Raw genomic sequence first — 50,321 nt, forward strand, 5'->3', positions numbered from 1 at the left:
GCGGCGACCGGCCCTATCAGGTGGACTTCCGCCTCGTCACCGCCACCAACCGCAATCTGCAGGATCTGGTCGGGCAGGGGCAGTTCCGGCTCGATCTGTATTACCGGATCTCGCCGATCTCGATCGAAGTGCCGCCGCTGCGCCGCCGCATCGACGACATCCCGCAGCTCGTCGCGCATTTCCTGAAGGAGGTGGCGGGGCGCCACGGCTATCCGGTGCCCGAGGTCGAGGAGAGTGCGCTCGCTTATCTGATGGAGCAGGCCTGGCCCGGCAATATCCGCCAGCTCCGCCACGAGGTGGAGCGCGCCTTCGTGTTCGCCGAGAACGGCCGGATCAGTGCCGACACCTTCGTCGGCCACAGCGACAGCTTCGTGCCGCCGGTGGTGCCGCCGGAGGAGCGCGGATTGCTGCCGCGCCGGGGGGAATCGCTCAAGTCCAATCTCGGCCGGGTCGAGGCCGAGCTGGTCCGCGAGGCGCTGGTCCGCCACAAGGGCAACAAAAAGCGGGTCGCCGAGGAATTGGGGATCTCCCGCTCCTATCTCTACAAGCTGCTCGACGAGGGCATGCGGCTGTAACGCGCGACGGGAAACGAGGCCCGGCGCCGGCTCTGCCGCCCGCGTCCCGCCGGCATGGCACGCGCCTTGCTGCATCGGGGCAAAGCAAAGGGAGGCGCCCTGTGAGCGGCTATGTGTATCTCGCCCATCTCTCCATTCCGCGCGACATGGAGGATGCCTTCAACGCGCTGTATGACAGCGGCTATGTGCCGAACCTGCTCCAGGTGCCCGGGGTGCGCGCCTGCCGGCGGTTCAAGCTGGAATGGTCGGACAGCGAGATGCCGGAATATCTCGCTTTCTACGAGGTCGACAGCCCGGACGTTCCCAAGTCCGCGGCCTGGAAGGAGGCCTCGGTGCGCTGCGGCTGGGCCGAGAAGATCCGCCCGCATCTGACGACGCGGCGCCACGGCCTATTCCGCGAACTCTCGCAGGCCGAGAGCGAGGCCGCCTCGGCGATCCCGCCCGGCACCTGAGCCGCCGCGGTCCGGGCCGCTCCGCCCGCTTGACGTGCGCGCCGGCGCTTATTGCGCGCCGGCGACGTGCGCGGTGGCGCGCAGGCCGAACACGCCGGCTTTGGCGAGGCCGCCGAGATAGACGCTGCCCGCGCCGCCCTCGATGCCGCCGGTCGCGGCGCCGGCCGCGTAGAGGCCGGGGATCGGCGCGCCGTCCCGGCTCAGCACCCGCGCGTCGGGATCGATGATCAGCCCGCCCATCGTATAAGTGATGCCGGCGCACAGCGGCATGGCGTAGAACGGCCCGTTCGTCAGCGCCGCCGCGCCGTAGGCGCCGGTGGTGCGCGGCGGATCGAGCGCCGCCTGGGCGGCGCCGCCGGACGCGGCGGCGGCATTGTAGCGGCCGAGCGTGTCGGCGAGCGCGTCGGCCGGCAGGCCCGCGCGGGCGGCCAGCGCCGCGATGTCGTCGGCGCTGTGGATGGTCGCCCCGGCGCGCGCCAGAAGCGGATTGGGCGGTATGCGCGCGGCGCGCCCGGCGGTCTCCCACACCGCATGGTCGAAGATCAGGGTCGTGGAGAGCGGATCCTCCCGCCCGGCGACCGCATTGGCGAGGAACACGCCGCTCTGGCCCTCGTCGACGAAGCGCCGGCCGTCCGGCCCGACCAGGATGCCGGCCTGCGAGATCGCATCGACCTCGGGATAGGGCCACATCTTGTCGCTGGTCATGGCGTCGCGCGACAAGAGATGGCCGTAGAACGGGGCCAGCTCCGACACTGCGGCGCCGGCCTCGACCGCCATGCGCAGGCCGTCGCCCATCGCGGTCGCGGCGCCGCGCTGCTTCAGGCGGTCCGGGGCGGGGGAAATGTGCCCGCGCACCAGATCGGGATCGGCCTGGAAGCCGCCGTCGCAGATCAAGGTGGCGCGGGCGACGACGGCGAGAGGCCCGGTCGGGCCTTCCGCATCGACCCCGGTGACCGCGCCTTCGGCGATCCGCAGGCGGAGCGCGCGGGTCTCGGTCAGCAGCGTGCCGCCGCACGCCGCCAGCCGCTGGGCGAGGCTGCGCAGCAGGATATCGGGGCCGCGGCCGAGAAAGTCGATGCCGGCGGTGATGGCGCGGGGCGGCGCCAGCGTCCAGTTCTGCCAGGCCGGGCCGGGGCGCACGAAGCGCGCGCCATGGCCGCGCAGCCACTCGATAAAGGGGCCGCAGCCGGTGCCGAGCGCTTCGGCGAGGCCGGGCGCGATCTGAGGCCGGCGCGCCTTTATCGCCGCCACCAGCTCGGCGGCGGGCGCTTTCCCGTCGGTATAGGCGATGTGGATGATGCCGCCCGACATGCGGGTGTTGCAGGGATAGCGCTCGCCCGCGCCCTTCTCCAGGACGACGACCTTCAGGCCCTTTTCGGCCGCGTCCACCGCCGCCACGAGGCCGGCCATGCCGGCGCCCACCACAACCAGATCCGCGCTGCGTTCCATCCCGAAACCCGTTCTTGCCGGCGGGTCGCGCCCGCGCCCGGTCCGCTGCACCTTCCGTGCCAGGACCGGGGGCGAAAGCCGCGCCGCTGCGATGTCGTCGGCGCGCCGCCCGCCTGTCCGCGCAGCGGCCAGTTGCCGGCAAAAGTGTCCGCGCCGCGGACAGGCGACCGGGCCGCCGCCGCGGGGCCGGGCGCCGCGGCGGCATGGCACGTCGCTTGCGACGCCTCGCCCACAAAACACGGCGGGGGCCGACGGGAGTGAGACGATGGATGCGGTGAGGACGGCGCCGGCCGTTGCGGGCGCGCGCCGCGACGGCGGGACCTTCGACGTGATCGTGGTGGGCGCGGGCGGCGCGGGTCTCGCCGCCGCGATCGAGGCGCAGAGCCTCGGCCGCTCGACGCTTCTCCTTGAAAAGGCGGAGAAGATCGGCGGCACGACCGGCCGCTCGGTCGGCTCCGTCGCCGCCACCAACACCTCGCACCAGATCCGCAAGGGCATCAAGGACAGCCCCGAGGAGCATCTGCGCGACCTCGGCGCCTTCAACGCCAAGCTGAACCTGCCGGGCAATCCGGTGTTCGCGCGCATGCTGGTCGAGAACGTGCCCGACACGTTCCGCTGGCTGGAGGAATCCGGGCTCGAATTCTTCGGCCCGATGACCGAGCTGCCGCACCGCAAGCAGCGCATGCACAATGTCATCCCGGATTCGCGCGCCTATCCGTTCCATCTCGGCCGCCGCGCGCGCAAGCTCGGCGTCGATATCCGCACCGCGGCGCCGGTCGAGGAGCTGATCCTCGAGGACGGCCGCGTCGTCGGGGTGGTGGCGACGATCGCCGGGCGGGCGACCGCGTTCCGGGCGCGCGGCGGCGTCGTGCTGTCGTGCGGCGATTACAGCGCCGACGGCAAGAGCCGGGCGCGCCACATTTCACCCACCATGGCCAACGTGACCCCGGTCAATCCTTACAATACCGGGGACGGGCACCGCATGGTGGAGGCGCTCGGCGGGCGCATCATCAACGGGCATCTGCATTTGTCGGGGCTGCGCTTTCCGCCGCCGCCGCCGAAATGGTACAGCCGCATCCCGCCCTATCGGCCGGTCGCGCGCTTCATGCGCTGGGCGCTGGAAAACCTGCCGGGCGTGGTCACCAACCGGCTGATCACCGGCTTCCTCACCACCGTCCTCGTGCCATCCTACAAGATGTTCCATGAGGGCGCGATCCTGGTGAATGCACGCGGCGAGCGCTTCACCGACGAGACCCGCGATTCCGCCGCCGAGATGGGCGCCCAGCCGGACCAGAAGGCCTATATCCTGCTCGACGGGCCGCTGGCGCGGAAGTTTTCCGGCTATCCCTATTATGTCTCCACCGCCTCCGGCTTCTCCTACGCCTCGATGGAGGATTACCGGCAGAACCGGAAGGACATCTTCCACGAGGCGCCGACCCTCGCCGGCCTCGCCGGGCAGATCGGTGTCCCGGCGGCGGCGCTGGAGCAGACCCTGGCGACGCTCAATGCCGAGCGCGCGCGCGATCCGAAACCCGGCCGGCCGGAACTGAAGGAGGGACCCTATGTCGCCCTCGGGCCGGTGCGCTATTACATCAACTTCACCGATGGCGGCCTGGCGGTGAACGAGCGTCTGGAAGTGCTCGGCGCCGGCGACCGGCCGGTTCCCGGCCTCTATGCCGCCGGCCTCACCGGCATGGGCGGGGTGCTGCTGGAGGGCCATGGCCACCATCTCGGCTGGGTCTTCACCTCCGGCCGCATCGCCGCGCGCCATGCCGCCTACCGCGTCACCACCGCCGATCTGCCCGAGGCGGGGCCGGCGCTCTGACCCCCCTTCGGAACCGGGCGCGGGGCCGTATCGGCCCGCGCCGCGAGAGGACGCCCTGATGGACATGCCCGATCTGCCGACCTATCCCGCCCTCGGCTTCCTGGTGAAGCACGGCAAATGGCTGTCGCTCCTGGTCGCCGCTCTGCCGCTGCTCGGCGGTCTCGCGGCGGTGCTGTCGGGCGGGCCGCTCCTGCTTCTCGCGGCGGGACTCGTGCTCGCCCCGCTCCTGCTGCTCTTCATGCTGACTTATGTCGAAATGGCGCGGGTGATCTCCGACACCATGATCCCGCGCTGAACCGGGGACGCCCGCGCGGGCGCCCCCGGCGGAGCGTCATTCCGGCTTCATGCCGGCGAGGTCGGCGACCTCGCCCCAGAGCTTCACTTCCTTGTCGAGATAGGCGGCGAACGCCGCCGAACTGGAGGGGCGCGGCTCGAATCCGAGGCCGAGCATGGTCTCCCGCACGCTGGGCTTGGCGAGGATCTCGGAAATGTCCTTCTGCAGCTGGGCGATGCGCGCCGGCGGCGTCTTGGCCGGGGCGAGGATGCCGTACCACAGCTCGACGTCGAACTCGGCGATGCCCTGTTCCTGCACGGTGGGCACGTTCGGCATGAAGGCGGCCCGCTTGGCGCTCGACACCGCGATCGCCCGCACCTTGCCGGCGGAGATGAAGGGCAGTCCCGACGACGGCGCGCCGAAATACATCGGCACATTTCCCGCCGCGACGTCGGCGATGGCCGGCGCGCCGCCGCGATAGGGCACGTGGGTCATCTTGATCCCGGCCTTGGCGTTCAGCAGCTCCATCGCGAGGTGCGGCGCGGTGCCGATGCCGGAGGAGGCATAGTCGATCTGGCCGGGCTTCGCCTTGGCGAGCGCGATCATTTCCTTCAGGTCCTTGGCGGGGAATTCGGCCGCCACGGTCAGGACCAGCGGGCCGGCGCACACCAGCATGACCGGGGCGAAATCCTTCACGATGTCGAAGGGCAGGTCCTTCTTCACCTTGGGCAGGATGGCGTGGGCGCTGGTGGTGAGGAAGATGGTGTTGCCGTCGGGATCGGCCTTGGCCGTCGCGAGGGTCGCGCTGATGCCGCCGCCGCCGGCCTGGTTCAGCACCACGACGGTCTGGTTCAGTTTCGGCTGCAGCTCGCCGGCGATCAGCCGGGCGACGATGTCGGTGCCGCTGCCGGGCGGGAACGGCACGATGATGCGCAGCGGCGCCCCGCTCTGGGCGAGCGCGCCGCCGAGGGCGACGGCGGAAAGGAGCAGCCCCGCGAGCGCGGCGCGGGCCCCCCGTGCGAAGATGGACATGGCGCGTTTCCTCAGTTTTCTCTTTGGGTGAACATGAAATAGGTGCGGTTGGTCTGGAACTGCCGCATGCGCAGCATCCAGGGCGTGAAGTTGGCCCGGGTCCAGGCGTCGAGCGCGTAGATGGCTGCGTCGGTGACGTGGTAGAGCGCCATGTAGCGGGGCGCCCCGCCGGTTGTTGCGCGGGCCGCGAAGCGCCGCGCCGCGATCATCCCCGGCACCTGCGAGAGCAGGGGAATGTGCTCGGTCGTGTACCAGGCGTTGAACTCCTCCTCGACCGCCGGCTCGACGTCCATCGAGGTGAGGATCAGGCCGCCGGCCTCCTCCGGCGAGGGCCGGTCGCCGGGCACCAGCTGCACCAGGTCCCAGGACAGGACCGGCGTCCCGCGCGGCGCGGGCACCGCGTCCGCCGCCGCCTCGTCGAGCGTGATCCAGAAGGGCGGGTCGGCGATCAGGCCGCGCGTCTCGCGATTGGTGCGGCCGCCCTTCCAGACCTGCCGGGTGATGCCGGGCACGGGCGCGGCGGCCGGGGGCGCGGTGTCGTAGACGGCGAGCCCGAGCCCGAGCGCGCCCATGGGATTCTCCTGCGCCGCGCCGCTCACGGGAGCACGCCGGCTTTGGAGAAGACGTTGAAATAGCGAATGAACTCGTCTTCGGTGCGGACCGTGCGGGTGAACCCCGCCTGGCGCGCTTTGGTCATGTCCGACATCATGTCCCAGTGCGGACCGAAGACGAAATCGCCGTAGGACCACAGCGCGAGCCGCTCGTATGGCGGCGCCTTCAGGCCGTGGCGGCGCACGATGGCGTCCCAGACCGGCGCCTTGTCGGCCATGGCAGCGGCGAGCTTCACGGTCTTCACCGGCCCGACTTCCATGCCGAAATGGCGCGCGAAGGCCGGCCAGAGCCGCTCCCAGCGGATATGGTCGCCATTGATGATGTTGAACGCCTGATTGGCGCAGGCCGGGGTCTCGCTCATCCAGAGAATGGCGTCGACCAGATGGTCGCTCGACGTGCACTGATAGAGCGCGCGGTAATTGGCCTCGGTGCCGGGGAAGCACAAAGGCAGGCCCATTTCGCGGCAGATCAGGGCATAGACGGCGATCACCAGGACCAGATTGCGCGGCGTGTCGGGCACGGCATGGCAGATGCCGTGGGGCCGCGAGGCGCTCCAGGTCCAGGAGCGTCCCGGCTGGCGCGCGGCGACGTAATCCTGCTGAGCGTAATAGAAGGTGGTGCGCACCGAGCGCGGATCGTCCTCGCGCGCCGGGGTCGGGAACGGCCCGATATCGGAGCCGTACCATTTGGTGCCGTGGACCAGATGCACATGGGCGAGGCCGGGCGCCTGCGCCTCCAGCGGCTCCAGCACGTTGCGCAGCATGGCGAGATTGGTCTCGACCGGCTCCGGCTGGTTCGCCACATGGTCGAACCGTCCCGCATAGAGCAGGTGGGTCGCACCTTCGAGACCGGTGAGCCGGGCGCGGCACGCCGCGGTGTCGGTCAGGTCAACCGGGATGAAGCGCACACCGGGCACCTCGACCGGCCGGCGCGCCAGCGCCACCACGTCCCAGTCGGGCCGGCGCGCCAGTGTGTCCGCCAGCCCCCGGCCGATCACGCCGGTCGCCCCTGCGATCACGGCAAGCTTCTTCGTCATGCTTGGCTTCCTTGCGCCCCCGCGCGGTGTCGTTTCCGCGCCCTGCCGTTCCCGCGCGATCGGTCGCGATCGCGCGCTCTGTCGTGCGTGCGTCCGGGCGGGATGTCGCCCGGGTCATCTGCCGCGCCGGCCAAGCCGGCCGTGGCGTCGGCTCAGACCGGCGCGACCCGGTAGAGCTGCTGCAGGAAGGCCGGGCCTTCGAGCGGCGCGGTGCTGAGACCGGCGAGCGGCGCCCGCGCGCGGACGGCCGCGATCGCGGCGCGGAGCGGCACCATATGGGTGGCCTCGACGAACAGTCCGGCTTCGAGCCTGCGGTCGCCCTGGCGGACATGGCCGCCGGTGGAGCGCGCGGCGAGGCTGTCGTCCCGCCAGATGGTGCGGGCGGCGACGATGCCGGGCCGACGCATCAGATCGGGGATGACATCCTCCGCGAGGGTCCGGTCGAGCGGCTCGGCCGCCTCGGGCGCCGGCGCGAGGGGCAGCACCGCGAGGCAGGCCCCCTCGGCTTCGCCGGTGGCGTGCGCGATCCGGCCAATGGTGCGGATCACGTTGCGGAACCGCAGGATATAATGCCGGCTGCTCGGATCGGGATCGCCCACCATGGCGAGATAGGCCGCGGACTGGAACACGCCGGTGTCCCAGGCCTCGTAGAAAGCGAGGTATTTCGGCCCCTCGCTCCCCGTATTCTCATAGCGGCGGCCACGGATGAAGCCTGGCAGCCCGAGGATGCGATCGCGCATATGTTCGCGATTGTACCACTCGTTGAAGCCCGGCTCCTCCGCCGGGTCGATGTCGGTCCAGGTGAACAGCACCGCCCGCGCGACATGTGGGGCGGCGCCGCTCTCCCTGGCACCGCGTTCGGCCGGCGCGCCGTCGCTCACGGCCCGACCGCCCAGAGCGCTTCGACGGTCTTCTTCTCGTCGGCGACGAAGGTGCGGACCTTCGCGGCGTCGTGGAAATAGGGGACCATGCCGATATTGGCGAGCTGGCTCTGGAATTTCGGGTCCTTGGAGATGGTCGCGAGGCCCTTGTTCCAGGCGGCGACGACGTCCTGCGGCAGGTTCGGCGGGCCGGAGACCGCGAACCAGAACAGGATCTGCACGGCGGGATAGCCGACCTCCGCCATGGTCGGCGTGTCGGGCAGCGGCGGGAAGCGGCCGTCGGAGGCCACGGCCAGAACCCGGAGCTTGCCGGACTGGAGCAGCGGCGAGACCGCGCTCCACGAGCCCGCGCCGAGCATGACATGGCCGCCGGCCGTCATGGTGACGGCCTCCGAGCCGCCCTTCGAGGCCACCGGCCGGGTGCGCTTGATGTCGACGTCCGCCGCCTTGAACAATTGGCGGAAGGTATAGTCCTGCGCCCCGGCGCCGCCGAGCGAGGTCCAGGTGAAGGTGCCGGGATCGCTCTTCAGGCGGGCGATGGCGTCCTGCATCGTCTTGAACGGCGAATCCGCCGGCACCACGAAGATCATCGGCGTCTGTGCGACCATGCCGGCGAAGCTGCGGTCCATCACCGGGTTCGGCGGGTTCTTGACGACGACTTCCAGCATCGAGCTGGAGGCCGGGGAATCCGCCAGCATGGTGTAGCCGTCCGGCTTCGACCGCATCACCTCTTCCACCGCCGGGACGGTGTTGCCGCCGGGCTTGGAGACCACCCGGACCGGCACCTTCCACAATTCTTCGAGCGCCTGGCCGACCGCGCGGGCGGTGAGGCCGGTCGAGCCGCCGGGCGCGAACGGCACGATCAGGTCGATGGCCTTGTTCGGATAGGCCGTCTGGGCACCGGCGGAGGCCGGCAGCAGCAACATGGCGAGCGCGAGCCCACCGGCGAGATGCGTCAGGCGCATGTTCCACTCCCTCCGCCGACCTGTGGGGTGGCGGTTTTGTTGTTTCCCGGCGGCACGAGCCGCCCGGGCCGCATTTCGCAAGGGCCGTGCCAAGGCGGCCGGCGCGCCGCCATCCCGCGGCCGCCGTGGCCGCCGCGCCCTCTCCATAGGGAAGTTCCGGCGGCGACCGCGGGGAAAGCCGCGCGCCCGAGGCCGTCATGGGGCCGTGCATCGCCGTCCTCCGCAGGTCGTGCACACGCCCGTCGAGACGGCGAACGCTCCAGTCTGTCGCCGCCGCCGACACGTCTGTACTTGCCGCGGACATGCGGCGGGCCGGGACGGGTTGCAGGATCCTCGGCACGCCCCCGTGGGCCTCCGCCTCAAAGGGCTGGCATGCGCCTTGCTCGGCTCGGGGCGATGAGTGGTGGGCAAATGAATTCCGTGGACCTTGCGATCGAACCGGCCGTTTCGCCGTTCAAGATGCTCTCCGGCGTGCGGGTGGTGGATCTCACCACCTCCATCGCCGGCCCCTACGCGACCATGCTGCTGTCGGACTTCGGCGCCGAAGTGGTGAAGGTCGAGCGGCCCGGCGGCGACGATGCCCGGCAATGGGGGCCGCCCTTCCTGCACGGCGAATCGCTCTGGTTCCTCAGCGTCAACCGCAACAAATTGAGCGTCCAGCTCGATTACGGCTCGCCGGAGGGCCGGCGCGTCCTGTCCGATCTGATCGACACCGCGGACGTCGTCGTGACCAACCAGCTGCCCGGGGTCCAGCGCAAGCTCGAACTCGACGCCCAGAGCCTGCGGGCTGGCCGCCCGCGGCTGATCCATGCCTCGCTGACCGGCTTCGGGCTCAGCGGGCCGAATTCCAGCCTGCCCTGCTACGACCTCATCGCCGAGGGCTATAGTGGCGTCATGGACCTCACCGGGACGCTCGACATCGAGCCGCAGAAGGTCGGCTCGCCCGCCGCCGACATGCTGGCCGGGGCCGACGCCGCGATGGCGGTGCTGGCGGCGCTGCACCGGCGCAACGCCACCGGACAGGGCTGCGCGCTCGACATCTCGCTGACCGAGAGCATGATCCGCTTCATGTCGCCCCGCATCGTCACCTATATGGGCTCGGGCGAGGTGCCGCGGCGCTCGGGCGGCAAGGACAGCGTGATCGCCATCTACCAGACCTTCGAGACCGCGGACGAGCCGATGACGCTCGGCATCGGCAATGATGCGATCTGGAAGCGCCTGTGGCGCGCCTTCGAGAAGCCCGAGGTCGCGGAGGACGCGCGCTACAGCGACAATGCCAAGCGCCGGGCGCACCGCGAGGAGATCGTCGCGATGATCCAGGCGATCCTGTCGACCCGTCCGCGCGCCGACTGGCTGGCGCTGTTCGCCGCCAACAAGGTGCCGGCCGGGCCGATCTACCGCGTCGACGAGGTGGTCGAGGATCCGCATTTCCGCGATCGCGGCGTGTTCTACGAGATCGACCGCGACGGCGAGGCGCTGCCCCAGGTCGGGCTCGGCATCACGGTGGACGGCGTCTCCCAGCACGCCGCCGCGCCGCCGCCGCGCCTCGGCCAGCACACCGAGGCGGTGATGCGCGCGATTCTCGCCTATGACGAGACGCGCATCGCCGAACTGCGCGCCGCCGGCACCATCTGACGGCGCGGCCACGAGGATACGATGATCGATCTGACCCGCGACGGCGCCTATGCCGTGCTGACCCTCACCCGCCCGGAGGCGCTGAACGCGCTGTCCTTCGCGATCATCCGCGCGCTCGGCGCCGCCTTGGACGAGGTGGCCGGCTGGGACGTGCGGGCCTTGATCGTCACCGGCGCGGGCGAGAAGGCGTTCTGCGCCGGCGCCGACATCAAGGAATTGATGGGCCGTCCGCTGATGGCGGAGAAAGCCGGGGCGGAACTCGGCCAGGCGACCTTCGCCAAGCTCGACGCGCTCGCCATCCCCTCGATCGCTGCGATCAACGGCTTCGCCTTCGGCGGCGGGCTGGAACTCGCGCTCGCCTGCACCTTCCGCGTCGCCGCGCCCAAGGCCAAGATGGGCCTGCCGGAGATCAAGCTCGGCCTGATCCCCGGCTATGGCGGCACCCAGCGCCTGCCGCGCCTGATCGGCGAGGCGCGGGCGATGGAGATGATCCTCACCGGCCGCACCGTCGACGCCCAGGAGGCGCTCGCCATCGGCCTCGTCAACCGGCTCGCGGAGGGCGACGTGACGGCCGCCGCGGTCGCGTTCGCCGACGGCTTCTCCGGCTACGGCCTGCCGGCGCTGGCGCTCGCCCGCAGCGCGGTGAAGCGCGCGCTCGACACGCCGCTCCACGAGGGGCTGAAGATCGAGGCCGACCTCTCCACGCTCGCTTACCGCACGGAGGACGCGGCCGAAGGGCTCGCGGCCTTCGTCGAGAAGCGCAAGCCCGCCTTCCGGGACCGCTGACATGACCCCGCGCACCCTCCTCGTCACCGGCGCGAGCCGCGGCATCGGCGCCGTGGTGGCGGCCGAACTCGCCCTTCGCGGCCACCGCGTCGGCTGCCTCTCGCGCAAGGGGGAGGGGCCGCAGGGCTTAGACCTCCCCGCCGACGCGCGGGCGCGGCTGGTGCCGCTGGCCGGCGACATCCTCGATCCCGACGCGGTGAAGGCCGCCTTCCAGGCGCTGCAGGACGCCGCCGGGCCGGTCAGCGGGCTGGTGCAGAATGCCGGCATCCATATGGAAGGCCCGGCCGACCGCCAGACCCTGTCCGATTTCGAGACCGTGATGCGCACCAACGCCACCGCAACCTTCGCGGTGTGCCAGCAGGCCTATCCCTTCCTGTGCGCGGCGGGCGGCGGCCTGATCGTCAATATGGGCTCCTTCTTCGACAAGATGGGGGTGCGCCGCAACGCCGCTTATTGCGCCTCCAAGGCTGCGGTCGCCGCCATCACGCGCTGCCTCGCGGTCGAATGGGCGGGCAAGGGGATCCGCGTCCTGACCGTCGCGCCGGGCTATATCGAAACCGACCTCAACCGCGATTTTCTCGCCTCGGAAAAGATCCGGGCCTTCCTCGCCGCGCGTATCCCGACCGGCGGTCCGGCGCAGGCGGGGGAGGTGGCGCGGCTGATCGCGGCTCTGTTCGCCGAGGACATTCCCTTCCTCACCGGCGAAACCCTCTATCTCGACGGCGGCCAGGGCATGGCCCTCTGACGCCGCCGTGCTGCGAAAGTGAGTGTCACATGACGCTGTTCCACCGTCTCGACGCCGCGCTCGATCTGCCGCAGGACGAAGCCCTGCTGCTGGAGAGCGTGCGGCAGTTCGCCCGCGCGGAGGTCGCCCCGCGCGCCGCCCATCTCGACGAGACCAAAGAATTTCCCTGGGCCAATGTGGAAGGCATCAACGCGCTCGGGCTCAACGCCATGTTCGTGCCGGAGGCCTATGGCGGGGCCGGGCTCAGCTATCTCGGCTATCTCGCCTGCGTGCGGGAGATTTCCGCCGCCTGCGCCTCCACCGGCATCGTCTGGGCGACCAATTTCCACGCCATCAAGCCCTTGATCGATTACGGCACCGAGGAGCAGAAGCAGCGCCTCCTGCCGCGCATCGCCGAAGGCGGGCTCGCCGCCCTGGTCATCACCGAGCCGGACGCCGGCTCCGACGCCACCGGCATGCGCACCACCTTCACGCCGGACGGCGACGACATCCTGGTCTCCGGCTCCAAGACCTTCATCACCAATGGCGACGTGGCGGATCTCTACGTCCTGTTCGGCAAATGGGCGCAGACCTCGGATCCCAAGGCGGCGATTTCCTGCCTGATCCTGGAGAAGGGCACGCCGGGCCTCTCGGTGGTGCGGCTCGAGGACAAGATGGGCCACCGCGCCTCCTCCACCGCGACCCTCGCCTTCGACGCCTGCCGCGTGCCCAAGGCGAACCTGCTGAAGGGGCCGGGCGAGGGGCTGAAGCTGCTGCTCGCCTCGCTCAACAAGTCCCGCCCCTCGGTCGCCGCCCACGCCCTCGGCATCGCCCATGCGGCGTTCGACGATAGCGTCGCCTATATCAATGGACGCAAGCAGTCGGGCCGCAAGATCATCGAGTTCCAGGGCATCCAGTTCCTGCTCGCCGACCTCGCCGCCGAAATCGCGCTGTGCGACACTTGGCTGGTCCATGTGGCGCGGCAGATCGAGGCCGGGGCGGAAGATATCGGCGTCGAGGCCTCGATCCTGAAGATGCGCGCCACCGACATCGCCATGCGCATGGCGACCGAGGCGGTTCAGCTCCATGGCGGCTACGGCTATGTGAAGGACTACCGGGTGGAGCGCCTGATGCGCGACGCCAAGATCACGCAGATCTGGGAAGGCACGAACCAGATCCACCGCCAGCTCATCGGCCGCAGCTTCATCGAACGCTGAGGACAGATCATGACCGAAAAGCACCCCGTCGGCGTCGCCGGCAGCGGCACAATGGGAACCGGCATCGCCATCGTCGCGGCGCGCGGCGGCTTCCCGACCCTGGTCTTCGACCTCGATGAAGGCCGCGTGGCGGCCGCCCTCGCCGCCATGCGCGCCTTTTTCGGCAAGTCGGTCCAGCGCGGCAAGCTCACCCAGGATCAGGTCGACGAGATCATGGGCCGCGTCACCGGCACCAGCCGGATCGAGGACCTCGCGGTCTGCGGCCTCGTCATCGAGGCGATCTATGAGGAACTGGAGGCGAAGGGAAAGCTGTTCGCCGCCCTCGATGCGGTCTGTCCGGCCCACACTCTGTTCGCCTCCAACACCTCCACCCTCTCGATCACCGAGATCGCCGCGCGCTCCGGCCGCGACGACCGCTTCGTCGGCATGCATTTCTGCCTGCCGGCGCAGCTCATGAAGCTGGTGGAGATGTCGCCCGGCCTCAATACCTCGCAGGAGAGCTTCGAGGCCGCCTGGGCGCTGTGCGAGGCGATGGGCCAGCGGCCGGTCAAGACCCAGGACGCGCCGGGCTTCATCCTCAATTACTTCCTCGTGCCGTTCAACAATGACGCGATCCGCCTGGTCGAGGAGGGCGTCGCCGCGCCCGAAGAGATCGACAAGGCGATCAAGGGCGCGCTCGGCTATGCCATGGGGCCGATGGAATTGCTCGATCTGGTCGGTCTCGACACCCAGGTCCTGCTCTGCGAGGCGCTGCACGGCGTCACCAACGCGCCGCGCGCCGCCTGCCCGCCGCTGCTGCGCCGCATGGTGGCGGCGCGCCGCCTCGGCCGGAAGACCAAGCGCGGCTTCCTGAATTACGAGACCACCGCGATCTTCGGAGCCTGACCATGTCGCACACCGTGATCGCCTCCGGCGAAAGCCGGTCCTTCCCCGAGGCCCACCCGCTGCTCGCGGCGGGCGGGGAGAGCGGGGACATCCTGGTCCTGATCGGCGCCGGCGCCGGCGCCGCCTTCGCCGCGCTGAAGGATCCCGCCCCCTATCGGGCGATCCTGATCGAGCTCGGCACCGAATGCCTCGGCGTGCATACCGGGGAGAGCCGGGGAGACGAGGGCGGCACCGTGCTCGGCTTCGCCCGTTTCCGGCTCGGAAACGCGGCGCCGAGCGACCTGGTCGAGATCGTCCGCCAGCCGCGGACGCCCGATGCGGTGGTCGCCGCGGCGCGGGCGCTGTTCGAGGCCCACGGCCTCAAGACGGCGGTGTGCGGCGACTTTCCCGGCCGCATCGTCGACCGTCTGGTGCGGCCCTATTACAATGCGGCCCTCGGCCGGCTCGACGCCAAGCTCGCCACCGCGGCCGACATGGACCTCACCCTCAAACTCGGCCTCGGCTATCCCGAAGGGCCGATCGAGCTGCTGGAGCGCACCGGTCTCGCGGCCCATTGCGACGTGACGCAGGCGCTTTACGACGCGCTCGGCGATGCCGCCTACGCCCCCGCCCGCCGGGCGCAGGTGGCGAAGGCGCGGGCCGGGGAGAAGTGACCATGCAGCCGCTCGCGGGCGTCCTGGTTCTCGATTTCTCGACGCTTCTGCCGGGGCCCCTGGCGAGCCTCGTGCTCGCCGAGGCGGGCGCGCAGGTGGTGAAGATCGAGCGCCCCGGCCGGGGCGACGAGATGCGCAGCTACCCGCCTCTGGTCGGCGCGGACGGCGTCAATTTCCACATGCTCAACCGCGGCAAGCGCTCACTCGCGCTCGATCTGAAGGCGCCCGACGCGGTGGCGCAGCTCACCCCGCTCCTGGAAAAGGCCGACATCCTGATCGAGCAGTTCCGGCCGGGCGTGATGGACCGGCTCGGGCTCGGCTATGCCGCGGTCAAGGCGCTCAATCCCGGCATCGTCTATTGCTCGATCACCGGCTGGGGCCAGACCGGTCCGAAGGCGGCGGTGGCGGCGCACGACCTCAATTACATGGCCGAGGCCGGCGTGCTCGGCCTGTCGGCCGGTGCCGACGGCGCCCCGGTCCTGCCGCCCGTGCTCGCGGCCGACATTGCCGGCGGCACCTATCCCGCCCTCATGAACATCCTCATGGCGCTGCGCCTGAAGGAGCGGACCGGCACCGGCGCGCATCTCGACATCGCCATGGCCGACAATCTGTTCTCCTTCGTCTATTGGGGCCTCGGCAGCGGTTTTGCCGCGGGCGCCTGGCCGAAGAGCGGGCGCGATCTCGTGACCGGCGGCTCGCCGCGCTACCAGATCTACCGGACCAAAGACGGCCGCCATCTCGCCGCGGCGCCGCTGGAAGACAAGTTCTGGGAGACCTTCTGCGCCATCGTGGACCTCGCCGTCCCGCTGCGCGATCCCGCCGCCCCGGCCGATGCGGTGATCGCCGAGGTCGCCGCGAAGATCGCCGCGCAGACCTCCGACCATTGGCGCGCGGCCTTTGCGGGCAAGGATGTGTGCTGCTCCATCGTCGCGACCTTGGAGGAGGCGGTCGCCGATCCGCACTTCGCCGCACGCGGCGTGTTCGCCCAGCGCCTCGCTCTGGGCGAGGCCGGCATTCCCGCTCTGCCGGTGCCGGTCGTCCCCGCTTTCCGCACGTCCACGGATGCCGCCGCCCCCGCGCTCGGCGAGGCCGGCACGCCGAACGATCTGATCTGAGAGGAAACGCCATGCGCAGCTATCGCGTCTGGGAGCATGGCGCTCCCGAAACCATGCGGATCGACGAGGGTCCGGACCTCGTTCCCGGCCCCGGCCAGATCGCGGTCGACGTGAAGGCGGCGGGAATCAATTTCCCCGACATTCTGGTGATCGGCGGCCAGTACCAGATCCTGCCGCCGCGCCCGTTCACGCCGGGCAAGGATTTTGCCGGCGTGGTGCGTGCGGTCGGCGGCGGCGTCGCCGGCTTCAAGCCGGGCGACCGCATCATGTCCCAGGTGGAATACGGCGCCTATGCCGAGCAGGCCCTGACCACTCCGGAGCAGAGCTTCAAGATCCCCGACGACATGGGCTTCGAGGCCGCCGCCGCGATGGGCCTGGTCTATCAGACCGCCTATTTCGCTTTGGTCGATCGCGGTCTCTACAAGACCGGCGAGACGGTTCTGGTGGGCGGCGCGGCCGGCGGCGTCGGGCTCGCTGCGGTGCAGATCGCCAAGGGGCTCGGGGCGCGCGTGCTCGCCGCCGTGCGCTCGGAGGAGGAGGCCGAGGTGGCGCGGGCGGGCGGCGCCGATGCGATCATCGACGTTTCCGTGCCGAACCTGCGCGATGCGCTGCGCGATCAGGTCAATGCAGCGACCGGCGGCCGCGGCGCCGACGTCGTGCTCGACCCGCTGGGCGGCGAATTCTTCCCGGCGGCGCTGCGTGCCATGGCCTGGTGCGGCCGGCTCGTGGTGATCGGCTTCGCCGCCGGCGAGATCCCGAGCGTCAAGGTCAATTATCTGCTGGTCAAGAACATCTCGGTCAGCGGCCTGCAATGGAGCGATTATCGCGACCGCACGCCGGAGCGGGTGCGGGCGGTGCAGGACGACCTGTTCCGCCTGTGGCATGCCGGTTCGGTGCGCCCGCGCGTGATGCGCGCCTTTCCGTTCGAGGCGGCGCCCGAGGCGCTGGCCCTGGTCAAGCAGGGCAAGGTGCAGGGCAAGGCCGTGATCGCCATGTCGCCGGCCGGCGCATGAGCGCCCTGGACCCGTCCGTGATCGTCGGCGTGGTCGGCGCCGGGGCGATGGGCGCCGGCATCGCCCAGGTCGCCGCGCGCGCCGGACACCGCGTCCTGATCCAGGATGCTCGCGCCGGGGCGGCGGACGCCGCCTGCGGCCGGATCCGCGCCGATCTCGACAAGCTCGCCGCCAAAGGCCGTCTTTCGCCCGAGGATGCGGCGGCGGCCGGCGGGCGCCTCGTGCCGGTCGAGGCCACCGCCGATCTCGCCCCCGCCGGCCTCGTGATCGAGGCGATCGTCGAGGATCTCGACGTGAAGCGGGCGCTGTTCGGCGCCCTTGAGGCGGTCGTCGCGCCGGACGCGATCCTCGCCACCAACACCTCCTCGCTCTCGATCACCGCGATCGCCGCCGGCGCCGCGCGGCCGGAGCGCATCGCCGGACTGCATTTCTTCAATCCCGCGCCGATCATGGCTCTGGTCGAGGTGATTTCCGGCCTCGCCACGGCGCCGGAGGTGGCGACCCGCTTGGTCGAGACCGCCAATGCCTGGGGCAAGGCGCCGGTGCGGGCGCGTTCGACGCCGGGCTTCATCGTCAATCGCGTCGCGCGGCCGTTTTATGCCGAGGGCCTGCGCCTCTGCGAAGAGGGCGCGGCGGATCCGGCGACGCTCGACGCGGTGATGCGCGAGGCCGGCGGCTTCCGCATGGGCCCGTTCGAGCTGATGGACCTGATCGGCCACGACGTGAATGCGGCGGTCACCCGCTCGGTGTTCGACGCCTATTTCGGCGATCCGCGCTTTCGGCCCTCGCTGGTCCAGCAGGAACTGGTCGCCGCCGGCTGGCTCGGCCGCAAGACGCAGCGCGGCTTCTACGATTACAGGCCCGGCGCCGCCGCGCCCGCCGCGCGGGACCTGCCGGCGGCGCCGGCCCCGCGCGCCGTTGGGATCGCGGGCGATCTCGGCCCGGCCGCGCCGCTCGCCGACCGCGCCGCCGCGGCGGGCCTTTCCGTCACGCGCGGGCCGGGCGACGGGCTGATCCGGCTCGACGGCGCGACGCTCGCTCTGACCGACGGGCGCAGCGCCACGGTCCGCGCCGCCGAGACCGGGATCGCGGACCTCGTCCTGTTCGACCTCGCGCGCGATTTCGCCGCCGCCCCGCGCCTCGCGCTCGCTAAGGCGGATGCGGCGCCGGACACCGCTTTGGCGGTGGCGGCGGGCTTCGTCCAGGCGCTCGGCAAGCGCGCGAGCGCCCTCGCCGACCGGCCGGGCCTCGCGGTGATGCGCACCCTCGCCATGCTCGCCAACGAGGCCTGCGAGGCGGTGCTCCAGCAGGTCGCGGCGCCCGCCGACATCGACCGCGCCATGACCGCCGGGGTGAATTACCCGCAAGGCCCGCTCGCTTGGGCCGATGCGGTCGGCGCCGCGCGCCTCCTCGGCGTGCTCGCCGCGCTCCAGGCCGAGACCGGCGACGACCGCTACCGCCCCTCCGCTCATCTGCGCCGGCATGTCGCCGCCGCCCGCCCGCTCTCCGTCTGACGAGGTCCCATGCCTGCCGCCTTCATCTGCGACGCCGTCCGCACCCCCATCGGCCGCTATGCCGGCGCCTTGTCCGGGGTGCGCCCCGACGATCTCGCCGCGATCCCGATCGCCGCGCTCATGGCGCGCCATCCCGGCACCGATTTCGCCGCAATCGACGACGTCATCCTCGGCTGCGCCAACCAGGCCGGCGAGGACAACCGCAACGTCGCGCGCATGGCGGCGCTTCTGGCGAAGCTCCCGGCCGAAGTCTCCGGGTCCACCGTCAACCGGCTGTGCGGCTCGGGCCTCGACGCGCTCGGCAGCGCGGCGCGGGCGATCGCGGCCGGCGAGGCGGATCTGATGATCGCCGGCGGGGTGGAAAGCATGTCCCGCGCGCCCTTCGTCATGGGCAAAGCGGACAGCGCCTTCTCGCGCGCCGCCAGGATCGAGGACACGACGATCGGCTGGCGCTTCGTCAACCCGGCCATGAAAGCGGCGCACGGCGTCGATTCCATGCCCGAGACGGCGGAGAATGTGGCGGAGCAGTTCCAGATCGGCCGCGCCGACCAGGACGCCTTCGCGCTGCGCAGCCAGCAGCGCACCGCCGCCGCCCAGCAGGCGGGGCGCTTCGCCCGCGAGATCGTCGCGGTCGAGATCGCCCAGCGCAAGGGGCCGCCGCTCCGCGTCGAGACCGACGAGCATCCCCGGCCCGAGACCACGTTGGAGCAGCTCGCGCGCCTGAAGGGCGTGGTGCGGGCCGACGGCACGGTGACGGCGGGCAACGCCTCGGGCGTCAATGACGGCGCCTGCGCGCTCCTGGTCGCCTCGGAAGAGGCTGCGCGCCGCCACGGTCTGACGCCGCGCGCGCGCATCCTCGGCACCGCGACCGCCGGGGTGCCGCCGCGCATCATGGGGATCGGCCCGGCGCCGGCGACCCGCAAGCTGCTCGCCCGGCTCGGCCTGTCGCTCGCCGACATCGACGTCATCGAGCTGAACGAGGCGTTCGCCGCCCAGGGGCTGGCGGTGCTGCGCGACCTCGGCCTGCCCGACGATGCCGAACATGTGAACCCGAACGGCGGGGCGATCGCGCTCGGCCATCCGCTCGGCATGTCGGGCGCGCGGCTCGCCACCACCGCGCTCCACGAACTCGAGGCGCGCGGCCTGAAACGGGCGCTCTGCACCATGTGCATCGGCGTCGGGCAAGGCATCGCGCTGGCGATCGAGCGGGTCTAGCGCCCGCCCGCGCCGGCCGCCGCGGCGCCCGCCGGGGCGGCAATCGGGGTGTCATGCGCGCGGTCACAGTGCGCGCGCAGACAACATATGTATTCCTCAAAGACATTGTTGCATTGCAGCAACAACGCCATTCCTGATCTCGCGTCTGGCATGGCTATTGCCATAGGTGGCGATGGTGGCAGGCTGCGCGCGGGGCGCGCCGCAGGCGGCCTCGACCCTGCCTTTACGCAGGCAATTCTTTGGAGGATATCCCATGACGCCAACGACCCGGGCCTGGATCTGTCGCACTGCGGCCGCCGGGCTGGTTCTTCTCGGGGCGCTGCCCGCGTCCGCGCAGGGCATGAGCGGCGACAAGGTCGCCATCGGCGCGATCGTCGACATGACCGGCGTCTATTCCCGCCATGGCGGCCCCGGCGTGATCACCGCGGTGCAGATGGCGGTCGACGATTTCGGCGGCACGGTGAACGGCAAGCCGATCAGCGTGGTCTCGGCCGATTACCAGGCCAAGGTCGACGTCACCTCGGCGATCGCCCGCCGCTGGATCGACACCGAAAATGTCGACATGATCATCGAATCCACCGATTCCGCCTCGGCCCTCGCGCTGTTCCGCCTCGGCGCGGAGAAGAAGCGCGTGGTGATCGGCGCCGGCTCGGCGACCACCGCCCTCACCAATGACGGCTGCATGCCCTACGGCATCCATTACGTCTACGACACCTATGCCCTCGCCACCGGCACCGGCGCCGCGATCGTCCAGGAAGGCGGCAAGAGCTGGTATTTCATCACGGCCGACTACGCCTTCGGCCATGCGCTCGAAGCCGACACGTCGCGCGTCGTCGAGCAGCTCGGCGGCAAGGTGCTCGGCCGCTCGCGCGCGCCGCTCGCCACCACCGACTTCTCGTCCTATCTGCTCCAGGCCCAGGCCTCCAACGCGCAGGTGATCGGCCTCGCCAATGCCGGCCTCGACTTCGTCAATTCGGTCAAGCAGGCGTCCGAATTCGGCATCACCCAGAGCGGGCAGAATCTCGCCGCGATGCTGGTCTTCATCACCGACGTCAAGGCGCTCGGCCTGAAGGTGGCGCAGCGGCTGAAATTCACCACCGGCTATTATTGGGACCGCGACGAGGCGAGCCGCGCCTTCGCCAAGAAGTTCTACGCCAAGACCAATGCCCAGCCCTCCATGGTGCAGGCCGGCGTCTATTCCGCGACCACGCATTATCTCAACGCCATCAAGGCCACCGGCACGGACGATGCCGAGGCCGTGACCAAGTGGATGAAGGCGAACCCGGTCAACGATTTCTTCGCCAAAGACGGCCGCATCCGGCCGGACGGGCGGATGGTGCACGACATGTATCTGGCGGAGGCCAAGACCCCGGCCGAGTCCAAGAACGAGTGGGACCTGATGAAGATCCTGCGCACCATTCCGGCCGACGAGGCCTATCGGCCGCTCTCCCAGTCGACCTGCCCGCTGGTGAAGAAGGGCTGATCGCATCCCCGGATGCCGCATGAGGAGGCCGCCCGCGGGGGCGGCCTTTTCGTTTGCGGCGCCCGCCGAGAGCCTGATCCGATCGGGGTGAATCACCCCGATCGGGGAATCGGTCTCTCCGCATGTGTTCGAGACCGCGTTCGCCGATCAGCGTGCGGCGCGAGCGGATCGGCGCGGGCTCGCGCCGAGCGCCTTGGTCATGAAGACGCGCTTCAAGCCGTGTTCCTCGGCGCGGTGGGTCTCGACATAATGCCGGCGGGTATAGAGCGCGATATTCTCGACCATGGCCGCATTGGTATAGAGCCGGATCGCGCGATAGCCCTGCGCCCGCGCCGCCTGTTCGGCGAAGTCCAGCAAGGTGCGGCCGAGCCCGAGGCCTTGCGCGGCCGGCGCCACCGCCACGGTGTCGAGCAGCAGGGCGTCGGCTTCCGGGATCAGCACGAGCACGCCCCGGATCGCGCCCGCATGGTCCAGCACATGGACCCGGCCGGCCGCGATCAGCGCGCCGTAATCGGCCAGCATCGGCGCCGGCTTGCGCCCGATCCGCGCGACATAGGGCGCATAAGCGGCCTCAATGATCGCTTCCACGGCGCCAAGCGCTTCGGGGCCGGCAAGTCTCGGCAGGTCTGTCATGCGCGGGGGTCCGGTCGCAGAGGGGCGCGATCGCGCCGATCGGCTTGAATCGCAAGCCGATGGAATAACCCGGTCTCCAACGAATGTTGAGAGCCTGCGGCTGATCCCCCGATCCGTTCGGTTCGGCCAGACCGGGTCACCCGGCGCATGCCGCGCCGCGCCCGCCGGAGTGCGCATCGGAGAAAGCGCAGGGAAGAGGGCGCACCCGAAAAGGCGCGAAGAAGAAGGGACACCGAAGGACGGGTCGAAAGGACGCCCGGCCACCGCGCATCGGGACGGGCGCCTCGAGGACGGCGCGGCACCCCCGGCCGGGCCGGGCCGCGGTCTCAGTGCCGACACGATCGTGAGCTTTGCTTTGGTGCGCAACAGAACAGCCTGGCCGGCTTCGGCGGCAGGAGGAGCGCATGAGTCTCGTCGAATTCAAGAGCCGCGTCTATGGCAGCACGCGCTTCTTCGTCAATCCGGCCCATATCATCGCGGTCTATAGCGCGCCGGACGGCTGTTTCCTGGTGACGAGCGAACTGCGCGAGGGCGGCCGCAATGTCCATGTCCTGGTGGACGAGCCGCTGACCCGGGTGCTCCAGAAACTCGGCGCCGATCCCGCCAGCCTGACCGGCCCGCTCCCCGGCCCGTCCCCCCGCCCCCGCGATCCCGGCCCCGAGTCCGACCCCCCCGAAGGCGCCACCCCGCGCCCCCGGCCGCATGTCTGAGGGGGCTATTGTCCGGGAGGATGACTGTCTGGGGCACCAGCATGTTCATCCGAAAGCCGAACGGCTTCAACGCCCTATACGGCCGCCATTGCGAAAAGAGCAGCACTTCCACGCCCTATACTTCTAAAAGGTGCTTGTCACAGCGCCGCACCGGAATGCGCCGCTAGTTCCTTCGCAAACTCCACGCAGATTAAATTGCGCATCAAGCGCCCAAACTCGCTTATGCGGCAGAAGGGCGGGGCAAAGTGACTCACCATCAAAATAAAATATTAAATACTCAGTGCGTGTAGTGTTGCAAAAAAAGGAGACATTCGTGACAGACCGAACTTATAATCTCAATGGTGGCTTCAAGCCGACGATGAAGCGTTTCGCTGACCTAAAGGGTCCGGACTTCTTTCCAACCCCAGCATGGGCTACACACGCGCTTATCGAAAACGAGCCATTCAGCGGTCAAATTTGGGAGTGCGCTTGTGGGAACGGTGCCATGTCTATCGTTCTCGAACAAGCAGCTAAGTCGGTAACTAGCTCCGACTTGTACGACCGAGGGTATGGGGACTCTGGTATTGACTTTCTCAAATCGACGCGTCTCTCAGACAATATCGTGACTAATCCGCCATACAATGCTGCTGAAGGGTTTGTTCGATCTGGTGTGTCCCAAGCAAAGCGGAAATTTGCTCTATTGCTGAGGCTTGCGTTCCTTGAAGGAGTGCATCGATCAAATACGATTTTCTCCGAGTGTCCGCCGAGCCGCGTCTGGGTGTTTAGTGAGAGAATCACCTTTTATCCTGCCGGTGCCGTGCAGCAAGGGAGTGGTACTACCGCTTACGCATGGTTCGTATGGGACAAAGATGCACCTAGCCGCACAGAGTTGAAGTGGTTGAGGCCGGGTTATAAGCATCGCTTTGATTGAGTATATCACTGTTCCGGTATTCTATATCCGACTCGGGGCGCGTGTATAAGGCGGCCGTCGTGAATGTAATTTCCAGGTGTTTTTTCGTGAGACTTAATATTTCGCACGATTTGGTGCCACATAGGTTCACCCGGGCGCTTGGCAGACGCTGAAATATTTGCTGAATCGAGGTTTACGTATTTCGGTATTTCGCGGTAGGCGCGCTTAAATGTGCAAAGGCCGCCATTGGCCTGCGCTATCTGTACGATGCCGCGAGCGATATCGGTTTCGTCTGCCATAATGCTGACCCTGCTCATTCAGCTAAGCTTTCTCCAAGTTGATGGGCCAGGCAAGAGAAATTTGCAGCGACACAACTCCTGGAGGGCCATGCGCCAGGCGCGGGGGCACGATCGGGCGTGGTTAGTTTCCGGCTCTGATCGCCGGGCGGGGCTGAGGAAGGTGGGGAGGTACGAGGGAGGGCAAGCGTCGAGCGCATCGTCGCGATCCTAGGGCAGCCTCCAGCGAAGTAACGCCCGATCAGTCTTGATTGCGTGAGGACGACCCTTACCTTGGCTGAGCCTCACCACGGGGGTCGATATGATCGTCAGCAAGCTCACGGCGACGGGCCAGACAACAATCCCGCAGGCCGTCAGAACCGCCCTTCATCTGCGGGAAGGAGATCAGATCGCCTATCGCATTGACGGGGAACGCGTCGTTCTCACCAAGTTCGCCAAACCGGCCGTCGATCCATTCGCCGCGTTCGACGAATGGGACGGTGACGCGGACAGGAGGGCGTATGCCGGGCTTTGATGGAGCCGTGCGCGTCCCTTCCCCCGCTTGAACAGACCGTCAGAACCGGCGGGCCTGGTCGTCTCGGATAGCAGCATCGGCGAGGCGGCCGTGCTCTAGGTGGTGATGATCACCAGCGCAGAAAATCGCCCCTGGCCGAGCTATGTCTTCTTGGGGATGTCGCTATCGCGAGTCCGGCCTGCCCGCCCAATCGGTCGTCCGGTCGTGCAAGCGCCTCCAATGATATGCGTCTGCCCGGCCCATTTGGGGCGCATATCCCGCGATCCTGACAAAAGCGATACCGACGCCGTTGGACCCGGGGAGCATAAAACGCTGATTTTAGATATAATGATATGCTTATAATTGAAGCTAAATGTATCGCATATGTCGCCTCCGTATGACGGATCTGTGTATGTCGCTCGCGTATGTCAGTCCTGCGTATGTCAGTCTCGCGTATGTCGGGTGGTGTATGTCGCGAAAATCGGCATTGCGGATGGGCGCGCGCTTATTCAGCGATATTCATCTTGCGATTCATGCGAGAATCGCTCTATCATTTTTTCATGACAAGAGGTGGCCAAATGGCTTCTGAGCTTGACGCTATCGTGCTGGACGCCACAAGCGCTCTTCGCCCCCTCTTAGAGAGGGCGTTTGAAGCAGGGCGCGCCGTCGGTCGCCGGGAGGCTACTACCGAATTGCGAGCACGCCTATCGGACGCGATTGGACCGATAATGAGTCAGAACGAGATTCTTGAATTAGCCCGTCAAGGCGATGGAGCCGGAGTCAGCGTCTTTGACTCTATGCCTACAAACCAAGCGTCCTCCAGGGCTGCGCCCGGAACCGTGAGGCCAGCGATTCTTGCGCTTGTGCAGTCACACCCGCAGGGCATTAGGAGGGAAGATATAGAGCGCCTGTCCGGCGTGAAGGGGAATAGCGTTCGCGGAACGCTCTATAACCTTCAAAAAGACGGATTTGTTATGAGGCGCGGGCGTCATTGGCTCGCGGCGCCTCAAAAGAATGAGCCCGTTGACGTAAAATCCGCGGCGGATCCGTCAACGGGCTCTGATCGAAACCCAGCGCAAGGCCGTGAAGCCGGTCCGGGAGGTGGTACATGACATAGACTCTACAGCCTATCTCCGGCTCGAACGCCTAGGCGTCGGGCCGGGCTTTTGGGGCTAGCAAGCGCGGGATAAGGCTGTCCATCCAACATCCCGAGGGTGCAAGTCCCTCTAGCTCCACCAACCGGCGCACTGAGCGAAAGCTCGGTGCGCCGACCTCTTTAAGCTAGTTGAATCGGAAGAGTCCGTCCAGTCGGGCCATGCCGATCCTCAAACTACAGCCCCCCTCACCCCTTCCGGAACGCCAGATAGGTCGCCTGCCGGCCGGCTGCGCGGGCCTTGGCTTCGTAGCGGGTGCCGGGCCAGGCGGGGAAGGGGCGGCGCCAGTCATCGGCGCGGGCGGCGGTCCAGGCGAGGGCGCCGTGGGCGCGCACTTCGCGCAGCGTCCAGTCGACATAATCCGGCACGTCGCTGGCGAAGCGGAACAGGCCGCCGGGGCGCAGCGCCCGCGCGATCAGGTCCAGATTGTCCGGCCGCACGAAGCGGCGGCGCCAGTGGCGGCGCTTCGGCCAGGGGTCGGGATAGAGCAGATCGACCCGCGCGAGACAGGAGGGCGGCAGCCGGGCGAGCAGGAGCGCGGCGTCATCGTCGAACACCCGGACATTGTCGAGCCCGGCGGCCTCGATATCGGCCAGCGCCCGCGCCATGCCGTTGAGGAAGGGCTCGACGCCGAAAAAGCCGGTGCGCGGCGCGCGCGCCGCCTCGGCGACCAGATGCTCGCCGCCGCCGAAGCCGATTTCGAGCGCCAGATCCTCCGGCGGGGTGGCGAACAGAGCCGCGGGATCGGCGAGGTCGGCCAGAGCCAGGCGGTAGCGGCCGATCAGCCGGGCATGGCTCGCCGCCTGGAGGGCGCGCAGCGGCTTGCCGACGCGCCGGCCGTGCAGGGCCGCCATCTGGCCGGTCTGCGGGTCGCGCCGCGGCCCCGCTTGGGTGAAGACGGTTTCGTTCGTTATACCGTCCGCGTCGGGTTTCACGGACATGATCGGCTCCTGCGAACGGGGATTCGGTCGGGCCGGCTCAACCCCTTGCGTGCCAAGAGAAAACGCCCTCCTGCCTGCCGCCGCGGCAGCGCGGGCCGGCGCGCCGGGACCGACGCGGACGGCTCGGCTGCGGCGCCGCTGCGGCGCCGGCGCGGGGCCGAAGGCGGGGCCACGCGCCGCGTGTTACGGCCGCGAGATCGGCCGCGACATTCCGCCGGAACAGGCCTGTTCCGGCGCCAGATGCGCCGAGTCCGCCCGTCTTCCGGTGATGACGGGGCGGCGAAATCTTGGCGGCGCCGGGGCGCCGCCCGTCCGGCCGGCTCAGGCGAGCGCGGTGCGCAGCGCTTCCGTCAGGTCGGTGCGCTCCCAGGAGAAGCCGCCGTCCAGCTCCGGCGCCCGGCCGAAATGGCCGTAGGACGAGGTGCGGGCATAGATCGGCTGGTTGAGGTTCAAGTGCTCGCGGATGCCGCGGGGGCGCAGATTGACCACCTCGCGCAGCACGGTTTCGAGCTTGGCCTCCTCCACCTGCCCGGTGCCGTGCAGGTCGACATAGACCGCCAGCGGGTCGGAGACGCCGATCGCATAGGCGAGCTGGATCGTCGCCCGCTCGGCGAGGCCGGCGGCCACGACATTCTTGGCGAGATAGCGCGCGGCATAGGCGGCGGAGCGGTCGACCTTGGTCGGATCCTTGCCGGAGAAGGCGCCGCCGCCGTGCGGGGCCGCGCCGCCATAGGTGTCGACGATGATCTTGCGGCCGGTGAGGCCGCAATCGCCGTCGGGGCCGCCGATCACGAATTTCCCGGTCGGGTTGACGTGCCAGACCGTGTCGGCGGTGATCCAGCCCTCCGGAAGGGCTTGGCGGATATAGGGTTCCACGATCGAGTGCACGTCGTGGGAGGACAAATGCGCGTCGAGATGCTGGGTGGAGAGCACGATCTGCGTGACGCCGACCGGCTTGCCGTTCTCGTAGCGCACGGTGACCTGGCTTTTGGCGTCCGGGCCGAGCGCCTTGGTCTCGCCGCTGCGCCGGGCCTCGGACAGGACCTTCAGGATCTTGTGGGCATAATAGATCGGCGCGGGCATGAGTTCGGGGGTCTCACGCACGGCATAGCCGAACATGATCCCCTGGTCGCCCGCGCCTTCGTCCTTGTTGCCGGCGATGTCGACGCCCTGGGCGATGTCCGCCGACTGGGCGTGCAGCAGCACCTCGATGTCGGCGGTTTCCCAGTGGAAGCCCGCCTGCTCGTAGCCGATGTCGCGGATGGCGACGCGGGCGAGATGGCAGATCAGGTCCTTGGTGATGGTGGACGGCCCGCGCGTCTCGCCGGCGATCACCACCCGATTGGTGGTCGCCAGCGTCTCACAGGCGACGCGGACCTGGGTCGGATCGAACCCCTGGTCCAGCGACGCCCGGAAAAACGCATCCACCACCTCGTCCGAAATCCGGTCGCAGACCTTGTCCGGATGCCCCTCGGAGACCGATTCGCTGGTAAAAAGGTAAGACGACCGCGCCATAATTCCCTCGCCCTAAACGGCTTTCATTCGTTCTGGCAAACCCCCACCCCTCGGTCAAGACCGAGGGCGAGAGTCGTTTGACATACCGAACGTCAGCCGGCCACCTCTTCGCCGGCGATCGCCGACACCAGGTCGACGATGCGACGCCGCACCTTGCCGTCGGCAATGCGCATGAAGCTGCGTGTCAGGGCCAACCCGTCGGAGGTGGCGAGGAAGTCGTTGACAAAGGCGGGGGAGCCTGCGTCGCCGAAGCCTTCGGGATCGTTGCCCGCCGTGGGAATACCTTCAAAGAAGAAGGCCACGGGCACCGCCAGCACGACCGAGATCTGCTGCAACCGGCTCGCTCCGATCCGGTTGGTACCTTTCTCGTATTTTTGAATCTGCTGGAACGTGATTCCGAGGCTCTCTCCCAGTTTCTCCTGGCTCATCCCCACCATCATGCGCCGCATTCGAACGCGGCTGCCTACGTGTTTGTCGATCGGATTTGGCGCCTTCTTGACCATGGTCTCTCCGGTGGAATCGGAAAAGAATCTGAACTTCGCAAAGCGAAGGCTGCCCTGACCGGCGCAAGATACGCATTCGCGAATGTAGCGTCGATCAACTTTTGAGTGTGTTTTCCGGCGTGCGCGTCGCCCGTCGACCGAGGACGGCGAGGAGTAAAGTCGTAAAATACAAGCCGGCGAAGGGAGTGGCTCCATAACGACCGGCGGGGGGCGGCGTATCGAGCCCGCGGGGGAGGCCGGCATCGAGGTTGCCCTTCTCGCCCAGATTGAGAGCTGCGACGATGCGCCCCAGTGGGTCCACGACGGCGGAGATGCCGGTATTCGCGGCGCGCACCAAGGGAAGCCCCTCTTCGATCGCCCGCAGCCGCGCCTGCAGGAAATGTTGGTAGGGGCCGGGCGTCAGCCCGAACCAAGCATCATTCGTGACGTTCAGCAGGAATCCCGGACGCGGCCCCTCCGGTATCACCGAATGCGGAAAGATCGCTTCGTAACAGATGAGGGGCGCAGCGCTCGGAGCTCCCGGCAAGTCGAGGGGAACGTGATGCGTGCCGGCGGCGAACCCGCCGCGCTGGCGGGTGAGCTGTTCCAGGCCGAGCGCCTCCAGCGTCTCCTGGAACGGGAGATATTCGCCGAACGGCACCAAATGCACCTTGTCCACGCTTTGGCGCACCACGCCGTCGCCATCGATCACCCGAATGGAATTGAAGATGGAGGACGTCTGGCCGGACGGCGGTCGGCCGGAACGCGCGGCGCCCGTCACCAGCGTGACATTGTCGGGCAGAGCCGCGGCGATGCGGGCGGGTGCCCAGGGTTCGAGGTCGTAGATGAAGGGAAAGGCACTCTCCGGCCAAATCAGAAGCGTCACGTCGTCGAGCCCTCGCGGGTAGGCGGTGCTCGGTTGCCCACTTAAGGCGAGGTAATCGTCGAGGATCCGGTGCCGCTCGCCATAGGCGAATTTCCGGTCCTGCGGCAGCGCCGGCTGCATGATTCGCAGATGAACGTCTGCGACATTGCCGATCTCCTGACGCAACCGGAGCATTCCGGCGCCGTAAAGGCAGAGCAACACAGCCGCCGCGGCGGCGGGCCACAGGGCGCGTCGGGACGGCGGCGCCGGGTCCAAAAGAAGCGCCGGACTCGCGAAGATCGGGACGGCAATCAGCGTCAGCCCCCAGAGGCCGACAAAAGCAGCGGTCTGGGACAAAGCGAGATTTTCCGCCAGCGCATAGCCGAAGCTGTTCCAGGGAAAGCCGGTCAGGACATGCCCGCGCAGCCATTCCCCGGCCACCAGCCCCGTTGCGAGGGCGAAGATCCGCGTCGGGCCGTTCGACCAGAGAAGGCGCGCGAGAGCGAGCCCGAAACCGGTGAAGATCGCGAGTCCTGCCGGAAGTGCCACGACGGCGAACGGCAGGAGCCAGCCGAAGACGTCCGCCTCGACCAGAAAAGCGCTGCCGATCCACCAGAGCGAAGCGAGGAAATAGCCGAAGCCGAACCACCACCCGTCGCAGGCCGCGCCCCAGGCCGCGCGCCATCCCTTCCCCGGCCTGCCGTCGAGCAGCAGAACGAGGAGGGGAAAGGTCAAGAACAGAACCGGCCACAGCCCGAACGGCGCTGTCGATAAAGCCGAGGCTGCCCCTGCTCCCATCGCGAGGAGGCTACGCCGCCATCCGCGCTGTCCGCCCAGCCGAAGTGCGGCTCCCCTCAAAAGGCTCGCCGTCACGCGCTCCCGCCGCCAGCCGACTTGCCGCTCACCGCCATGTCCTGCGGCAGGAGGATCCGCAATTGTTTGAGGCGGCGCGGGTCGGCGTCGATCACTTCGATGCGGTAATCGCCGGGCATGGCGATGATTTCGCCGATGCGCGGGACCCGGGCCGCCAGCGTGATGACCAGGCCGCCCAGCGTGTCGACCTCGTCCGCGACTTCGGCGGGAGCGAAGCTCGATCCCAGAACGTCGGTGACCTCTTCGAGAGGGGTGCGCGCATCCACCAGAAACGAGCCATCGGGCTGCGCCTTGATCAGCGCCGCTTCGTCGTCGTGCTCGTCCTCGATCTCGCCGACGATCTCCTCCACCACATCCTCAATGGAAACAAGGCCGTCCGTCCCGCCATATTCGTCGATGACCAAGGCGAGATGCACCCGTGCGGCCTGCATCGAAATGAGGAGGTCCACGGCCGGCATCGAGGGCGGAACGTAGAGAAGGCGACGCACGAGACCGGCACTGTTCAGCGATTGGGACAGGTCGACGGAAGCGAGATTCAGCGTTTTGACGTCGGCTTCCCTCTGCCCCGGAAGAACGCCCGTCATGAATGCAAGGAGGTCCCGGATGTGAACCATGCCGACGGGATCGTCGAGCGTGTCGTCATAGACGACCAGGCGCGAATGGGAGGCGTTGGCGAAGGTCACCATCAACTCCCCGAGGGGAACGTCCTTGTGGACCGCGACGATGTCCGCCCGCGGTACCATGATGTCGCCAATGCCGACTTCCTTCAAGTGAAGGATGTTGCGCAGCATCTTGCTTTCGGAGGGCGAAAATTCGCCGGCCTCCTCGGCCTGCCCGCTTGCAGCGGCATCGAGCACCTCCATGAGGTCGGTGCGCAGCGAGCCTTGCGGGCGAAAGGTGCCGAGGAGGGCACGCAATCGGTCGATGAAACTCTGCGGCTCCGAGGCGGCGGGGTCGCTCGACTGGTCGATGTTGGACATGGTCTCCCTTTGGTGTGTCCGTCAGGTTTCGGCCGGCAGGGCATAGGGATCGGAAATGCCCAGCCCCGCCAAAATGGTGCGCTCGACATCCTCCATCTCTTCCGCCTCTTCCTCGTCCTCGTGATCAAAGCCGAGAAGATGCAGCGTGCCATGGATGACGAGATGAGAAAGGTGGTCCGCGATGCGCTTGTCCTCGGAGCGGGCTTCCGCTGCGACGGTTTCGAAAGCGAGAATGACATCGCCCAGCGGGACCGGGGCGCCGACACCCGGCGGTTCCGCCGCGGGGAAGGACAGGACGTTCGTCGCCTTGTCCTTGCCGCGCCACTGGCTGTTGAGAATGCGGATCCGCGCATCGTCGCTGAGGATGATGCTCATCTCGTAGGCGCCCGGGTCGAGGTCCGCCGCCTCTGCGATCGCGGCGCGCGCCGCCTGTTCAGCGCGTGCGGCGGCATCGGCAAGCGCCGCCCAACCATCGGCTTCGATCAGCACGTCGATGGATAAAGCGGGACTTCGCGCCTCGGCCATGTCACGGCCCCTTCGCAATGCGGGCCGCGTCGCTGGCCTCGTAGGCGGCGACGATCCGGCCCACCAATTCGTGGCGCACGACATCCTGGGCCGTGAAGTGACACACCCCCACGCCCTCGATCCCGTCGAGCAGCCGGATCGCCTCGGCGAGGCCCGAGGTCTGCCCGGACGGCAGATCGACTTGGCTCGGATCGCCGGTGATGATCATGTGGGAGTTTTCGCCGAGCCGTGTGAGAAACATCTTCATCTGCATCGATGTGGTGTTTTGGGCCTCGTCGAGGATCACGGCGGCGTTCGAGAGCGTGCGGCCGCGCATGAAGGCGAGCGGCGCGATTTCGATCTCGCCGGACTGGAGGGCACGCTCGACGAAGGCGCGGTCCATGAGATCGTGCAACGCATCATAAATCGGCCGGAGGTAGGGGTCCACCTTCTCCTTCATGTCGCCGGGCAGAAAGCCGAGACGCTCGCCCGCTTCGACCGCCGGCCGCGACAAGATCAGACGGTCGACCATGCGGCGCTCGAGCAGGTGGACCGCATAGGCGACCGCGAGCCAGGTCTTCCCCGTTCCCGCCGGGCCGGTGCCGAAGACGAGGGTGTGGCGTTTCAGCGACCGGATATAAGCGTCCTGCGCCGCCGTGCGGGCGCGCACTGGCCGCCGGCGCAGCTGGATCTCGTCGAAATTCTGTCGGTCCTCGGACGGGTCGAAATCGAACAGAGAGCCCTGCGCAACCGCTTCGCGGATGGCTCCTTCCACATCGCCGACGCCGACGTCCCGCCCCCGCTTCAGGGCATCGTACAGATGTTCGAGGACCCGCCGCGCCTGTTCGCATCCGTCGCGTGCGCCTTCGAGCGTGACATGATTTCCGCGCGAATCGGCCTTGACCCCGAGCTTGCGCTCCAACAACGCCAGGTTGCGGCCATAGTGGCCGAAAAGCTGGGTCGCGAGGCGATTGTCGTCGAAGGCGAGGACCACCTGGGCGGGGCCGTCTTCGCCCTGGGCCGCCCAAGGGTCGGCGACGGCGGCGCGGGCTGGGCCCTGGGGAACTTGCGGGCGGTCTCTCTCGACGCCGGATCTGCGCAACGCTCAAGCCTCCAAGGCGGCAAGCGGGGGGACGCTTGTCGGCGCGGGAATGGGAAGGATACGTCCGGCGAGGCTGTTCGGCCCCGCTTCGGTGATGGTCACGCGGACGAAGCTGCCGATCGCCGCGCCCGGCCGATCGACCACGACGGACTGAAGATAAGGTGAGCGGCCAATGACCTGACCGGGCATCCGGCCGGGCTTTTCCAGCAGCACATCGAAGGTGCGGCCGACACAACTGCGGTCGAATGCGCGCTTCGAGGCTTCGAGCGCCGCCTGAAGCCGGTGCAGGCGCGCGGTCATCACCTCCTCCGCCACTTGATCGGAGAGGTCGGCGGCAGGTGTGCCGGGGCGTGGCGAATATTTGAAGGAATAGGCGCCCGCGAAGCCGACATGCGCGATCAAGTCCATCGTTTCCTCGAACTCGGCTTCGGTCTCGCCGGGAAAGCCGACGATGAAGTCCGACGACAAAGCAATGTCGGGTCGCACGGCCCGCATGCGCTCGACGATATCGAGAAACAGGTCGCGCCCATGGCGGCGGTTCATCGCCTTCAAGACCCGATCCGAGCCGGACTGAACCGGAAGATGGAGATAGGGCATCAATTCCGGCAGATCGCGGTGCGCGGCGATGAGGTCCTCTCCCATGTCGCGCGGATGGCTGGTCGTGTAGCGAAGCCGGTCGATGCCGGGGATCTGCGCCAGGCGATGGAGCAGTTCGGCGAGATTCCAGCTCCGCCCCTGCGGGCCCAGCCCGTGAAAAGCGTTCACATTCTGCCCGATCAGCGTGAGCTCGCGCACGCCCTGATCGGCGAGCCGTTCAGCTTCCGCCACGATCTTCGCCACCGGGCGAGAAAGCTCCGACCCCCGCGTATAAGGCACGACGCAGAAGGTGCAGAACTTGTCGCAGCCTTCCTGAACCGTCAGGAACGCCGTGGGGCCACGCTTGCGCGTCGCGGCGAGGCTTGGTGCGGGAAGGTGGTCGAACTTGTCGTCGGCAGGAAATTCGGTATCGACCGGCCGGCGACCTGCACGCGCTTCGGTCAAAAGGTCCGGCAGGCGATGGTAACTTTGCGGTCCGACCACGAGATCGACGACAGGAGCCCGGCGCATGATTTCCGCGCCTTCCGCCTGAGCGACGCAGCCCGCGACCGCGACCAGGGTCTCGCGGCCGGTTTCCGCCTTGGCTTTGCGCAACCGGCCGAGTTCGGAATAGACCTTTTCTGCGGCCTTCTCGCGAATATGGCAGGTGTTGAGAATCACGAGATCGGCGTCCGACGCCTCGCTCGTCTCGACATAGCCCTCCTTGGCCAGAGCATCCGCCATACGATGCGAGTCGTAGACGTTCATCTGGCACCCGAAGGACTTCACATACAGCTTGCGGGGCGCGTCCATCTTGCCTGTTCTGTCAGCTCCACAATCACTCACGGACGCGACGCTCCCGTGACGTCGGCGCTGCCGATCTCCAGTGTCGAAACATATCTGCGGTTTTACCGGCAAACGACCGGTTTGGAAACTCAGGCTTACGGCGGGGGCGGACGCGGTGCGACAGGGGCCCCCATCAAGGCGGTTTCGGTCAGGCGCCGAACTTCCGCCTCGCAATCGCGTGTCACGCTCTTGCGGTCCGCATCGGCCTCGAGAAGCCGTGGCTCGCCAAATGTGACCTGCACGTCGATCGCCCCTTGGCGCACGGCTTCGAACAGGTGCGGAGCCAGATCGAGGTCGCCGACCCAGGCCGCAATGCCCCGGTGTGACCGACCCATGGGAATGCCCTGCAGCCGCACATAGGCGATCGACATCGGCTGTACCACTGTCGTGCCATTTGCCGTGAACGCCTCGCGGGCGGCACCCACGAGGGCCGTGCGGAACGGCAGGACGCGATTGCCGTCGCCTGACGTGCCCTCGGCGAAAAGCACGACCGGATCGCCGAGCGAGAGGCGCTGCCCGATCTCCCGCGCCGTCGTACCCGTGGCGTGACGGCGCTCGCGATCCACGAACACGGTGCGCTGAAGCACCGCCAGAAGTCCGATCACCGGCCACCGCCGGACTTCGCTCTTCGCGACGAAGAAGAGCGGGAAGAGCGATCCGACAACCGAAATGTCGAGCCAGGAGACATGGTTCGACAGAAGGAGAAGCGGCCGGCCGGGCGCCGGTGTCCCGCTGACATGCACGCGCACCCCGATCAGCTTCAATACGATGCGGTGGTAGAGCTTGGGGATGTGGCGGCGCGGCGCAAGCGCGAGCTTCACCGCCAGCCATTGCAGCGGAATTCCGACCGCGGTGACCAGGCCGACGCCCGTGAACACCAATCCCATTCGGACCCGATCGAGCAGGCGTGCCCCGGCGGCCGGTTCCGGCCCGAGGTCGGGCATGGGGCTCGAATGGAAGATGGCGGCAAGGTCGGGGTCGCTTGGCAAGCGTTCGGGGCGCCCGGTAATTCCGGCGCCGAACGGATCCTTGCTCACGTGTCGCTCTCGTCGAGCGGGAGGACGTACAGGTCCAGACGATGGCCGACGATGCGATAGCCGAGGCGGCGCGCGATCTCCTCCTGAAGCCGTTCGATGTCTTCGGAGCGGAATTCCACGACCCGGCCGCTGCGCAGATCGATGAGATGGTCGTGATGCTCGTCCGGGACCGCTTCGTAGCGCGACCGCCCGTCGCCGAATTCATGCCGCGCGATGATGCCCGCATCTTCGAACATCTTGACGGTCCTGTAGACGGTGGAAATCGAGATATTGTCGTCGATGGCGCTCGCGCGGCGGTGAAGTTCCTCAACGTCAGGGTGGTCTTCCGCGGCGGTCAGCACGCGCGCGATGACGCGGCGCTGGTCGGTCATGCGCATGCCCTTGGCATAGCAAGCTTCCTCGATCGCGCTGATCTTCCCGCTCAAGGGTTGTTCCCCTCCTCCGTCAATCATGGGCGGCTTATCGCCTTCCCCGGCGGTCACCGCAAGGCGCTGCCCTCGGCTCCCTGTTCGTGCCGACACTTCAGGGCCGGTCCAGCATTCCGCGTCAAAAATCGAGACGCATCCGAACGGCATCGGCCGGCGTTCCGCTTGCCGTAGCATAATAGCCTTTTCTGCGCCCGGTCTCGGTATAACCGAGGCGGCGATAGAGCCGGAGCGCCGCAGAATTGGTCGCTTCCACCTCCAGGTGCGAAGCGCGAACGCCGCGTGCCGCCAGCCGGCCGAGATGGTGGGCGAGCAGCGTTCTTCCATGACCGCGGCCCCTCGCCTCCGGCAGGACGGCGATCGACAGGATTTCCGAGTCCGGGGGGACGACATGCGACAGCACGAAGCCCACGACCGGGCCGTTCGGCTCCCGGCAAACCACGTGCGCTTCGGCCGTGCGGTCGCCCAGCAGCCGCTCGAACTCGTCTGCGCCCCAGCCGCGCCGGAACGCGGCGGCGTGGGTGGCGGCGAGGTCCTCGGCATCCGCGGCGGTGGCGATCCTCACATGGGGCGCTGGACGCGACCCGAAAAGGCTCCCCAGAAACGTCATTGCCGTGCGATCCGGGCCCCATCCTGCGGCTTGGCGTCGGCCGGGCGCAGATAGAGCGGCTTCGGCTCCGCCGTGGTGGGCTCGGCGACACCGCCGAGCCGCGCCACCCAGGCGACGTCGGGGGCTGGCAGGGGATCGACCGACAGCGGAGGCGCCTCGCCCGGCGGCCAGGCCTCAGCGACCAGAGGCGCGCCGGAGCCGACCAGCCGAACGGCGCCGATGGCGGCGGAACGCGCCGCGTCGCGCGCCGCGGCGATGCGTGGCGGAACCAGCGTCCGACCGCCGAACCCGAACATCTGCATGAAGACGTGGCCATGCCGCGCATCCACGGCGGCGAGCACCGGGAGCGAATCGTCAAGCGCGAGGAACGGCGCGGCCAGAGCGGCGAGCGTGGTCACGCCGACGGCCGGGCGGCCGGTCGCGAGGGCGAAACCGCGGGCAGCGGAAAGGCCCACGCGAAGCCCTGTAAAGCTACCGGGGCCAACCGTGACCGCGATCCGGTCGAGTTCGGCGAAAGTGATCCGCGCATCGCGCATCACCTGCTCGACCATGGGCAGCAGGGCTTCGGCGTGGCCGCGTTCCATGAACAATGAATCCCCGGCGACCACGCGGTCGGCTTCGAGATCCATGACGGCGACCGAGCAGGCGGTCAGCGCCGTATCGAGAGCAAGTATGAACATGGTGCCTGTGCCGCCCGAATCCGGCGGCCACCTTCCACCGAATTCCCCCGCGACGAAAGGGGCGGCACGGAAAATCGCTGTCCCGAGCCGGCGGACCGGTGGCGCGCCGCTTAGACCGGGCGTACCTCGACCACTTCGGGCACGAAATGGCGCAGCAGATTCTCGATGCCGTTCTTCAGCGTCGCGGTGGACGACGGGCAGCCGGAGCAGGAGCCCTTCATATTCAAGAACACCACGCCGTCGCGGAAGCCACGGAAGGTGATATCGCCGCCGTCATTGGCGACCGCGGGGCGCACCCGGGTCTCGATCAATTCCTTGATCGTATCGACGATCTCGGCGTCGCCTTCGGCAAAGAACTCATCGTCATCCGCCCCGTCGGCAGCAACGCCCTCGGCCAGGATCGGCGCGCCGGACATGAAATGCTCCATGATGGCGCCGAGAATCGCCGGCTTCAGGTGCATCCACTCTCCATCCGCCTTGGTCACTGTGATGAAGTCGGAACCGAGGAATACCCCGTTGACGCCGTTCACTTCGAACAGGCGCTGGGCGAGCGGCGAGCGCTCAGCCTCGTCGGACGAGCGCAGTTCGAGCGTGCCGTCCCCGAGCACGGTGCGGCCGGGAAGGAACTTCAGCGTCGCCGGGTTCGGCGTCGGCTCGGTCTGGATGAACATGTGTGCGATCCTTGGAAAAGGGCCTCAAGGCCCGCATGCTCCAAAGATAGGGACGCAGCGTCGCCGGGGAAAGGCCGGCTGACGCGAAGACGCCCCGGCCGGAGCCGGGGCGTCTGATGCAAGTCCGCCTTTACATACTTATGCAAGGTCAGGCCGCGACCTGGGCCTCTACGGCGCGCGGCGCGTCGGCGGTGGAGATGGCGATGGTCCGCGGCTTCTTGGCCTCGGGAATGTTGCGCACCAGATCGATGTGGAGCAGGCCGTTCTCGAGCTTGGCGCCCTTCACTTCGACATGGTCCGCGAGTTGGAAGCGGCGCTCGAAGGCGCGCGCGGCGATGCCGCGATACAGCATCTGCGCCTTGTCGGCCCCCTCCGCCTCGGCTTTTTCACCGCGCAGCGAAAGGGTGTTTTCCTTTGCCTCGATCGACAGTTCGGAGGGGGTGAACCCCGCGACGGCAACGGTGATGCGGTACGCGTTTTCTCCGGTCCGCTCGATATTGTAAGGGGGGTAGGTGGGCGCTGCGTCCACGCCGCCGACCGTGTCGAGCAGCGAGAACAGGCGGTCGAAGCCGACCGTATTGCGATACAGCGGCGTGAGATCAAAGCTACGCATGGCATATCCTCCATCAAGCGACATGCAGGGATGGACCCGCCGAAGCCGGGTCCGGGATCTTGCGCAGTCCGTAAGGGACCTGCGACGATAGCGATGTGGGAACGGCCTTTCTGTCCGTCAAGAGCCGCGCGGACCGGGATGAACCCTCTCTGAACGTGTCTCTCGGGATTCGTTCACGGGCGCGGGCTATAGTCACATGGTCCTCGTCACGGTGCCTTTTTCGACGACGCCGAACGGCTCAGCGCATGGAGGTCGAGGCATGCCGATCGCTCCTGTCCCTCTTGCAGCGTGCATCGCTCTCGCCGGCTTTACTCTTGCTGTCCGGAGTTCGAGCCATAGCAATGCCGAGGTGCTGGGGGTTACGTTGAGCCCGCCATTTCAAGGCACCGACAGTTCCGTCAGCGGAACAGCGCCACCCTACAGCCCGTATGTCGGGCGATCGGACAAGCCCCATCCGGTCACGCCGGAGACGGTCGAGGCATATCTCGCCGCACGCGGTTTCACAGGGATCTCGAATCTCGAGCGGCGCGGCGGCAGTTATATTTGCGAGGCCACAGGCCCCAGGCGCGAGCGCGTTCGGCTCGTGGTCGATGCCAGCAGTGGGGACATCAGCGGCATGCAGGTGATCGGCTTCGGCGATAAACGCTATTGATCAGGCCCGCGGATCTGGGCTCCCGTGCATCGGCCCCGTGCGTTGCCCCCAACTGCCCGAGCGTGTAACGCTCGGCGGCCCGCCGCCTGCCGGCCCAGTTCGATAGTGCGCTCGCATGAGTCCCGGTGCTTCCTCCGCTCGCCCCGATTTGCCACCCAGGCTTGGTGCTGCCCAAGGTCTTCTCTTCAGTCTGCCGGCAGACCCGGTGCCTGCGGGCGCGGTCGCCGGTTATCTGACCACGGCAGACGGAATCCAGGTCCGCTACGCCCGGTGGCCGGCCGCGCCGGGCGTTCCCGCGCGGGGCACGGTCGCGGTATTACCGGGGCGGACTGAATTCATCGAGAAATATTTCGAGGTGGTGCGCGAGCTCGCCGCGCGCGGCTTTGCCGTGGCCATGCTCGACTGGCGCGGGCAGGGCGGATCGGAACGGCTTCTGCGGAATCCGCGCAAAGGCTTCGTGCGCGATTTCCGCGATTATCAAAACGATCTCTCCGTCTTCGCCCGCCAGGTGCTGCTGCCGGATTGCCCGGCGCCGCACTTCGCCCTGGGTCACTCGATGGCGAGTGTCATTCTCCTTGAGGCGGTGCTGGAGGGGCGGCGTTGGTTCGACCGGATGGTGATGGTCGCCCCGATGCTCGCCCTCAATCTCGGCCCGGCGACCGGCATGGCCCGGCTGCTTGCGGGCGTCCTCGCGCCCTGGATGGGCGGCGCCTACATTCCGGGCGGCCGCAACCGCCCGGTCACCGAGCGGCCTTTCGCCACCAATCCGGTGACCTCGGATGCCAAGCGCTACGCGCGGGCCGCCGACATGGTCGCGGCCCATCCGGAACTCGCCATGGGCGCGCCGACGATCGGCTGGCTCGCCGCCGCGTTCGCCGCGATGGACCGGCTTTCGCAACCGGAGACCATGCGGCGCATCCGCCAGCCGATCTTGATGGTTGCGGCAGGGGCCGACCGGATCATCTCCAATCGGGCGATCGAGCATCTCTCGGGACGGTTGATCGCCGGCGGGCATGTCACCATCGCCGGGGCGCGGCACGAAATCCTCCAGGAGCAGGACATCTATCGGGCGCAATTCTGGGCCGCCTTCGATGCCTTCATTCCGGGCAGCGACGGCGCCTGAGCCTCCCGTCCTGCGCGGCGCCCGCCGCGTTCAGGTCTTCGGCGGCGCCGGTGGGTGGTGGTTCGCTCCCTATTTTGCGGAAAAGGTGACCGCCTCGATCTTGTTCCCGTCGGGGTCGAAGAGGAAGGCGGCGTAATAATGCGCGTCGTACTCCGGGCGCACCCCGGGCGGCCCGGCGTCGCGCCCGCCATGGGCGAGGCCCGCCCGGTGAAAGGCGGCGACCATGTCGCGGGTCTCCACTGCAAAGGCGACATGCGCCCCGTTCCCGGCAGTGGCGGGGCTGCCGTCGAGCGGCCGCTCCAAACTGAACAGCCACGTCCCCGCGCCATAATCCAGTGATTGGGCATCGGCGTTCATCAGACGCAGGCCGATCACCGCCAGGACCGGATCGTAGAAGGCGCGTGCGCGATCGAGATCGTTGGTGCCGAAGGAAAGATGATGGATCATGCGCTTCTCCCGACGTATTGCCGGCTTGACCTCGCCACGACTTATCCGGCCAGCAGCTCCAGTGCGGCCCGATGGACGGCCGCACTGCCGGCGGCGACCACCCGCCCGCCTTCGGCAGCGGAGCCGCCCTCCCAATTGGTGACGATGCCGCCCGCGCCCTCGATGATCGGGACGAGCGCAATCACGTCGTGGTCCTGGAGGCCGGTCTCGATCACCAGATCGACCAGCCCCGCCGCCACCATGCAATAAGCGTAACAATCGCCGCCATAGCGCGACAGCCGCACTTTCGATTCGACGCGATGGAATGCGGTGCGGTCCGGCGGGTCCATGAGAAGCGGCGAGGTGGTGAACAGGATCGCCTCTTCGATCGCGGGGCAGTCGCGCACATGAAGCGCGCGGTTCCCGGCAGGGCCGGTATAATGCGCGCTGCCGCCATCACCGAAAAAGCGCTCGCCGATGAATGGCTGGTGCATCATGCCGTAGACGGGCGCGCCCTCCTTCAACAGGCCGATTAGGGTGCCCCAGGCCGGCATGCCGGCGATGAAAGACTTGGTGCCGTCGATCGGGTCGAGCGCCCAGACATAAGTGGCGTCGCGGCGCTCGTCGCCGAACTCCTCGCCAATGATGCCGTGTTCGGGAAAATGCTCGGCGATGAGGCGCCGCATCGCTTGTTCGGCGGCGCGATCGGCGGCGGTGACGGGGTCGAAGGCCCGGCCGCGGCCCTTGTCCTCGACGCCGAGCGACGTGCGGAAGAAGGGCAGGATGGCGTCCCCGGAAACCGAGGCGAGCCTGTGAACGAAGGCGTCGAGGGCGACGGGCGTCATCTGTCCATCTCCATGGGCGGCAGATCGGACCTTGCTGTACTGCGCCGCGCCCGGTGAGGGAAGCCGCGGGCGAATCGTACGGGCGACCATTTAAAACCGTCGACCGCGGAACGGCGCTTCTTGCGGCATGTCGGCGCCCAAAGCCGGCGCGCAGGATCGCCGACGCTCAGTAAGTCTCTGACCATAAAGCAAAGTTTATATTTGAGGCATGCCCAAATTATCGGCGAGGACCCGTCTTGAAGACGGTGGGGCGGGGGATCATATTAATCAGGCGCGGCACCGCCTGCGGTGCCGCTGCCCTCCTTGGGCGTTTCCTCCCTAGACTTGGGCCGCTCCGGTGTTCCGTGGGCGGCCCCTTTCTTTTCGGGCTTCCACGCAGCGCCCGGCAAATTTCCCCACCTACGTGTTTTGGTTGCGGTGCGGTGGACGTTCTATCCGTCTTTCCACGCCATCCCGAATGTCGACCGTCCCGCCGTCGCGGCCAGAGAGCGCGGCGGCGCGGCCTCGTCTCGCCATGCAGACAGCGCCTTTTGTCTTCAGCAGCCGGGGAATTGTTCAACGATTCGCGGGACGGGCCTGAAAATCCCACATCGGACGCCGGCGGCGTCGGAAAAATTCGTTTGGAGTCAAAAAATTAGCCCGGCACGCCGGGCTGCGACAAACGACCGCTTGATTTTTGGCAGCGCAATGGGCTATTGCTGCATTGCGACATGGCGATTGGCGTCGCTGTGTCGCTGCCCTCCTTGGGCGTTTCCTCCCTAGACTTGGGCCGTTCGCTTGCGGACGGCCCCTTTCTTTTTTGGGCGCTCGAAACGCATTGTTGGCACGCGCTGATCTTCCGCCAAATCGCTGCCGGCAAATTGGTATATCTGCCATTCGAAAAACGCAAGGCACGTTTTTCGCCCGATAGGGATTCCCTATTCAGCCGCGGCGCGCGGTGGGGCCCATTCCGCCTGCGCCGCTTCCAGCAGGCACACGGCCACGGCGCTCAGGTCGGTTCGGACCTGGTCGAATGTCGGGCTGCGCTGGTAGGTCGCCTCTTCCATATAGAGACCGCGATTGATCTCGATCTGGATCGCGTGGAGTCCGGCGGCAGGATTGCCGTAATGCTCGGTGATGTAGCCGCCGGCATAGGGCTTGTTCCGGACCACCGCATAGCCGCGCGCCGTAAGCTCCCGTTCCAGAATATCGGTGATGAGCGGGGCGCAACTCGTGGCATAGCGGTCGCCCAGCACGATATCGGCCCGGGCGCCGTCGTCCCGGGCGGGGGCGGACGGCATGGAGTGGCAATCCACCAGAACGGCAACCCCGAAGCGCTTGTGGGTGCGGCCGATCATGCGGCGCAGGGCCTGATGATAGGGCTTGTAATAGGTCTCGATGCGCTCGAGCGCCTCAGCCACCGACAGGCGGCGCTGATAGATTTCCTGCGAATCGCCCACCACACGCGCAATCGTTCCGAGACCGCCGGAGACCCGGATCGAGCGGGTATTGGCGAAGGCGGGCAGCCGGCCTTCGAACATGCGCGGATCGAGCTCGTACGGCTCGCGGTTCAGATCGAGAAACGCCCGGGGAAACAGCGCCCGCATCAAGGGAAGCCCCGCATCGACGACGTCGGTGAACAATTCGTCGACGAAACTGTCCTCGGAGCGCCGCAGGGCATCGAATTCGAGCCGCGCCTGCGCCATGAAGGCGCGGGGATAGATCCGCCCGCTGTGCGGCGAATTGAACACGAAGGGCCCCGCCACGTTTTCCGGCAAGAGGATCTCGAACGGCGGATCGATGGTGTCGGCGAGGCAGGCGGTCATCGAGGCCGGAGATTCCCTTCGGGGCGGGCGCTGCCCGCTCCCATGATGCGCAAGCGCAGGGCCTTTTGTGAAGAGGCCCGCCGGTTCACTTCGAATTTACCCGTCCCAGCGCATAAAGCGATGGAAGCGCCGCCGCCCCGGGGAGGCGGGCGCGGTGAAACGAGGGTGAGTAGCGTGTCGAAGATCCTATTGGCGGAAGACGACAACGACATGCGCCGGTTCCTGGTGAAAGCCCTCCAGAATGCGGGCTACCAGGTGGCGTCCTTCGACAATGGCCGCTCCGCCTACGAGCGGATGCGGGAGGAGCCCTTCGAGCTGCTGCTGACCGACATCGTCATGCCGGAAATGGATGGCATCGAACTCGCCCGCCGCGCGACAGAACTCGACCCGGACTTGAAGGTGATGTTCATCACCGGTTTCGCCGCGGTCGCGCTCAATGCGGACATGGAGGCGACCTGCGAGGCGAAGGTGCTCTCGAAGCCGTTTCATCTGCGCGATCTGGTGCAGGAAGTCGGCAAGATGCTGAGCATTGCCGCTTGAAGATCCCGCAAGGGACCTGAGGCCTTGCGTGCGCGGGGCCTCGATGGCGATCGCGCCGCGTGCGCTCGGCGGCAGCCTTAAACTGGAACAGAGCGCCATTGGTTGGTTGACGGATTCCGCGTCGGCCATGAGCCTTGTCGATCCGGCACAGCTTCGGCGTCTGCCACCGCCGGCCCCTGAGAGGCCCTGCGCTGCAGACTGGCCGACCCCTCTTTGATCCCTGCGATGGCCGGCCGCGAGCGGCCCTGAAAATGGGCGTAGAGCACGCGCCGGCGGCTTGCATCGCGAGCTGATCGGACAACGCGGTCTCCAAGGATGTTTCGCGACTGTTTCTCCGATGCCGTTGTTCCGCGGATCAGGCTCCAAGCGGGTCGGCACGCGGGCGCACGGCTTCGGTCCGAGCGCGGCGAATCAGCCGTCAGCCTGTTGGGGACGGGGCGCGCTTGAAGCCCGCACCGCCTGTCATCCGCCATCAAGGCGCAAGGCGCCGGCGGGAAATGCCTGGCCGTTCCACGTGGGGTTGATGCCCGGCGGCCACAGATGCACTTTTTTACCGCCCTCTTTCGCAATCCGTACATCTTTTGCGCAATCCGGGTCGCGAAGATCCCCGGACTTGGTCGTACTCCCGCAAAGGCACGCGCGTGCCGCGCAGACGACCTCAGGGACGCCGCTTGGCCATGACGATGTGATTCGACGGATGGGCCGAACCGAAGAGAAGCGCCGGGACCGCCGGCGGTACGTTGGGAATGTGAGAGGGCCGCGATTCCCGGCGCGGCGCCGGCGGTGTCAATCTGGAGGGCAGTCCTGTTGCAGGTGAGTCACATCCTGCGGAAAAAATTGCATTTTCTTTCTGTGGCGGCCGGTTGGTCTTGAGAGGTACGACAATCCGATTGCATCGCAGATCGGGTACACCTAGCGTTTAGGTTGCAACGTCGGAGCGGCGAGGGCGAGGGCTGCGGCCGGCCGGGGGTTCCGTTCATCCGCGACGCGGCGCCCCGAGAGGGGGGATTGCCGCGAAACGGGGGCGGGTACGGTCTGCCGGACACGCGCGAATCTCGGGCGTTTATCGGGGCGGGAGCGAAGCCTCGTCCTCTGCGGCCAGTCTTTTGAAGCTGCGTAAAATATAACGATTACAAAGGCTTGCCGGGTAAGACGGAAGCCGTTTGAGCGATTGAGCCAGGGGGCGAAGCAGATGCCGGCAAAGCAGATTTCGCAGCGCGGAGGAGTCGCGCCGGTGCGTCCGGATGCGGCGGTCCGGTCCCGTAGGGTATCAGCTCCCTTCCGCCGCCGGCTTCTCCTGACCTCCGCGCTGGTTTCGGCAATGAGCCTCGCTGCGCCAGGGTTTTCCCAGACGCTCAGTCCAGACGGTACGGCAGGCTCGAACGCTTCAGGTACGGGCACCAGTGCGACCGGCGGCGGCGGCGGTGGCGCCGCGGGCAGGAACGTGCCGGTCGACCAAGCCATCTCCGGCACCGTCACGGGCGGCGCGGGGGGCAGTGGCGGATCCAACATATCAGGTGCAAGCGGAACGGCCGGGGGCGTGGGAACGGGGAGCCATTCGGCCGGCGCCGGCGGGACCGGGGCATCTGGCACGGGCGTCGGAGGCGCGGGCGGTGCCGGCGCGGGAGGCGCTGCGGGCGGCACGGGCACCGAGGGCACCGGGTTAAACATTTACGGCTTCGGCGGCGGCGGCGGCGGCGGCGCTGGTATTCTCGGCAACGCAGCGAATGGGGAGATCGAGATTGTGCTGGGCGCCGACATTACCGGCGGCGCGGGCGGTGCCGGTGGCGGTGTCTCGGTAGGAATGGTTTTGGTCGGATCGACCGCGCGTTTGGGCGACGGCGGCGCGGGCGGTGCCGGCTTCATCAGTCAGGTTTCCGGCCTGGTTCTGAACAATTATGGCGCGATCACCGGCGGCGCCGGCGGCATGGGCGGTGTGGTGGGGGCCAACTATATCGGAGCCCCGCTTTATGCCGGCAATGCCGGTGCCGGCGGCGCCGGCACCGCGATGTCCGGGGAGTCTACGAGTTTCACCAATGACGGGATCGTCACCGGCGGCGCCGGCGGGAATGTGGACTCGACCATTACCCCCTCTCCGGGCTTTGGAAACATGCCTGGAGCGGGTGGGGCGGGCCTGCTGCTCTCCGGCACGGCCACGACATCCAACACGACCGTCCAAAATTACGGCACCATCACGGGTGGCGTGGGTGGCCATGACCTCAATGCCGGCGTTGGTTCCTATGGCTTGAGCGGGGCCGGTGTGGTCATTTCCGGCACGCTGAACACCTTTACCAATTATAACACAGGCGTGGTGGCGGGCGCCGATCTGCCGACGGGCGCAACCGGTGCCGATTACGGCGGCGTGGGTCTCCTCATATCTGGCGACGACAACACGGTTACAAATTATGGCACTATCAGATCCGGTTCGGATAATGTTGTGGGTGAAAGCGGTGTAGCAATTTCTGTTACAGGCTCTTCAAATAAAATTATAAATGACGGATCTATTAATTCACCGAATGATTTTGCTGTCTATTTCGCTAATACATCGTTAGGATCGACGCTCGAGCTCCAGTCTAATTGGAGTCTCGTCGGCGGAGCCCGCAATCTTGGGGCCAACACAACGCTCGCACTGGGTGGGACTGTCGATCAAAGCTTCGACCAGTCGCTGATCGGATCGAGTTTAATTGATTTCGACAATTACGACAAAGTTGGGACCGCGACCTGGACCCTGACCAACACCGGCACCGTCACCTGGACGGTGAGGGAGGGCACGCTCGCGCTTGGCGCTGCATCCAGCATGGGTGGGGCGACGGTGATGAACGGCGCCATCTTGACGTCCCTGTCCGGTGCGTTCTCGACGGGGACCGTCACCATCCAGAACGGCGGTACGCTCGCCGGGGGCCCCGGCGCCAGCGCCGTCGGCCTCGCCATCACCGGCAGCAATGACCTGATCTTATCCCCGACGTCTCTTCTTTCGTTGACCCTGGACCCGACCAGGTCCACGACGGCGGCGGTCTCGTCCGCGAACCTCACCCTCGACGGCACCCTCTATGTGATCGACGGCGGCAGTTTCGGCGCCGGCACCTATACGCTGCTGAGCTATACCGGCAGCCTGACCAACAACACGCTGGACGTGGGCGTTCTGCCCAACGGCCTGACGGGGACCATTTCGGTCGCCACGTCCGGCGTCGTTCTTCTGATCATCGCGTCGCCCGGCCTCTACTGGAACGGCGGCGTCACGACCGCCGGCGGGTCGAGCGTCGTCGGCGGCGACGGCACCTGGAACGCCGGCAACACCAATTGGACCGATTCCGCCGGCGCGACCGCGGTGGCGTGGGACGGCTCCACCGCCATCTTCGCGGGCACCTCCTCGTCCAACAACGTGACCGTCGTGGGCGCGCCGGGCGTGATTTCCGTCGAAGGCATGCAGTTCGACGTCGACGGCTACAACATTTCCGGCGACAGCATCACCTTGGCGGCGACCTCCGGCCAGACCGGCATCGATGTCGCCACGTCCGTCACCGCCACCATCGGCTCCGTCCTCGCCGGCACCACGGGCCTGCAGAAGACCGGCGCCGGCACGCTGAACCTTTCGGGCACCAACAGCCTGACCGGCGACGTCACCGTTTCCGCCGGCACGCTGGGCCTTTCCGGCACGCTCGGCGCCTCGGTCCTGACAGTCGGCAGCGCCGACGCGGCCACCCTCGCCGTCTCGGGCGGCGGCGCGCTGACCAGCATCAACTCGACCGTGGGAACTGCGGATGGCGGGGTCGGCACGGTCACGGTGAGCGGGACCAATTCGAGCTGGACCAGCACGGGCGAGCTCACCATCGGCCTCAATGGCGGCGCCGGAAGCCTCACAATATCCGGCGGCGCCCAGTTCTCCGCCCAGCGGATCGGCCTGTCCACGGCGTCATGGCAGAGCGGCAGCGGCGGCAACGGCGCGCTCACCGTCACCGGCACGGATACGCTCTGGACCAACAGCGACGGGGGCATCGAAGTCGCCCGCACGGCGGGGGCCACCGGCTCCCTGACCGTTTCCGGCGGCGCCACGGCCCAGATCTACAAGGTGGGCATCTACACCGGCGCCGGGGCGCAGGTCACCTTCACCGGCGCCGGCACGCGGGTCGAGATCGGCGATCCCGACGATCCCACCAATACCGCGCTCCAGGCCGGGCTGAGCCCGGACGGCGGCACGGTCACGATTTCGGACCGCGCGGAGGTCTATGCCACCCAGGTCTATGTCGGCGCGGCTGGCGGCGACCTGGTGACGATGACCGTTTCCGGGGCGAGCCTGGTCGCGGAAAAGTTCCTCTATGTCGGCGGCCAGAACGGCACGCGCAATGTCGATCCGGTGAATGGCAACGGCGACCTCACCATTTCCGCCGGCGGCACGGTCACCGGCGGTGCGACCGGGGTCGGCATGGACCCGGGTTCCCAGGGCAAGCTCACCATCACCGGTGCGGGGTCCCAGTTCTGGGCCAAGGCAAACCCCACCTTCTCCTATCTCGGCAATTTGTATGTCGGCTATGCCGGCACCGCATCCGTGATCGTCGCCGACGGCGGCACGCTGAAGGTCGATAATGAGGTGCGCATCGGTTACACCGCCGATGGTGACGGCGTGCTCGCCATCGGCGCGGCCAGCGGCTCCGCGGCGGCGGCCGGTGTGATCGACGCGCCGAGCATCGTCTTCGGGGCGGGCGCGGGCGAGATCGTCTTCAACCACACCGCCACCGACTTCACGCTGTCCGCGGCGATCTCCGGCGGCGGCGCGTTGAGCGTTCTGGCCGGTACGACGATCCTGACCGGCGCCAGCACCTATACCGGCGGCACCACCATTTCCGGCGGCGTTCTGGCCATCGGCGGCGCCAGCGGGTCCATCGACGGCGATGTGGTGCTGAGCAATGGCGGCACCCTGACGCTCGCCCGCACCACCGATATGACCTTCACCGGCGTCGTGTCCGGCACCGGCTCCCTGACCAAGACCGGCACCGCGAAGGCGACGCTCATGGGCGCCAACACCTTCGCCGGCACGACGACGGTCTATGGCGGCACGCTGGAACTTCTCGGCGGGAGCCTCGCCGGCGGGGTGTCGGTGAACTCGGGCGCCACGTTGAAGGGCGCCGCGGCCCCGGGCACCGTCTCGGGCGATGTGAATATCGCGGCCGGCGCCACCCTCGTCGGCGTGTCCGGCGCCACCTCGCTGTCCATCGGCGGCAAGCTGTCCTTCGCCGACCCGACCTCGATCTTCGCCGTGACGCTCGGATCGCCCTCGCCGACGACGCCGGCGATCGACGTGGGCGGCGACCTCGTGCTGACCGGCGTCCTGAACCTCACCGCGGGCGTCGGCTTCTTCAGTGGCACCTACCGCCTGATCGACTATGACGGCACCCTGTCGGGGGCCGGTCTGGAGGTCGGCACCGCGCCGACGCATTCGCTCTTCGCGGTGAGCACGGCCACCGCCAACCAGGTCAACCTTCTGGTGGCGGCGGGGCAGTGGTGGAACGGCACGACGACCAGTCCCGGCTCCTCCGTCCAGGGCGGCGTCGGCACCTGGAATGTCTCAGCGCCAACCACCAACTGGACCGACCAGACAGGGACCTCAGCGTCGTCCTGGTCGCAGGGGGGGCTGGCCATCTTCGCCGGCACGGCCGGGACGGTGACGGTGGCCGGGATGACGGCGCCGCAGGTGGCGGCGATGGAGTTCCTCACCGACGGCTATGTGATCGAGGGCGGGTCGATCACCCTGTCCTCATTCGCCAGCAGCGGCGTCACCCGAATCACGGTGGGCGACGGGACGGGGCCGTCCGCCAGCTGGACCGCCACCATCGCGTCCGAGCTGACCGGCACGCAGATTCTGTCGAAGAACGGGGCGGGGACGCTCGTCCTCACGGGCGCCAACAGCTACACGGACATCACCCGCATCAATGAAGGCACGCTGTCCATCGGCAATGGCGGAACCACGGGCTCGGTGGCGAGCCCCGAGATCGCGAACTCCAGCGAACTGGTGTTCAACCGCTCCAGCTACATCGCATATGCCGGCGTGATTTCCGGCATCGGCACGCTGGAGAAGACAGGCGCGGGCACGCTGGAACTGTCGGGCGCCAACACCTATTTGGGCGACACCACGGTCACGGCGGGGACGCTGCGGATCGCCTCTGCGGGCGCGCTGGGCACCAGTGCGGCTGGGACCACGGTGGCGTCCGGGGCGACCTTGGAGATCTTCGGCTCGGGACCGCTGGCCCTGGGCGCGGAGGCGCTGACGCTGAGCGGCACCGGGGTGAACGGTGCCGGCGCGCTGCTGAGCACCGACTACAACAATTCCGTCGCGGGGGCGATCAATCTGGCGGCGGACAGCCTCGTTTCGGTCACCGCGGGCACGTTGACGCTCACGGGCGGCGTCACCGGTTCCGGCATGAGTCTGACCCTCGGCGGCGCGGGCCAGGGCCAGCTCAGCAGCGTCGTCGCGACCGGCACGGGCGGCGTGACCAAGCAGGGCGCGGGGGTCTGGTACCTGAACGGCGCGAACACCTATACCGGCGCGACGACCATCTCCGAAGGCGCGCTGGTGGCCACCAATGCGGCGTCGCTGGGAACCGCGGCGGGCGGCACCAGCGTGGCGGCGGGCGCCGCGCTGTGGATCGGCGGCGGCGTGGCCCTGGGCGCGGAAGCGGTGACGCTGAGCGGCGCGGCG

General features: G+C 67.9%; 47 protein-coding genes (1 of these 47 running past the window's edge). 22 read left to right on the plus strand and 25 right to left on the minus strand.

The genetic code is table 11. From position 1 onward, the window contains the following. Positions 1-575 carry the 3' end of a sigma-54 interaction domain-containing protein gene (locus tag EDC64_RS07945; protein ID WP_132030728.1) on the plus strand. The gene continues 1,075 nt to the left of window position 1, outside the view, so 575 of the gene's 1,650 nt are visible here — the last part of the coding sequence; its start codon lies off the left edge, out of view; it ends in the stop codon at positions 573-575. 101 nt (positions 576-676) lie between these two features. Further along, positions 677-1,027 carry a DUF4286 family protein gene (locus EDC64_RS07950; RefSeq protein ID WP_132030729.1) on the plus strand — a complete coding sequence of 117 codons (351 nt, stop codon included), beginning with the start codon at positions 677-679 and terminating at the stop codon, positions 1,025-1,027. 48 nt (positions 1,028-1,075) lie between these two features. Here EDC64_RS07950 and EDC64_RS07955 read toward each other — a convergent pair whose 3' ends face one another. Further along, entirely contained in the window at positions 1,076-2,476 is a 1,401-nt protein-coding gene (locus EDC64_RS07955) for an FAD-dependent oxidoreductase (protein WP_132030730.1), read from the minus strand. 265 nt (positions 2,477-2,741) lie between these two features. On the opposite strand from EDC64_RS07955, the gene EDC64_RS07960 reads away from it, so the two are divergent. Continuing rightward, positions 2,742-4,301, plus strand: coding sequence for an FAD-dependent oxidoreductase (locus EDC64_RS07960; RefSeq protein WP_132030731.1), 1,560 nt, complete (start codon positions 2,742-2,744; stop codon positions 4,299-4,301). Between the two features lie 58 nt (positions 4,302-4,359). Beyond that, entirely contained in the window at positions 4,360-4,596 is a 237-nt protein-coding gene (locus tag EDC64_RS07965) for a hypothetical protein (RefSeq protein WP_132030732.1), read from the plus strand. Positions 4,597-4,632: 36 nt separating this feature from the next. On the opposite strand, the gene EDC64_RS07970 is transcribed toward EDC64_RS07965, so the two are convergent. The 5 genes from EDC64_RS07970 to EDC64_RS07990 form a co-directional block, all read right to left on the minus strand. Continuing rightward, entirely contained in the window at positions 4,633-5,607 is a 975-nt protein-coding gene (locus EDC64_RS07970) for a tripartite tricarboxylate transporter substrate binding protein (protein WP_132030733.1), read from the minus strand. Positions 5,608-5,618: 11 nt separating this feature from the next. Then, complete coding sequence (locus EDC64_RS07975) at positions 5,619-6,179, minus strand: DUF4286 family protein (RefSeq protein WP_132030734.1); 561 nt, start codon at positions 6,177-6,179, stop codon at positions 5,619-5,621. 23 nt (positions 6,180-6,202) lie between these two features. Beyond that, entirely contained in the window at positions 6,203-7,255 is a 1,053-nt protein-coding gene (locus tag EDC64_RS07980; RefSeq protein WP_132030735.1) for an SDR family oxidoreductase, read from the minus strand. A 152-nt stretch (positions 7,256-7,407) separates the two neighbouring features. Then, the gene (locus EDC64_RS07985) at positions 7,408-8,136 is read right to left on the minus strand and encodes a DUF4286 family protein (protein WP_132030736.1); all 729 of its coding nucleotides are present in this window, start codon (positions 8,134-8,136) and stop codon (positions 7,408-7,410) included. Then, a complete protein-coding gene (locus tag EDC64_RS07990; protein WP_165933687.1) occupies positions 8,133-9,101 on the minus strand; it encodes a tripartite tricarboxylate transporter substrate binding protein in 969 nt (322 codons plus the stop codon). Before EDC64_RS07990 ends, EDC64_RS07985 begins: the two co-directional genes overlap by 4 nt. Before the next feature lie 411 nt (positions 9,102-9,512). Between EDC64_RS07990 and EDC64_RS07995 the strand changes: the two genes are divergently transcribed. The 10 genes from EDC64_RS07995 to pcaF are packed head-to-tail and all read left to right on the plus strand — an operon-like array spanning position 9,513 to position 19,858. Beyond that, the gene (locus EDC64_RS07995; RefSeq protein ID WP_132030738.1) at positions 9,513-10,736 is read left to right on the plus strand and encodes a CaiB/BaiF CoA transferase family protein; all 1,224 of its coding nucleotides are present in this window, start codon (positions 9,513-9,515) and stop codon (positions 10,734-10,736) included. A 21-nt stretch (positions 10,737-10,757) separates the two neighbouring features. Next, entirely contained in the window at positions 10,758-11,522 is a 765-nt protein-coding gene (locus tag EDC64_RS08000; RefSeq protein WP_132030739.1) for an enoyl-CoA hydratase/isomerase family protein, read from the plus strand. A gap of 1 nt (position 11,523) precedes the next feature. Further along, entirely contained in the window at positions 11,524-12,267 is a 744-nt protein-coding gene (locus EDC64_RS08005) for an SDR family NAD(P)-dependent oxidoreductase (RefSeq protein WP_132030740.1), read from the plus strand. A 29-nt stretch (positions 12,268-12,296) separates the two neighbouring features. Then, positions 12,297-13,463 carry an acyl-CoA dehydrogenase family protein gene (locus EDC64_RS08010; RefSeq protein ID WP_132030741.1) on the plus strand — a complete coding sequence of 389 codons (1,167 nt, stop codon included), beginning with the start codon at positions 12,297-12,299 and terminating at the stop codon, positions 13,461-13,463. Between the two features lie 9 nt (positions 13,464-13,472). Next, the gene (locus tag EDC64_RS08015) at positions 13,473-14,348 is read left to right on the plus strand and encodes a 3-hydroxyacyl-CoA dehydrogenase family protein (RefSeq protein WP_132030742.1); all 876 of its coding nucleotides are present in this window, start codon (positions 13,473-13,475) and stop codon (positions 14,346-14,348) included. Positions 14,349-14,350: 2 nt separating this feature from the next. Then, complete coding sequence (locus tag EDC64_RS08020; protein ID WP_132030743.1) at positions 14,351-15,001, plus strand: 3-hydroxyacyl-CoA dehydrogenase family protein; 651 nt, start codon at positions 14,351-14,353, stop codon at positions 14,999-15,001. Between the two features lie 2 nt (positions 15,002-15,003). Continuing rightward, positions 15,004-16,116: a CaiB/BaiF CoA transferase family protein gene (locus tag EDC64_RS08025; protein WP_132030744.1), complete on the plus strand. Its 1,113-nt coding sequence runs from the start codon at positions 15,004-15,006 to the stop codon at positions 16,114-16,116. A gap of 11 nt (positions 16,117-16,127) precedes the next feature. Next, the gene (locus EDC64_RS08030) at positions 16,128-17,129 is read left to right on the plus strand and encodes an NADPH:quinone oxidoreductase family protein (RefSeq protein WP_132030745.1); all 1,002 of its coding nucleotides are present in this window, start codon (positions 16,128-16,130) and stop codon (positions 17,127-17,129) included. Further along, on the plus strand, positions 17,126-18,643 hold the full coding sequence (paaH, locus tag EDC64_RS08035; protein ID WP_132030746.1) for a 3-hydroxyacyl-CoA dehydrogenase PaaH: 1,518 nt from the start codon (positions 17,126-17,128) through the stop codon (positions 18,641-18,643). Before EDC64_RS08030 ends, paaH begins: the two co-directional genes overlap by 4 nt. A gap of 9 nt (positions 18,644-18,652) precedes the next feature. Next, complete coding sequence (gene pcaF / locus EDC64_RS08040) at positions 18,653-19,858, plus strand: 3-oxoadipyl-CoA thiolase (RefSeq protein ID WP_132030747.1); 1,206 nt, start codon at positions 18,653-18,655, stop codon at positions 19,856-19,858. Here pcaF and EDC64_RS24030 read toward each other — a convergent pair. Continuing rightward, the gene (locus EDC64_RS24030; RefSeq protein ID WP_274594939.1) at positions 19,855-19,989 is read right to left on the minus strand and encodes a hypothetical protein; all 135 of its coding nucleotides are present in this window, start codon (positions 19,987-19,989) and stop codon (positions 19,855-19,857) included. The genes pcaF and EDC64_RS24030 overlap by 4 nt on opposite strands. Positions 19,990-20,111: 122 nt before the next feature. On the opposite strand from EDC64_RS24030, the gene EDC64_RS08045 reads away from it, so the two are divergent. Further along, the gene (locus EDC64_RS08045; RefSeq protein WP_132030748.1) at positions 20,112-21,341 is read left to right on the plus strand and encodes an ABC transporter substrate-binding protein; all 1,230 of its coding nucleotides are present in this window, start codon (positions 20,112-20,114) and stop codon (positions 21,339-21,341) included. A gap of 147 nt (positions 21,342-21,488) precedes the next feature. On the opposite strand, the gene EDC64_RS08050 is transcribed toward EDC64_RS08045, so the two are convergent. After that, entirely contained in the window at positions 21,489-21,974 is a 486-nt protein-coding gene (locus EDC64_RS08050) for a GNAT family N-acetyltransferase (protein ID WP_132030749.1), read from the minus strand. A 404-nt stretch (positions 21,975-22,378) separates the two neighbouring features. Between EDC64_RS08050 and EDC64_RS23490 the strand changes: the two genes are divergently transcribed. The 3 genes from EDC64_RS23490 to EDC64_RS08065 all read left to right on the plus strand — a co-directional run bounded on the left by EDC64_RS23490 (position 22,379) and on the right by EDC64_RS08065 (position 24,383). Next, positions 22,379-22,684, plus strand: coding sequence for a hypothetical protein (locus tag EDC64_RS23490; RefSeq protein WP_165933688.1), 306 nt, complete (start codon positions 22,379-22,381; stop codon positions 22,682-22,684). Positions 22,685-23,168: 484 nt separating this feature from the next. After that, positions 23,169-23,594, plus strand: a complete 426-nt coding sequence (locus tag EDC64_RS08060; RefSeq protein ID WP_245504585.1) for a hypothetical protein — start codon at positions 23,169-23,171, stop codon at positions 23,592-23,594. Positions 23,595-24,170: 576 nt separating this feature from the next. Further along, positions 24,171-24,383 carry an AbrB/MazE/SpoVT family DNA-binding domain-containing protein gene (locus EDC64_RS08065; protein ID WP_132030751.1) on the plus strand — a complete coding sequence of 71 codons (213 nt, stop codon included), beginning with the start codon at positions 24,171-24,173 and terminating at the stop codon, positions 24,381-24,383. A gap of 1,321 nt (positions 24,384-25,704) precedes the next feature. Here EDC64_RS08065 and trmB read toward each other — a convergent pair. The 14 genes from trmB to EDC64_RS08135 form a co-directional block, all read right to left on the minus strand. Then, positions 25,705-26,457, minus strand: a complete 753-nt coding sequence (gene trmB / locus EDC64_RS08070; RefSeq protein WP_338023391.1) for a tRNA (guanine(46)-N(7))-methyltransferase TrmB — start codon at positions 26,455-26,457, stop codon at positions 25,705-25,707. A 321-nt stretch (positions 26,458-26,778) separates the two neighbouring features. After that, positions 26,779-27,972 carry a methionine adenosyltransferase gene (metK, locus tag EDC64_RS08075; protein WP_132030752.1) on the minus strand — a complete coding sequence of 398 codons (1,194 nt, stop codon included), beginning with the start codon at positions 27,970-27,972 and terminating at the stop codon, positions 26,779-26,781. 92 nt (positions 27,973-28,064) lie between these two features. Continuing rightward, positions 28,065-28,475 carry a helix-turn-helix domain-containing protein gene (locus tag EDC64_RS08080; RefSeq protein ID WP_132030753.1) on the minus strand — a complete coding sequence of 137 codons (411 nt, stop codon included), beginning with the start codon at positions 28,473-28,475 and terminating at the stop codon, positions 28,065-28,067. A 94-nt stretch (positions 28,476-28,569) separates the two neighbouring features. Further along, positions 28,570-30,192: an apolipoprotein N-acyltransferase gene (gene lnt / locus EDC64_RS08085; protein WP_420808951.1), complete on the minus strand. Its 1,623-nt coding sequence runs from the start codon at positions 30,190-30,192 to the stop codon at positions 28,570-28,572. Further along, a complete protein-coding gene (locus tag EDC64_RS08090; protein ID WP_132030755.1) occupies positions 30,189-31,172 on the minus strand; it encodes a hemolysin family protein in 984 nt (327 codons plus the stop codon). Before EDC64_RS08090 ends, lnt begins: the two co-directional genes overlap by 4 nt. Positions 31,173-31,193: 21 nt before the next feature. Beyond that, positions 31,194-31,697 carry an rRNA maturation RNase YbeY gene (gene ybeY, locus EDC64_RS08095; protein WP_132030756.1) on the minus strand — a complete coding sequence of 168 codons (504 nt, stop codon included), beginning with the start codon at positions 31,695-31,697 and terminating at the stop codon, positions 31,194-31,196. A gap of 1 nt (position 31,698) precedes the next feature. Continuing rightward, a complete protein-coding gene (locus EDC64_RS08100; RefSeq protein ID WP_245504597.1) occupies positions 31,699-32,670 on the minus strand; it encodes a PhoH family protein in 972 nt (323 codons plus the stop codon). Positions 32,671-32,781: 111 nt separating this feature from the next. Further along, complete coding sequence (gene miaB, locus EDC64_RS08105; protein ID WP_132030758.1) at positions 32,782-34,167, minus strand: tRNA (N6-isopentenyl adenosine(37)-C2)-methylthiotransferase MiaB; 1,386 nt, start codon at positions 34,165-34,167, stop codon at positions 32,782-32,784. Between the two features lie 128 nt (positions 34,168-34,295). Then, positions 34,296-35,237 carry a lyso-ornithine lipid O-acyltransferase gene (gene olsA, locus EDC64_RS08110; protein WP_245504587.1) on the minus strand — a complete coding sequence of 314 codons (942 nt, stop codon included), beginning with the start codon at positions 35,235-35,237 and terminating at the stop codon, positions 34,296-34,298. After that, positions 35,234-35,689 carry a Fur family transcriptional regulator gene (locus EDC64_RS08115; protein ID WP_207915968.1) on the minus strand — a complete coding sequence of 152 codons (456 nt, stop codon included), beginning with the start codon at positions 35,687-35,689 and terminating at the stop codon, positions 35,234-35,236. The genes olsA and EDC64_RS08115 overlap by 4 nt, the downstream gene beginning before the upstream one ends. A 94-nt stretch (positions 35,690-35,783) precedes the next feature. After that, positions 35,784-36,272 carry a GNAT family N-acetyltransferase gene (locus tag EDC64_RS08120; protein WP_132030759.1) on the minus strand — a complete coding sequence of 163 codons (489 nt, stop codon included), beginning with the start codon at positions 36,270-36,272 and terminating at the stop codon, positions 35,784-35,786. Further along, positions 36,269-36,952 (minus strand): tRNA (adenosine(37)-N6)-threonylcarbamoyltransferase complex dimerization subunit type 1 TsaB, encoded by a 684-nt coding sequence (gene tsaB, locus EDC64_RS08125; protein WP_132030760.1) that lies wholly within the window; start codon positions 36,950-36,952, stop codon positions 36,269-36,271. Before tsaB ends, EDC64_RS08120 begins: the two co-directional genes overlap by 4 nt. Positions 36,953-37,062: 110 nt before the next feature. Beyond that, positions 37,063-37,623, minus strand: coding sequence for a NifU family protein (locus tag EDC64_RS08130; protein ID WP_132030761.1), 561 nt, complete (start codon positions 37,621-37,623; stop codon positions 37,063-37,065). Between the two features lie 148 nt (positions 37,624-37,771). Continuing rightward, the gene (locus EDC64_RS08135; protein WP_132030762.1) at positions 37,772-38,236 is read right to left on the minus strand and encodes an Hsp20 family protein; all 465 of its coding nucleotides are present in this window, start codon (positions 38,234-38,236) and stop codon (positions 37,772-37,774) included. 259 nt (positions 38,237-38,495) lie between these two features. Here EDC64_RS08135 and EDC64_RS08140 point away from each other — a divergent pair, with 259 nt between their 5' ends. Beyond that, on the plus strand, positions 38,496-38,888 hold the full coding sequence (locus EDC64_RS08140) for a hypothetical protein (RefSeq protein WP_132030763.1): 393 nt from the start codon (positions 38,496-38,498) through the stop codon (positions 38,886-38,888). A 205-nt stretch (positions 38,889-39,093) separates the two neighbouring features. Continuing rightward, the gene (locus tag EDC64_RS08145; protein ID WP_245504588.1) at positions 39,094-40,011 is read left to right on the plus strand and encodes an alpha/beta fold hydrolase; all 918 of its coding nucleotides are present in this window, start codon (positions 39,094-39,096) and stop codon (positions 40,009-40,011) included. A 69-nt stretch (positions 40,012-40,080) separates the two neighbouring features. On the opposite strand, the gene EDC64_RS08150 is transcribed toward EDC64_RS08145, so the two are convergent. The 3 genes from EDC64_RS08150 to EDC64_RS08160 form a co-directional block, all read right to left on the minus strand. Next, entirely contained in the window at positions 40,081-40,458 is a 378-nt protein-coding gene (locus tag EDC64_RS08150) for a VOC family protein (protein WP_132030765.1), read from the minus strand. 41 nt (positions 40,459-40,499) lie between these two features. Beyond that, entirely contained in the window at positions 40,500-41,282 is a 783-nt protein-coding gene (gene hisN / locus EDC64_RS08155; RefSeq protein ID WP_132030766.1) for a histidinol-phosphatase, read from the minus strand. Between the two features lie 917 nt (positions 41,283-42,199). Then, positions 42,200-43,087, minus strand: a complete 888-nt coding sequence (locus tag EDC64_RS08160) for an N-formylglutamate amidohydrolase (RefSeq protein ID WP_132030767.1) — start codon at positions 43,085-43,087, stop codon at positions 42,200-42,202. 120 nt (positions 43,088-43,207) lie between these two features. On the opposite strand from EDC64_RS08160, the gene cpdR reads away from it, so the two are divergent. Further along, complete coding sequence (gene cpdR / locus EDC64_RS08165) at positions 43,208-43,627, plus strand: cell cycle two-component system response regulator CpdR (RefSeq protein WP_132030800.1); 420 nt, start codon at positions 43,208-43,210, stop codon at positions 43,625-43,627. Positions 43,628-45,371: 1,744 nt separating this feature from the next. Further along, the coding region (locus EDC64_RS08175) for a beta strand repeat-containing protein (protein WP_207915954.1) at positions 45,372-50,321 on the plus strand (4,950 nt) is incomplete at its 3' end.

It is taken from the genome of Aquabacter spiritensis (assembly GCF_004346185.1).
Lineage (GTDB): Bacteria > Pseudomonadota > Alphaproteobacteria > Rhizobiales > Xanthobacteraceae > Aquabacter > Aquabacter spiritensis.

Excerpts from the sequence above, each read along its gene's own strand:
- cpdR (WP_132030800.1), top strand. The coding sequence starts at position 43,208 with ATGGAAGCGCCGCCGCCCCGGGGAGGCGGGCGCGGTGAAACGAGGGTG.
- EDC64_RS08015 (WP_132030742.1), top strand. The coding sequence starts at position 13,473 with ATGACCGAAAAGCACCCCGTCGGCGTCGCCGGCAGCGGCACAATGGGA.
- EDC64_RS08090 (WP_132030755.1), bottom strand. The coding sequence starts at position 31,172 with ATGTCCAACATCGACCAGTCGAGCGACCCCGCCGCCTCGGAGCCGCAG.
- EDC64_RS07960 (WP_132030731.1), top strand. The coding sequence starts at position 2,742 with ATGGATGCGGTGAGGACGGCGCCGGCCGTTGCGGGCGCGCGCCGCGAC.
- EDC64_RS07970 (WP_132030733.1), bottom strand. The coding sequence starts at position 5,607 with ATGTCCATCTTCGCACGGGGGGCCCGCGCCGCGCTCGCGGGGCTGCTC.
- EDC64_RS08130 (WP_132030761.1), bottom strand. The coding sequence starts at position 37,623 with ATGTTCATCCAGACCGAGCCGACGCCGAACCCGGCGACGCTGAAGTTC.
- EDC64_RS08065 (WP_132030751.1), top strand. The coding sequence starts at position 24,171 with ATGATCGTCAGCAAGCTCACGGCGACGGGCCAGACAACAATCCCGCAG.
- hisN (WP_132030766.1), bottom strand. The coding sequence starts at position 41,282 with ATGACGCCCGTCGCCCTCGACGCCTTCGTTCACAGGCTCGCCTCGGTT.
- EDC64_RS24030 (WP_274594939.1), bottom strand. The coding sequence starts at position 19,989 with ATGGCGTTGTTGCTGCAATGCAACAATGTCTTTGAGGAATACATATGT.
- EDC64_RS08010 (WP_132030741.1), top strand. The coding sequence starts at position 12,297 with ATGACGCTGTTCCACCGTCTCGACGCCGCGCTCGATCTGCCGCAGGAC.
- ybeY (WP_132030756.1), bottom strand. The coding sequence starts at position 31,697 with ATGGCCGAGGCGCGAAGTCCCGCTTTATCCATCGACGTGCTGATCGAA.
- EDC64_RS08160 (WP_132030767.1), bottom strand. The coding sequence starts at position 43,087 with ATGACCGCCTGCCTCGCCGACACCATCGATCCGCCGTTCGAGATCCTC.
- paaH (WP_132030746.1), top strand. The coding sequence starts at position 17,126 with ATGAGCGCCCTGGACCCGTCCGTGATCGTCGGCGTGGTCGGCGCCGGG.
- EDC64_RS07995 (WP_132030738.1), top strand. The coding sequence starts at position 9,513 with ATGAATTCCGTGGACCTTGCGATCGAACCGGCCGTTTCGCCGTTCAAG.
- EDC64_RS08005 (WP_132030740.1), top strand. The coding sequence starts at position 11,524 with ATGACCCCGCGCACCCTCCTCGTCACCGGCGCGAGCCGCGGCATCGGC.
- EDC64_RS08045 (WP_132030748.1), top strand. The coding sequence starts at position 20,112 with ATGACGCCAACGACCCGGGCCTGGATCTGTCGCACTGCGGCCGCCGGG.
- EDC64_RS08150 (WP_132030765.1), bottom strand. The coding sequence starts at position 40,458 with ATGATCCATCATCTTTCCTTCGGCACCAACGATCTCGATCGCGCACGC.
- EDC64_RS08025 (WP_132030744.1), top strand. The coding sequence starts at position 15,004 with ATGCAGCCGCTCGCGGGCGTCCTGGTTCTCGATTTCTCGACGCTTCTG.
- EDC64_RS08050 (WP_132030749.1), bottom strand. The coding sequence starts at position 21,974 with ATGACAGACCTGCCGAGACTTGCCGGCCCCGAAGCGCTTGGCGCCGTG.
- EDC64_RS07980 (WP_132030735.1), bottom strand. The coding sequence starts at position 7,255 with ATGACGAAGAAGCTTGCCGTGATCGCAGGGGCGACCGGCGTGATCGGC.
- EDC64_RS07975 (WP_132030734.1), bottom strand. The coding sequence starts at position 6,179 with ATGGGCGCGCTCGGGCTCGGGCTCGCCGTCTACGACACCGCGCCCCCG.
- EDC64_RS08115 (WP_207915968.1), bottom strand. The coding sequence starts at position 35,689 with ATGATTGACGGAGGAGGGGAACAACCCTTGAGCGGGAAGATCAGCGCG.
- trmB (WP_338023391.1), bottom strand. The coding sequence starts at position 26,457 with ATGTCCGTGAAACCCGACGCGGACGGTATAACGAACGAAACCGTCTTC.
- EDC64_RS07990 (WP_165933687.1), bottom strand. The coding sequence starts at position 9,101 with ATGCGCCTGACGCATCTCGCCGGTGGGCTCGCGCTCGCCATGTTGCTG.
- miaB (WP_132030758.1), bottom strand. The coding sequence starts at position 34,167 with ATGGACGCGCCCCGCAAGCTGTATGTGAAGTCCTTCGGGTGCCAGATG.
- EDC64_RS08140 (WP_132030763.1), top strand. The coding sequence starts at position 38,496 with ATGCCGATCGCTCCTGTCCCTCTTGCAGCGTGCATCGCTCTCGCCGGC.
- EDC64_RS08135 (WP_132030762.1), bottom strand. The coding sequence starts at position 38,236 with ATGCGTAGCTTTGATCTCACGCCGCTGTATCGCAATACGGTCGGCTTC.
- EDC64_RS07965 (WP_132030732.1), top strand. The coding sequence starts at position 4,360 with ATGGACATGCCCGATCTGCCGACCTATCCCGCCCTCGGCTTCCTGGTG.
- EDC64_RS08000 (WP_132030739.1), top strand. The coding sequence starts at position 10,758 with ATGATCGATCTGACCCGCGACGGCGCCTATGCCGTGCTGACCCTCACC.
- EDC64_RS08060 (WP_245504585.1), top strand. The coding sequence starts at position 23,169 with ATGTCTATCGTTCTCGAACAAGCAGCTAAGTCGGTAACTAGCTCCGAC.
- EDC64_RS08020 (WP_132030743.1), top strand. The coding sequence starts at position 14,351 with ATGTCGCACACCGTGATCGCCTCCGGCGAAAGCCGGTCCTTCCCCGAG.
- pcaF (WP_132030747.1), top strand. The coding sequence starts at position 18,653 with ATGCCTGCCGCCTTCATCTGCGACGCCGTCCGCACCCCCATCGGCCGC.
- metK (WP_132030752.1), bottom strand. The coding sequence starts at position 27,972 with ATGGCGCGGTCGTCTTACCTTTTTACCAGCGAATCGGTCTCCGAGGGG.
- EDC64_RS08030 (WP_132030745.1), top strand. The coding sequence starts at position 16,128 with ATGCGCAGCTATCGCGTCTGGGAGCATGGCGCTCCCGAAACCATGCGG.
- EDC64_RS08080 (WP_132030753.1), bottom strand. The coding sequence starts at position 28,475 with ATGGTCAAGAAGGCGCCAAATCCGATCGACAAACACGTAGGCAGCCGC.
- EDC64_RS07955 (WP_132030730.1), bottom strand. The coding sequence starts at position 2,476 with ATGGAACGCAGCGCGGATCTGGTTGTGGTGGGCGCCGGCATGGCCGGC.
- EDC64_RS08120 (WP_132030759.1), bottom strand. The coding sequence starts at position 36,272 with ATGACGTTTCTGGGGAGCCTTTTCGGGTCGCGTCCAGCGCCCCATGTG.
- tsaB (WP_132030760.1), bottom strand. The coding sequence starts at position 36,952 with ATGTTCATACTTGCTCTCGATACGGCGCTGACCGCCTGCTCGGTCGCC.
- EDC64_RS23490 (WP_165933688.1), top strand. The coding sequence starts at position 22,379 with ATGAGTCTCGTCGAATTCAAGAGCCGCGTCTATGGCAGCACGCGCTTC.